A 55,036-nucleotide genomic window follows, 5' to 3' on the forward strand; every position below is an offset into this window, starting at 1 on the left:
TCTGCACCGGCGTCTGGCCGGCGACGATGGGCAGGCTGTCGACGCCGATCTGCTCGCCGAGCACCTTGAGCTGCTCCTGGGCGGCGGGCCGGCGGGTGTCGAGCGAGGCCATCAGCACCTTGCGCTTCTGCTTCTCCGACAGGCGCTTGGCGATCTTGGCGGTGGTGGTGGTCTTACCGGAGCCCTGCAGGCCGACCATCATGATGGCGACCGGGGGCGGGGCGTTCAGGTCGATGGTCTGGGCGTCGGCGCCGAGCGTTTCGACGAGGACGTCGTGGACGATCTTGACGACCATCTGGCCGGGCGTGACCGACTTGACGACGTCGGCGCCGATGGCGCGCTCGCGCACCTTCTCGACGAAGTCGCGCACGACGTCGAGGGCGACGTCGGCCTCCAGCAGCGCCCGGCGCACCTCGCGCAGCGCCGCGGCGACATCCGCCTCGGTCAGCGCGCCGCGCCTGGTCAGCGCGTCGAGAATGCCGGAAAGCCGTTCCTGGAGAGAATCGAACATGTGAGAGACCTGCCTTATCTGTCGATCTTGCCGTCGGAGCCGATGTTTTCGTCGAACAGGGCGGTGGCCTTGGCGAACTTGTCGCGGCAGCCGGTGTTGCAGAAGCCGACGACCCTGCCCCGGTAGAGGGTCAGCGAATCCGCGCGCACGGGATCACCCGACCACGGGCAGACCGCGTTGACGCACTCCTCGATCCTCAGTTCGTCGGCCATTGCGGCACCATGCTTCCAAACGAAACCGTGTTTCCAAACGAAAACGGCACCCGCGGGCGAACCTTCGCTGGCGGGTGTCGACCCCTACGCCTCATGTGCGCAACGGCCGTGTCGATCGCAAGTCTCTTCACAAGAGATGGCGCGTGATACGCGCGAGACCCCGAAGAGTCAAGGAAAGAGGGCCGTTCGGCCCGTCTTCTGCATTGGCCGCCGTCCTGCCGGGCGACGGCGAGAGCGGGGCGGACCGCTCAGCGCCGGCGGAAATTGCCGCCGCCGCGCCGGGGCTGGCCGGGAACCGGGCCGCCGGTGCGATGCCGGAAATTGATGCGGCCGCGCTCCAGATCGTACGGGCTCATCTCGACCGTCACGCGGTCGCCGGCGATGGTGCGGATGCGGTGCTTGCGCATCTTGCCGGCCGCGTAGGCCAGGATCTCGTGATCGTTGTCGAGCTTCACCCGGAAGTTACCGTCCGGAAGCACTTCCGTGACGGTCCCTTCGAATTCGAGCATTTCTTCCTTTGCCATCCAGGTCTCCTTCTCTCGAAACCGACGATCAGGGCTTGACCGCCGCGGCGGCCGAGCGCCGGTCGCCGGTCTTGCGTTTCAGGAACGACATCCCGGCCAGGTCCTGGCCGGAGCCGCTCGCGGCGTTCGCGGGCGCATGCCGGTTCGCACGGTTCGATGCCTGCGCCTCCGCCGGGCGGGCACGGGATTTCTCCTGGCCCTGATCCTTCCGGGCCTGGTCCCGCTGGCCCTGAGTCCGTTGACCCTGGTCCCGCTGGCCCTGAGCCTGGCGCTCCTGACCCTGACGTTCCTGGCCCTGGCGTTCCGGGCTCCGCCCACCCCTGCCGGAGCGGCGGCGCTTGCGGCCGTTGCGGCGCGGCTTGTCCGCGCCGGCCTCCGTGCGGTCCGGCGTTTCCCCCGCAACCGGCGCGGAGGTTACCACCGGACGCGGCGCGGCGCCATCGACGGGAATCGACATACGGATCAGCCGCTCGATGTCGCGCAGAAAGGGCCGCTCCTCGGCGTCGCAGAACGACACGGCGATGCCGTCGGCACCGGCGCGCGCGGTGCGGCCGATGCGATGTACGTAGGATTCCGGGATGTTCGGCAGATCGTAGTTGACCACGTGGCTGACGCCGGGGATGTCGAGGCCGCGGGCGGCGATGTCGGTGGCGATCAGCGCGCGGACGGTGCCGGAGCGGAACGCGGAAAGCGTGCGCTCGCGCTGGTTCTGCGACTTGTTGCCGTGGATCGCGGCGGCCGAGATGCCGGTCTTGGCGAGATGGCGGACCACCTTGTCGGCGCCGTGCTTGGTGCGGGTGAACACGAGCGCCCGGTCGATCGCCGGATCGCTCAGCACCGAGGCGAGCCGGTTGGACTTCTCGGCGCGGTCGACGTGGATCACGGTCTGGTCGATCTTGTCGGCGGTCTTGGCCACCGGCGTCACCGACACGCGGACGGGGTCGCGCAGGAACTGGCGCGACAGATCGGCGATGGCCTGCGGCATGGTGGCGGAGAACAGCAGCGTCTGGCGCTCGGCGGGCAGAAACTTCACGGTCGCGCGGATCGCGTGGATGAAGCCCATGTCGAGCATCTGGTCGGCCTCGTCCAGCACCAGCACCTCGACCTTGTCGAGACGCAGCGCCTTCTGCTCGACCAGGTCGAGCAGGCGGCCGGGGGTGGCGACGAGGACGTCGACGCCGGGCTGCAGCGCCCGGATCTGCCGGTTCATCGGCACGCCGCCGATGACGAGCTCGACCTTGAGGGGAAGATGGCGTCCGTAGCTGCGGAAGGAGTCGACGATCTGGCCGGACAGCTCCCGCGTCGGGCTGAGGATCAGCACGCGGCACGACTTGGGCGCGGGCCTCTCGCCGTTACGGGTCTGATGGCGGCGCTCGAGACGGTCGAGAATCGGAAGGGCGAAGGCGGCGGTCTTGCCGGTGCCGGTCTGGGCGATGCCGATGAGGTCGCGGCCGTTCAGGAGATGCGGAATGGCCTGGGCCTGGATCGGGGTCGGCGTCTCGTGGCCGGCGTCGGAAAGCGCGCGCAGCACGGAGGCCGACAGATTCAGTTCAGAGAAAGTGTTCAAGTAGGAATGCTTTCGTGGTCGCGGATCGCGGCGCCAATACAAAAGCGCCCGCGCTCACGCGGTTTTGGGGCGAAGACACCCCGCGTGGCCTGGGCTGTCGAATGAAGAAACGAGATCAATTCCAGCGGGCAAAATATCTTGTGCGGATATTCAAGCAACGCGGCCCGCGAGTCTCGGATGGCCGCTATATGGCCGACAATCGTCCGTTTATCAAGGTGTAACGCCGGTTTCGCGATCCGCCGGCGCCTTTCGTGCCCCGCTATCGGGGGCGGTCGTCGGCGAATACGAAGGGGGTGTCGCCGGCCCAGCGGTGCCCGGGTCCGCAGGCGGCGATGCGCTGGACGACGCGGGCGTGCCCGCCGTGAGCGTCGTCGCCGGGCAGTTCGCCATGCTCGTAGGCGATGACCACGAGGCGGGGCAATGCCACCTCCAGCAGCTCGTTGGGCTTCAGCAGGAAATCCGGCCGCATCGGTCGGCCCTCGCGGTGGTGGCCGAGCGCGAAGGTCTCGTAGACGAAGACGCCGTCGTCGGCGACGCAGCCGACGATGTCGGACAGGATCGGCCGCCACAGGTAGTGGGTGACGACCACGGCGTCGAACCGCAGGTCCCTCAGCGGAAACGGACGGCCGGTCTCCAGGTCCGCCTCGATCAGGGCGACGTCGCCGCGCTCGCCCAGATCCTCGGCGTCGGACAGATCGCGGTCGATGCCGGTGACGACGAGGCCCTGGTCGAGCCCGTGCCGCAGGTGCCGGCCCGATCCGCAGGCGACATCGAGCATCGTGCCGCCGGCCCTGGTGCCCGACAGGAAGCGGGTCACCCACGGTGACGGTAACTTGGGGCCGGGATGCATGCCGGTCTCCTTGGCGTGTGTCCTTAAGGTCCGGGGCGACGCTACGGATCCGCCTGCCGTCCGGCAAGATGTCGATCGCGTTGCCGGTTGCGGTAAAGTGGCGCGCGGGGAGGCGCGTCCTGGTGAAACCGGTAAAGACGAAACGCGTCCGGGCCCTGCTCGATATCTACGGGCGGACCTTCTGCGACGAGCTCGGGATCGATATCGCGGCGGGCACGCCGTCGGCGCTGTTTTGCTGGCTGGTCGCCGCGCTGCTGTTCAGCGCGCGCATCCGGGCGAACGCGGCGCTGTCGGCGGCCGGGGCGTTGTTCGCGGCCGGCTGGACGACGCCGGAGGCGATGCTGGCCGCCGGCTGGGAGGCCCGGGTGCGGGTGCTGAACCGCTCCGGCTATGCGCGTTATGACGAGAGCACGTCGCGCATGCTCGGCGAGACCTGCGCGCTGCTGATCGATCGCTACGGCGGGGATCTCGGCAATCTGCGCGCGGCGGCGAACCGAAATCCCGCCGCGGAGCGCGACTTGCTGAAGGCGTTCAAGGGGATCGGCGAGGTCGGCGTCGACCTGTTCTTCCGCGAGGTCCAGCCGGTCTGGCCCGAACTGTATCCCTTCGCCGACAGGCGCGCCCTGAAGGCGGCGGCCAGGCTCGGGCTCGCCGACGATCCCGCCGGCCTGGCGAGCCTGGTTGATCGCGCCGACTTCGCGCGGCTGGTCGCGGCGCTGGTGCGGGTCGACCTGGACAAGGGCTATGAAACCATCGAGGCGGCCGCCATCTGATAGCATCCGACACCTGCGCGACATCGGATCGGCGGCGAGGGTGGCGCGACGGGCGAAAAAACGCCATATAACGGGCCAGCCGGCCCGTGGTCGCCGGCACGGAGTTTCCCGATGAATGCGCCTACGATCCGCTACAAGAAGATGAACGGGCTCGGCAACGAGATCCTGGTCGTCGATCTGCGCGCGGATCGCCTCGCGCTGACGCCCGAAATGGTGCGTGCCGTCGCCGCCGCGCCGCGCAGCGGCTTCGACCAGATGATGGTGCTGCTGCCGCCGCGCGCGCAAGGGATCGACGCGACCGTGCGCATCTACAACAACGACGGTTCGCTGTCGGGTGCCTGCGGCAACGGCGCGCGCTGCATCGCCGCGCTGGTCATGCAGGAGACCGGCGGGTCCGCCGCGACCTTCGAGACGGCGGCGGGGCTGCTGAACGCCTGGGACGCCGGCGACGGCCTGATAACCGTCGACATGGGGCCGCCGGACTTCAACTGGGAGACCATCCCGCTCGCCGAGGAATTCCGCGACACCCGCGCGATCGAACTGCAGATCGGCCCGATCGACGCGCCGATCCTGCATTCGCCCAGCGCGCTGTCGATGGGCAACCCGCACGCGATCTTCTGGGTCGACGATGTCGAGGCCTACGATCTGTCGAAGATCGGGCCGCTTCTGGAGAACCATCCGGTCTTTCCCGAGCGCGCCAATATCAGCCTTGCCCAGGTGACGAGCCGCGAGGCGATCACGCTGAAGGTGTGGGAGCGCGGCGCCGGCCTGACGCGGGCCTGCGGCTCGGCGGCCTGTGCCGCCGCGGTGGCGGCCGCGCGCAAGAAGCTGACGGAGCGCGCCGTCACGGTGACGCTGCCGGGCGGACCGCTGCGCATCGACTGGCGCGAGTCCGACGATCACGTGCTGATGACCGGGCCGTGGGAACTCGAATACGAGGGCGCAGTCTCCGTCGAGACCGCCGCTCCGGCGGCCTGACCGGGAGAAACGCGATGTCCCGGCCCGATATCCTGACCTTCGGCTGCCGCCTCAACGCGGCGGAATCCGAGGCGATCCGCGAGCTGGCCGACGAGGCCGACCTCGCCGACACCATCGTCGTCAATACCTGTGCGGTGACCGGCGAGGCCGTGCGCCAGGCGCGCCAGGCGATCCGCAAGGCGCGGCGCGAGAATCCGGCCGCGCGCATCGTCGTCACCGGCTGCGCGGCGCAGACCGAGCCGCAGACCTTCGCCGACATGGCGGAGGTCGACCTGGTGCTCGGCAATGCTGAGAAGCTGAAGCCGGAAAGCTATCGCGCACTGCCGTTCGGGGCCGAGCAGGCCGAGAAGGTGCGCGTCAACGACATCATGGAGCTGACCGAGACCGGCGCCCATCTGATCGAGGGGTTCGAGGGCCGGGCGCGCGCCTTCGTGCAGGTGCAGAACGGCTGCGATCATCGCTGCACCTTCTGCATCATCCCCTATGGCCGCGGTCCGTCGCGCTCGGTGCCGATGGGCGGGGTCGTCGATCAGGTGCGCCGTCTGGTCGAGGCGGGCTATGCGGAGGTGGTGCTGACCGGCGTCGACCTCACCTCCTATGGCGGCGACCTGCCGGGCCATCCGCGCTTCGGCACGCTGGTCCGGGCCATCCTGCGCCATGTCCCCGAGCTGGGGCGGCTGCGCATCTCCTCGATCGATTCGGTGGAAGCCGACGACGACCTGCTGCGGGCGATCGCCGAGGAGGAGCGGCTGATGCCGCATCTGCATCTGTCGCTGCAGGCCGGCGACGACATGATCCTGAAGCGGATGAAGCGGCGGCATTCGCGCGCCCAGTCGGTGGAGTTCTGCGACGCGGTGCGCCGGCTCAGGCCCGACATGGTGTTCGGCGCCGATCTGATCGCCGGCTTCCCGACCGAGACCGACGCGATGTTCGAGAACACGCTGAGGATCGTCGCCGATTGCGGCCTGACGCATCTGCACGTCTTCCCGTTCTCACCGCGCACCGGCACCCCGGCGGCGCGCATGCCGCAGGTCGACCGGCGGCTCGTCAAGGAGCGCGCGGCGCGGCTCAGGACGGAAGGCGAGGCGGCGCTGAGACGCCATCTCGACGCCGAGATCGGCCGCGACCGGCTGGTGCTGGTGGAAACCGAAACGAGCGGACGCACCGAGCAGTTCACCGTCGCCCGGCTCGACCGGGCCTTGCCGTCCGGTTCGGTCGTCAGGGCGCGCGTCACCGGCCATGACGGTCGCCGTCTCGAGACCCGCGTAGACCCCATTGGAATGGCGGCAGCATGAGCGAAGAGAAGTCCGGCCCGAGCCTTATGGACCGGCTGCTCGGCCGCAAGGCTCCGGAAGATCAGGCCGTCGCCACCGGGACGGACAAGCCCGGGACGGCGGAGCCCGCGACGGACCAGTCCGGGGCGGACGTGTCCGAAACGGGTAGGTCCGGGACCGAGAAGCCGCGCTCGTGGCTGCAACGGCTGCGCGCCGGGCTGTCGCGGTCGTCCTCGGCGCTGGGGCAGAACCTCACTGCGCTGATCCGCAAGCGCAAGCTCGACGACGAGACGCTGCAGGATCTGGAAGACATCCTGATCCAGGCCGATCTCGGCGTGGAAACGGCGGTGCGCATCACCGAGCGGCTGGCCAAGGAACGCTACGACAAGGAAATCGACGACGTCGAGCTGCGCACCGTGCTCGCCCAGGAAATCGAGGCGGTGCTGGAGCCGGTGGCCAAGCCGCTGGCGATCGATCCGGCGAAGTCCCCGCATGTGATCCTCGTCGTCGGCGTCAACGGCGCCGGCAAGACCACGACCATCGGCAAGCTCGCCGCGCAGTTCCGCCGCGAGGGCAGGTCGGTGGTGCTCGGCGCCGGCGACACGTTCCGCGCCGCGGCGATCGAGCAGCTCAAGATCTGGGGCGAGCGCACCGGCGCGACCGTGGTCGCCCGCGAGCAGGGCTCGGACGCCTCCGCGCTCGCCTTCGAGGCGTTGCAGCAGGCGCGCGCGGCGCAGGCCGACGTGGTGATGATCGACACCGCCGGGCGGCTTCAGAACCGCACCGAGCTGATGGCGGAACTGGAGAAGATCGTCCGCGTCATCAGGAAGCAGGACGAGACCGCGCCGCACGACGTCCTGCTGGTGCTCGACGCGACGACGGGCCAGAACGCCATGAACCAGACGGAGATCTTCCGCCAGGTCTGCGGCGTCACCGGGCTGGCGATGACCAAGCTCGACGGCACCGCGCGCGGCGGCATCCTGGTCGCCATCGCCGCCAAGCACGGCCTGCCGGTCCACGTCATCGGCGTCGGTGAGGGCGTCGACGACCTGCACCCGTTCACGGCGAGCGAGTTCGCCCGCGCGATCGTCGGAGAGGCGATCGACGGCGATGCGACGGAGGGCGGCGATGCCGGCCGGGAACCGTGACGTGACGCCGCGCCGGCGCCTGCCCTCGGGGGCGGATCGCGCCGCCGCTCTGCCTGTATCCCCCAAAGGACGCATCGGGAGTTTCCAGCCATGACCCGTCCCGAAACCGTCGAACGCCATCCCGGCCCGCCGGAATGGGTGCGCCCGGCGCTGGAGCTCGGCCCGCTCGTCATCTTCTTCATCGGCAACTGGAAGCTCGGCATCTTCTGGGCGACCGGCCTGTTCATCCCGGCGACGCTGATCTCGGTTGCGATCTCGTGGATCATCCTGCGCAACGTGCCGGTGATGCCGCTGGTCACGGCGGTCTTCGTCACCGTGTTCGGCGGGCTGACGCTGTGGCTGCAGGACGACGTCTTCATCAAGATGAAGCCGACCATCGTGAACCTCGCCTTCGCCGGGATCCTGGTCGCCGGGCTCTATTTCCGCCGCACGCTGCTCAAATACGCCTTCGGCACCGTGTTCCAGCTCAGCGAGGAGGGCTGGCGCGTCATCACCTGGCGCTGGGCGGTCTTCTTCGTCTTCCTGGCGGTGCTGAACGAGGTCGTCTGGCGCAACTTCTCCACCGACTTCTGGGTCAGCTTCAAGGTGTTCGGCATCATGCCGATCACCATGCTGTTCGCCGTGGCGCAGCTGCCGCTTCTGAAGAAATACGGGCTGGAGGACGAGGCCGAGAAGGCCTGAGCCGCCTACCGGGTCAGCGGCTTGCCGCCGGGAAACAGGTCGCCGGTCTGGCCTTGCGGGTTGACGAAGGGCGGGGCGGCCTCGCCGAGTTCGCTCGCCCTGTCGTGGCCCAGCGCCCAGTGCACCGACGGGAAGGCGAGCTCGTCCCAGGGGATGTCGGCCCAGTCGAACAGCTTCACCTCCAGGCTTTCCGCGCCGGGCGAGAAACCGCCGGCGAGCGTCGCCTGGAAGATCACCTGCACCTGCGACAACCGCGGCACCGAATAGACGGCGAGGATGCCGGAAATGGCGATCTCGGCGTTGGCCTCCTCGAACGCCTCGCGGCGGGCGCCGGCATCGGGGGCTTCGTTCAGTTCCAGATAGCCGGCGGGGATCGTCCAGAAGCCGCGGCGGGGGAAGATCGCGCGGCGGCAGAGCAGGATCCCGCCCTGCGACCGGACCACCGAGCCGACGACGACCTTGGGATTGTCGTAGTGGACAAAGCCGCAGCGCGTGCACACGCGCCGCTCCAGCGTGTCGCCGGGCGGGACGGTGTGGTGGAAGTCGGGCTCGAGATCGCTCATGACGTGAAATGGTGCCGTCAAGCGCGCGGCAAAATCAATCCGTCCGACGCGGTGTCACGACGAGTGCTTCATCAGGAAGAGGGCTTCGGCTTCAGCGCCTTCTCGATTTCGGGCATCAGCCGGTCGGCCAGCGAGCGCGCGTTGAGCGGGCCGACATGCTTGAAGACGATGCGGCCGTCGTTGTCGACGACGAAGGTCTCGGGCACGCCGTAGACGCCCCAGTCGATGCCGACGCGGCCCTTCTCGTCGGCGCCGACGGCATCGAACGGATTGCCGTAGCGGCCGAGGAAGCGGCGGGCGTTGTCGGCGCCGTCCTTGTAGTTGAGGCCGAAGACGCGGAAGCGGTCGTCCTCGCCCAGGGCCTCGATGAAGGGATGCTCCTCGCGGCAGGGCACGCACCACGACGCCCAGACATTGACCACGGTCACGCCCTGGCCCTTGAGGTCGTCGGTCGAAAAGCCCGGCACCGCCTTGCCGTCCTCCACCAGGCCGTCGAGGGCGGGGAGGCTGAATTGGGGCACCTCGCGGCCGATCAGGGCGGAGGGCACGACGCTCGGGTCACCGGCATAGAGGCGGAACAGGAACAGCCCGGCGAGACCCGCGAACACCACCAGCGGCGTGGCGACGACGATGCGGCCGAGCAGCGAGCGCTTCGGTCTGGCGGCTTTCGCGGGCGCGGATTTCTCGGGCGCCGGATTCCCGGGCCCCGACTTTCCGGGAGCGGTGTCCTCGGCGGTCATCGGTTGCCGCCCGCGCGGCGCACGCCGCGCCTGTCGAGTTCGGCCAGCGCCGCCTTCTGGACGCGGCCGTCGGCGACCACCCAGACGACGAGGCCGAGCAGCACGGTGGCGGTCAGGGCATAGGCGGCGACGATGAATCCGAGATGGTCGACCATTGGCTCAGCTCCTCGATCTGGTCATTGCGCGGGCGCCAGCGCGCCGGCCGCCCTGACGCGCAGCGCCCGGACCCGGCGGCGCATCACCTCGTTGCGCATGGCCGCGGTATGTAGGGCGAAGAACAGGAGCGTATAGCCGACGCCCATGGTCAGAAGCGGATACAGCATCGAGGAATCGATCGTCGGCCCGTCGAGGCGGAAGACGCTGGCGGGCTGGTGCAGGGTGTTCCACCAGTCGACCGAGAACTTGATAATCGGGATGTTGACGAAGCCGACCAGCGCCAGGATCGCGACGGGCCGCGCGGCGCGGGCGGGATCGTCGAAGGCGCGCCATAGCGCGATCAGGCCGAGATACATCAGGAACAGGATCAGCACCGAGGTCAGGCGCGCGTCCCACACCCACCAGGTGCCCCACATCGGCTTGCCCCACAGCGAGCCGGTGACCAGCGCCAGGAAGGTGAAGGCGGCGCCGATCGGGGCTGCGGCCTTGGCCGAGACGTCGGCGAGCGGGTGGCGCCAGACCAGCGTGCCCAGCGACGACACGGCGACGATCGAATAGCACATCATCGCCAGCCAGGCGGCCGGCACGTGGATGTACATGATCAGCACGGTCTCGCCCTGCTGGTAGTCGGCGGGCGCGCGGAAGGCCAGGAAAAGGCCGAGCGCGCAGACAAGCGCGGCCGCGGCCCACAGCCAGGGCAGCAGGCGTTCGGAGTACGCCATGAATCGGGTCGGGTTGGCGAGTTCGATCATCACGCGATCCTTCGCCGCCTGTTATGGCACAAAGTTCGGCGGAACTGAGATACGAAACAACGTCGCGGCACGGCTATTCCTACTCCAGCGCCAGTTTCAGCGCCGCGGCGGCGGCGATCGGGGCGAGAACGAGGCTCAGAAGCGTCAACGCGGCAAGGACCAGAAGCGGCGTCGACATCGGCACCGGGCCGGTGATCGCCGCGTCCGTCGCGCCGACGCCGAAGATGAGCACGGGCACCGTCAGCGGCAAGACCGTCACCGGAACCAGCAGGCCGCCGCGGCGCAGCGCCACCGTCAGGGCCGCGCCGATGGCGCCCAGGAAGGTCAGCGCCGGCGTGCCGACCAGAAGCGTCAGCGCGACGGCGCCGAGGGCGGCGGGATCGACGTTGAGCATCAGCCCGAGCAGCGGCGCGGCGACGACCAGCGGCAGGCCGGTCGTCACCCAGTGGGCGATCGCCTTCACCGCGACGATGACGACGAGCGGCGTCTCGGTCATGGTCAGGAGGTCGAGCGAGCCGTCCTCGTGATCGGCCTGGAACAGCCGGTCGAGGCCGATCAGGGTGGCCAGCAGCGCGCCTATCCAGAGGACCGCCGGGCCGACCCGCTTCAGGAGGTTCAGGTCGGGGCCGATGGCGAAGGGCATCAGCGCGATGACGATCAGAAAGAACACCGCGCCCATCATGGCGCCGCCGCCGACGCGCAGCGACAGGCGGATCTCGCGGCGGAACAGGGCGGCGACGGCGCCGGTCATGTCGCGTCCCCTCCAGTATCGGCACCCGTTTCAGCGCCGGCATCGTTCCGGGCCGGGTTTGGCGCGGGGCCGCCCATCTCCAGCACCCGCGTCTCGAAGGGCAGCGCGTCATGGGTCGCCACGAGTGCCAGGCCGCCGCCGGCGAGATGGGCGCGAATCAGGTCGAATAGGCGCGCACGCGCCTGCGCGTCGATCGCCGTCGTCGGCTCGTCCAGCAGCCACAGCGGCCGCTCGCAGGCGATCAGGCGGGCGAGCGCAAGGCGCCGGCGCTGGCCGGCCGACAGGATGCCGGCGGGAAAGTCGGCGAGCGCGGCAAGGCCGACCTCCGCGAGCGCAGTGCCTGTATCGGCCTTGCGCCGGCCGAGCATCCCGGCCCAGAAGCCGAGGTTCTCGGCAACGGTGAGCGCGGGCTTCAGCGCGTCGAGATGGCCGACATAGTGGGCGTACTCGCCGACCGGCACGTCCTCGGCGGCACCGTCGAGGCGGAGCCGGCCCGCGCTCACGGGCACCAGCCCGGCGACGAGGCGCAAGAGCGACGACTTGCCGGCGCCGTTGGGGCCGCGCAGCACCAGAAGCTCGCCGGCATCGACCGCGAAACCGAGGCCGGAAAACACCTCGCGGCCGCCGCGCACGCACGCGAGATCGTCTCCCACCAGCTTCATGGTGACGGCCTCATGCGGATCTGTATCGGGCGCGCGATCGGGTCGCCATGTGCGGGACGGGCCTCGCCTTTCTCACGTCGTATTGGCACCACTCTTAGAAATTCTCTATATACCCGGCAAGTCGGGCCGGCGCCTGCGACGTAAGTCGTGGTCATATTGCGCACCGTGGACGCTGCCCCATCTCGCCCTGAACCCCCGAACGCAAGAGGCCGACGCAGTGACCTCCACCTCCCTCGACAGTTTCAAAGCCCGCAAGACCCTCAAGGTCGGCAACAAGACCTACGAGTATTTCAGCCTCAAGGCGGCCGAGAAGAACGGTCTCAAGGACATCTCCTCGCTTCCCTATTCGCTCAAGGTCCTTCTGGAGAACCTGCTGCGCAACGAGGACGGGCGCACCGTCAAGAAGGCCGATATCAAGGCGATGGCGAGCTGGCTGCGCAAGCGGTCGTCCGACCGCGAGATCGCCTTCCGCCCGGCGCGCGTGCTGATGCAGGACTTCACCGGCGTGCCGGCGATCGTCGACCTCGCCGCGATGCGCGACGCCATGACCGCGCTCGGCGGCGATCCCAAGAAGATCAATCCGCTGGTGCCGGTGGATCTGGTCATCGACCACTCGGTGATCGTCGACGCGTTCGGCAACCAGCGCGCCTTCAAGGTCAACGTCGATCGTGAATACGAGCGCAACGGCGAGCGCTACCGCTTCCTGCGCTGGGGTCAGGAAGCGTTCGACAACTTCCGCGTGGTGCCGCCCGGAACCGGCATCTGCCACCAGGTGAACCTGGAGTATCTCGGCCAGACCGTCTGGACCAAGAAGTTCAAGACCAAGGACGCCAAGGGCAAGACCAATACCGTGGAGCAGGCTTTCCCGGACACGCTGGTGGGCACGGACAGCCACACGACGATGGTCAACGGCCTGTCGGTGCTGGGCTGGGGCGTCGGCGGCATCGAGGCTGAGGCCGCGATGCTCGGCCAGCCGATCTCGATGCTGATCCCCGAGGTGATCGGCTTCAAGCTGACGGGCAAGCTCAAGGAGGGCGTGACGGCGACCGACTTGGTGCTGACCGTCACCCAGATGCTGCGCCAGAAGGGCGTGGTCGGCAAGTTCGTCGAGTTCTACGGCGCCGGCCTCAACCACCTGCCGCTCGAGGACCGGGCGACGATCGCCAACATGGCGCCGGAATACGGCGCGACCTGCGGCTTCTTCCCCATCGACGAGGACACGATCCGCTACCTGAACCAGACCGGCCGCGCCAAGGGGCGTATCGAGCTGGTCGAGGCCTACGCCAAGGCGCAGGGCATGTACCGCACCGCGCGCGCCAAGGATCCGGTCTTCACCGATTCGCTCGAACTCGACCTCGGCGACGTCGAGCCGTCGATCGCCGGTCCGAAGCGGCCGCAGGACCGGGTCCTGCTGTCCGAGGCCAAGCCGAAATTCGTCGAGGCGCTGAAGACCGAGTTCGGCAAGGGCGAGGAGATCGAACGGCGCGCCGAGGTTGACGGCGAGAGCTTCGATCTGGGCCACGGCGACGTGGTGATCGCGGCGATCACCTCGTGCACCAATACCTCCAACCCCTACGTGATGATGGCCGCCGGCCTGGTCGCCCGCAACGCCGCCGCGCTCGGGCTCAAGCCCAAGCCGTGGGTGAAGACGTCGCTGGCGCCCGGCAGCCAGGTGGTCGCCGAGTACCTGGAGAAGTCGGGGCTGCAGAAGGAGCTCAACAAGGTCGGCTTCAACCTGGTCGGCTTCGGCTGCACCACCTGCATCGGCAACTCCGGGCCGCTGCCCGAGCCGGTGTCGAAGACGGTCAATTCGGCCGATCTCGTCGCCTGCTCGGTCCTGTCGGGCAACCGCAACTTCGAGGGCCGGGTCAATCCGGACGTGCGCGCCAACTATCTGGCCTCGCCGCCGCTGGTCGTCGTCTACGCGCTCGCCGGCTCGATGCAGATCGACATCACCAAGGATGCGATCGGCACGGACCGCAAGGGCAATCCGGTGTACCTGAAGGACATCTGGCCGTCGTCCGAGGAGGTCGCCGACGTCGTCCACAAGACGATCACCCGGTCGATGTTCCGCGAGAAGTATGCCGACGTGTTCAAGGGCGACCGCCACTGGCGCAAGATCGCCGTCGAGGGCGGCCTGACCTACGGCTGGGAGTCGAAGTCCACCTACGTGCAGAACCCGCCCTACTTCGTCGACATGGCGCGCGAGCCCGAGGCGGTGACCGACATCGAGAACGCTCGCGTGCTCGGCCTGTTCCTCGACTCGATCACCACCGACCACATCTCGCCGGCCGGCTCGATCAAGGCGGACAGCCCGGCCGGCCAGTACCTGGTCGGCAACAAGGTGAAGCCGATCGACTTCAACCAGTACGGCACGCGGCGCGGCAACCACGAGGTGATGATGCGCGGCACCTTCGCCAACATCCGCATCAAGAACCAGATGGTGCCGGGCGTCGAAGGTGGCGTGACGATCCATCATCCCGATGGCAAGGAGATGTCGATCTACGACGCGGCGATGAAGTATCGCGGCGAGAACGTGCCGCTGGTGGTGTTCGCCGGCAAGGAATACGGCACCGGATCGTCGCGTGACTGGGCGGCCAAGGGCACCCGCCTGCTCGGCGTGCGCGCGGTCGTCGCCCAGTCGTTCGAGCGCATCCACCGCTCCAACCTGATCGGTATGGGCGTGCTGCCGCTGCAGTTCACCGACGACCAGTCCTGGCAGACGCTGGGCCTGACCGGCGACGAGATCGTCACCATCGAGGGGCTGCAGGAGACGCTGAAGCCGGGCGCGACGCTGACGGCGAAGATCACCTTCGCCGACGGAAAGACCAAGTCGGTGCCGCTCCTGTGCCGCATCGATACGCTCGACGAGCTCGACTACTTCAAGAACGGCGGCATCCTGCAGTACGTGCTGCGCAACCTCGCCGCCTGAGCGAGCACCATGACCGGCGGCCCCGATCTTCACGATCGGGGCCGCGTGGTTTCCTTGCGAATTTTCCAGCCGGTTTTTCCGCCGGCTCTCTCCGCGTGATTGTTGTGGGTGGGGCACCCGTCCGGGCGCGGGCGTCACCCCAATGTGACTGGCGTTTGAAGCCGCGACCGCGTATCCCGAAGCGATCGGTGCCGCCGGCACGACAAGGCTTTCGGGCAGTTTCGCGATGAATTGGCTACGGTTTTCCCGACGATCTGCGCGCCTTGCCGCGGCGGCGCTGGCGCTTGCTTTCTTGCCGCTCGTTATTACCCCCCTGGGCATGGGGGCGGCTAAGGCGGGGGAGCGGCTCGACGTCGTCGAGCTGTTCACCAGCCAGGGCTGCTCGTCCTGTCCGCCCGCCGATGCGGTGCTCGGCGAGATGGCTGATCGCGGCGACGTGCTCGCGCTCAGCTTCAACGTCGACTACTGGGACTATCTCGGCTGGAAGGACACGCTGGCCAGCCCGGACTTCACCAAGCGCCAGAAGGCCTATGCCCACGCGCGCGGCGATCGCGCCGTCTATACGCCGCAGGCGGTCGTCAACGGCATGATGCACGCTGTCGGCTCCGACCGGACGGACCTGAGGAACGCCATGCAGTCGACCGGCGACCGGCTCGACACGAAGGCGGTGGACCTCGCCCTGCGTCGCGACGGCGGCGCGATGGTGATCGAGACCGGAAAGGCGCGCGGCCTCCTCTCGCGGCCGAAGCCGGCGACGCTGTGGCTGGTCGTCTTCGACGACGAAAAGACGGTGAAAATCGAGCGCGGCGAGAACCGCGGCAAGACGGTCACCTATTCCAACGTCGTGCGCCGCATCGAGCCGATCGGCAAATGGACCGGCGACGCCGCGACGCTGACGGTGCCGCTGCCTGCCGACGGCGACGCGAAATGCGCCGTCATCCTGCAGGAGGGCGACGGCGCCGCGCCCGGCCCGATCCTCGCGGCGGCGCGGCTGTAGCGCACCCTTATCCGTCGGCTCTTCCCAGCAGCAGCCGCGTCAGCCGGCCGGCGAAGGCGGCCGGGTCCGCCGGCGTCTCGCCGTCGAGGATGCAGGCCTCGTCGTAGAGCAGCCAGGCGGCGTCGGCCAGCAGCGCCTTGTCGCCGTCGCCGCCGGCCTGGGCGGCGAGATGCTTGATCAGCGCGTGGCGCGGGTTGAGTTCCAGCACGGGGGCGGCGCGCTCGGGCGCGCCCTCCTGTTTGGCGAGCATGCGTTCGAGCCGCCGGTCGAGCGCGCCTTCGGTCGCCACCAGGCAGACCGGGCTCTCGGCGAGGCGGGTGGAGGCGCGCACGTCCTGAACCGCGTCGCCGAGCGTCTGCTTGACGAAGGCGGCCAGCGTGGCGACCGCCGGGCCGGCCTCGTCGTCCTCGTCCGCGGCCTTTTCGTCGAGCAGCGCGACGTTGGTGATGTCGGCGTCGCCCTGGCTCACCGACTTCAGCGGCTTGCCGTCGAAGCCGGTGGCGACGCGCACCCAGAAATGGTCGACCGGATCGGTCAGCAGCAGCACCTCGATGCCGCGGGCGCGGAAGCCTTCCAGATGCGGGCTGGCGGCGGCCTGCGCGGCGCTGTCGCCGGTGACGTAGTAGATCGCGGTCTGGTTCTCCCGCATGTCGGCGACATAGTCCTTCAGCGAGCGCCAGCCGTCGGCATCCCTGGTGGTATGGAAGCGGGCGAGGCCGAGCAGGGTGTCGCGGCGCTCGATGTCCTCGTAGAGCCCTTCCTTGAGAACCGGGCCGAAGGCCGACCAGATCTGCGCGTAGCGTTCCGGCTCCTTGTCGGCGAGCTTGGCCAGCTCGCTCAGCACGCGGTTGGCGACGGCCTTGCGGATCTGGCCGAGCAGCGGGCTTTCCTGCAGCATCTCGCGCGAGATGTTGAGCGGCAGGTCGTCGGAATCGACGAGGCCGCGCACGAAGCGCAGGTAGCCGGGCATCAGCTCGGCGTCGTCGGTGATGAAGACCCGGCGCACGTAGAGCCGGGTGCGGCCCTTGCGGGCCGGATCGAACATGTCGAAGGGCTTCTCGGTGGGCACGAACAGCAGCACGCGATAGGCCTGCCGGCCCTCGGCGGCGTAGTGGACGGTCAGTGCCGGCTCGTCCCAGGCGCCGGCGACGTGGCGGTAGAACTCGCGGTAGTCGTCCTCCGAAAGCTCCGACTTCGGCTTCAGCCACAGCGCGCCGCCGTCGGCGATCTCGCGGGCCGTCTCGCCCTCCTTCAGCCGGATCGGCACGGGAACATGGGCGGAATGGGCGTGGACGATCTGCTCCAGCCGGTGCGGCTCGAGGAAGTTCCTGGCGTCGTCCTTCATGTGCAGGACGATGCGGGTGCCGCGGTCGGGCGCGCTCTCGTCGGGCGCGATCTCGTAGCTGCCGCGGCCGTCGGACGACCAGCGGAAGCCCTCCGTCGCGCCGGCCTTGCGGCTGACGACGTCGACCCTGTCGGCGACCATGAAGGCGGAATAGAAGCCGATGCCGAAGCGGCCGATCAGGCTGGAGGACTCGGCGCCGTCCCCGCCGTCCCCGCCGCTCTCGTTCAGCGCCTCGACGAAGGCCTGGGTGCCGGAGCGGGCGATGGTGCCGAGATTGGCGACGAGCTCGTCGCGGTCCATGCCGATGCCGTTGTCCGCGATCGTCAGCGTGCCGGCGTCGGCGTCGGGGGTGACGGTGACGGCGAGCGCCGGATCGCCCTTCAGCAGCGAATCGTCCTGGCGCGCGGCGTAGCGCAGCTTCTCGCAGGCGTCGGCGCCGTTGGAGATCAGCTCGCGCAGGAACACGTCGCGGTCGGAGTAGACCGCGTGGACCATCAGGTCGAGAAGGCGGCCGACCTCGGCCTCGAAAGCATAGGACCCGGCGCCCTGCGCCTCGGTTGTTTCGGTCTTTTTCGTCTTGGTGCTCATCGACTATCCCGGATTTCCGCAGCGAACGAAGCGTTCCTGCGGCGAGATAGGAAGAGCCGGACGACTTTTTCAAGGGGCGAGGGGGATCAAAAACAAATCGGGCCGGCGAGACCGGCCCGTGCCAGGTGCCCGCGCCAGATGACTGTCGGGCCTTAACCAGCAGTATTCGGAAATGGAGAAACGGGCCCGGTTCAAGAACGACCCCGGGGGGCTGGGGGGCTGGGTGTTCCGGAGCCTCCTAGAACCGGGCCTCGAGGCAACGATGCGAATTTGTTCGAGCAATCGGGCGTGTGAAGGGCGCGAATGGGGCGGAAATGTGATAATTTCGGTGCCTTACGCGGAGCTGCGTCCACGGTTCGTCGATGCGGATGCCAATGCGGGCCGCAAGCGTCCTTGACGCGGCCCCGGTCCTTTGACGATCATGTGACAGCGAGGCGCGAGAGAGGGAGGAGCCGTTGAGCGAAACGGATCCCATATCGTTCCCCGGCGGCCGCGGACCTGCGATGCGCGCCGCCAGTCCCGAAGCCCGCAATGGGGCCGCGGCCCGGGTTTCCTTCGATCGCCGCGAACTGGGCGAAATCCTCAATGTCTACGGGCGCATGGTGGCCGCCGGCGAATGGCGCGACTACGCCATCGACGCGCTGAAGGAAAAAGCGGTCTTCTCCGTCTTCCGGCGCGCCTGCGAGGCGCCGCTCTACCGAATCGAGAAGAACCCGAAGCTCGCCCGCCGCCAGGGCGCCTATTCCGTCATCACGACCACCGGCCTGATCCTCAAGCGCGGCCACGATCTGTCGCGGGTCCTGCGGGCGATCGACCGGCGCCTGAAGCTGGTGGAGGCGTAGGCCGGCGAGGCCGGGGGCCTCCTGTCCTCTTGCGCGCCCGTCGTTGGCGCGCGGCCGCGTCCCAGCCGGATCGACTGCGGCGCGGATGGCGTATTTTCCCATAGTTCCTGCCGAATCGTCCGCCGAATCAGCGGTTTGCCGGCGTCGCCCTATCTTCCTCCGCAGAAAATCCGGGCAACCACCTCGCCAATCGCCCGTTATCCCTCTCGCCGCGTCGGTCTTGCCGCGTGGCCACTGCTTCATGGGCTCCGGATCAAGTCCGGAGCACGAATTTGTTCTCCGGGCACGGGCTAGAACCATTCACAAGCCGCGTGTCCTGGACTTGATCCAGGACCCATAGGGCGCGGCAGCGCGGGAAGCCGTTGGGTTTTCCCTCCCGCCGCGTCGTTCCTGCCGTGCGGCTGCTGCTTCATGGGCTCCGGATCCGGTCCGGAGCACGAGTCTTCCGTTTGGGCACGGCCTAAGCGCCACACACGGGCCGCGTGTCCTGGACTTGATCCAGGACCCATAGTGCGTGGCAGCGCGGGAAACCCGCCGGGTTTTTCTTCCCGCCGCATCGTTCCTGCCGTGCGACTGCCGCTTCATGGGCTCCGGATCAAGTCCGGAGCTCGAGTCTGTTTTCCGGGCACGGCCTAAGCGCCGCACACCGGCCGCGTGTCCTGGACTTGATCCAGGACCCATAGGGCGTGGCAGCGCGGGAAGCCGTTGGGTTTTCCCTCCCGCCGCGTCGCTCCTGCCGTGCGGCTGCCGCTTCGTGGGCTCCGGATCAGGTCCGGAGCACGCGTTTGTTTTCCGGGCACGGCCTAAGCGCGACACACCGGCCGCGTGTCCTGGACTTGATCCAGGACCCATGGGACGTGGCAGCGCGGGGACCCGCCGGATCCTCCCGCTGCGCCGGCTGGCGCGGCCGGTTGCGCCGGCTAACGCCCCTCCGGCGGCGGCTCGGTGTCGCCCGGGCCCAGCGCGCGCTGCATCAGGACGGTGGCCCGCCACCGGCCGAACTTCCAGCCGACCGCCTTGAAGGTGCCGACGAGATCGAACCCCATCGCCTTGTGCAGAGCGATCGAGCCGGCGCTGGCCTCGTCGCCGATCACCGCGATCATCTGACGGAAGCCGCAGGCCTCCGCTTCGGCGATCAGCGCGGCGAGCAGCGCCCGGCCGACGCCCCTGCCGTGCGCGGGGCGGGCGACATAGACCGAATCCTCCACCGTGAAGCGGTAGGCGGGCCGCGGCCGGTAGGCGCCGGCATAGGCGTAGCCGACGATCGTGCCGCCCGATTGCGCGACGAGATAGGGGAAGCCGCCGTCGAGAAGCGCGGCCAGCCGCTGCCCCATCGCCGTCGCGTCGGGCGGGGTTAATTCGAAGCTCGCCGTGCCGCTCTGCACGGCATCGGCGTAGATGGCGGCGATCGCCGCGCTGTCGTCCGGCGTGGCCGGGCGGATGGTCAGGTCGCGATCCGGCAAGCGGGGCCCCCAAACGAAAAAGGCCCCGGCTGTGCAGCCGGGGCCTTCCGAAAACCGATGTGTCCGCGATCCTACTCGCGATTGCCGAACAGGCTCAGCAGCATCACGAACAGGTTGATGAAGTCGAGGTACAGCCGGAGCGCGCCCATGATCGCCTTGCGGCCGGCCATCGTGCCGTCGTCCTGGGCCGAGTACATCTCCTTGATCTGCTGGGTGTCGTAGGCGGTCAGGCCGGCGAAGACCAGAACGCCGATCACCGACACCGCGAACTGCAGCGCCGAGGAGGCCAGGAAAATGTTCACGACCGAGGCGATGATGATGCCGATCAGGCCCATGAACAGGAACGAACCCCAGCCGCTCAGGTCCTTCTTCGTCGTGTAGCCGTAGAGGCTCAGCGCGCCGAAGGACGCCGCGGTGATGAAGAACACGCGTGCGATCGAGTTGCCCGTGTAGACCAGGAAGATCGAGGACAGCGACAGGCCCATGAGGGCGGCGAAGATCCAGAACGCCATCTGGGCGCCGCCGAGGCTCAGCGAGTTGAGCCGCGCGGACAGGAAGAACACCATGCCCAGCGGGGCGAGCATGATCACCCACTTCAGCGGGCTGGCGTAGATCGCCTGGCCGAAGCCGGTCAGCTGGCCGCCGCTGACCGCCATCGTGAACGCGCCGAACGCGACCACGCCGGTTACGGCCAAGCCGATTGCCATATAGTTGTAGACCTGCAGCATATAGGCGCGCAGGCCCTCGTCGATTGCGCCGACACCGGCGTGGGAGGCGCCCATGCCGTAGCCGCGGGCAGCCTGTTTGTCGAATTCCGCCATGGGATTCCCCTCGAGTTTTAAAATCACCGAGCGAATATGGGTGTCTCGCGTGCGCGAGGCAAGTACTCGCGCGGCGAATTTGCGCGCGAGAAACCTTACAAAATGTTTAGAATTCGCGCCGGTGGCGGCGCGCGATCGGCCCCGGCGCAACCGTCGTCGCACCAGCCGCGTTTCGCGCGGCCGCGCTCACAGATCGCGCAGATAGGCCGCCGGCCGACGGCCGAGGACGCGCCACGTGCCGACCAGGCCGAGGCCGACGGTCAGCACCAGCGCGCTGCCGATCGCCGCGAACGCGACGGCCGGCAGGAAGGTGAAGTCGAGCTCCATGACCTGTTCGACGACCACAAATCCGGCCAAAGTGCCGGCGGCGAGCGCGAAAATCGCGGTAATCGTGCCCAATAGCGCGAATTCGATGACATAGGCGCCGATCAGCCGGCGGCGGGTCGCGCCCAGCGTCTTCAACACCACGGCGTCGTGGATGCGGTGGCGGTGGCTCGCCGCCAGCGCCCCGGCGAGCACGAGAATGCCGGCGGCGATGGTGATCCCGCTCGCCGCCCGGACCGCCCAGGCGAGCCGGCGAACGAGGCTGTTGACCGAGTCGAGCGCCTCCTTGACCCGCACCGAGGTGACGGTGGGAAACGCCGCGGTGACCGCGCGCATCAGGCCGAGCTCGCTGTCGGCGCCGGCGGCGTCCGGCAGGGTGACGGTGGCCAGCACCATGTGCGGGGCGCCGGCGAAAGTGTTCGGCGAGAACACCATGACGAAGTTGATCGACAGGCTGGTCCAGTCGACGGTGCGCAGATTGGCGATGGTTGCGGTGATGGTGCGGCCGAGGACGTTGACGGTGATCTCGTCGCCGACGGCGAGGCCGAGCTCGCCGGCGATCTCCTCGGCGAAGGAGACCAGCGGCGGGCCGTCGTAGTCCTCGGGCCACCAGTCGCCCTCGGTCAGCGAGCCGTCGTCCGGCGGCGTCGCCGCGTAGGTGATGCCGCGGTCGCCGCGCAGCACCCATTCGGCTTCGGCCGGGCGCGGATAGTCGGCGACGGGAATGCCCTTCAGCGCGACGAAGCGGCCGCGCAGCATCGGCACCTCCTCGGTCACCCCGTCGGGCGCGGCCTCGTCGACGAGGGAGACGAAGCGTTCGGCGTCGGCGCGGGGGATGTCGAGGAAGAAGAAGCTCGGCGCCTTGTCGGGGATCGACAGGGTGAGCTGGCGCGTCAGGTTGCCGTCGATCAGCGCGATGGTGACGAGCAGGGTCAGGCCGAGCCCCAGCGACAGGACGATGCTGGGGGTGACGGCGCCGGGGCGGTGGATCGCGCCGACGGCGAGCCGCAGTGCGATGAAGCGGCTGTGCGGCAGGCGCCTGGCGATCGCCATGATGGCGACGCCGACGAGCCGCAGGACGATGAAGGCGGCGAGCGTGCCGATGACGAAGATCGTCGCGATGAACGGCTCGTAGGCAAGCCCGATGGCGAGCCCGGCCAGTGCCAGGACGATCACGGCGAGCGCGACGAGATAGACCGGCCGGGGCCAGGCCCGCGCGCGGCCGACATATTCGCGGTAGAGCGCCGTCGCCGGCACCTCGCGGGCGCGCCCCAGCGGCCACAGCGCGAAGGCGAGCGCGGTCAGGATGCCGTAGGCGAGCGCCAGCACCAGCTCGGCCCCGTAGAGGCCCGGCACCGCGTCGGCGACCGGCAGGACGGTGGCGAGCGCGGATCCGGCGAACCACGGCGTCAGCGCGCCGAATACGAGGCCGATCGCCATCGCGACGACGGCGAGCATCAGGATCTCGACGAGATAGCTGCGGAAAATGAGCGCGCCGCCGGCGCCGAGGCTCTTCAGCGTGGCGATCGTCGCCCGCCGGCCGTCGAGATAGGCGGTCACCGCGTTGGCCACCCCCACCCCGCCGACGATCAGCGCGGTAAGGCCCACCAGCGTCAGGAACATGGTGAAGCGGTCGATCTGGTCCCGCAGGCCCGGCGCGGCGTCGTTGCGGTCGCGGATCCGCCAGCCGGCCTCGGCCATCTCGGTCTCGGCGCGTTTCTTCGCCGCCTCGACATCGCCCGGCGAGGCCGGCTCGGGCAGAGCCACGCGGTAGCGCCAGCGCACCAGGCTGCCCGGCTGGATCAGGCCGGTGGCCTCCAGCGCCTCGGTGGAGATGATCACCCGGGGGCCCCAGCCGAGCCCGCCCGACAGGCGGTCCGGCTCGGCGGCGATCAGGCCGGTCAGGGTGAAGGTCGCGTTGCCGATCGAGACGGGATCGCCGATTTGGACGCCGAGCCGCTCTGCGAGGCCGGCCTCCGCGACCAGGCCGACCTGTCCCGACTTTGCGGCGACCAAGTCGTGTAGCGAGCCGACGCCGTCGATGGCGACCTCGCCGAACAGCGGATAGGCGCCGTCGACCGCCTTCAGCTCGACCAGCGTCTGCGTGTCGTTGCCTGTGCTGCGGGCCATCGCGCGCAGCGTCGCGACCTCCGAAACGCGGCCGAGCGAGCCCAGGAATTCGCGCTCGTCGGCCCGCGCCTGGCGGTGGATCAGCGAAAAGCTCAGATCGCCGCCGAGGATCGCCTGGCCTTCCTCGGAGATGCCGTTGACCAGCGACCGCGACACCGACCCCACCGAGGCGATCGCGGCGACGCCAAGGGCGATGCAGGCGATGAAGACGTAGAACCCCTTGAGGCCGCCGCGCAGCTCGCGCAGGGCGAACCGCAGGGGAACCGGCAGGCGGCGGGCAAGCGGCGTCGCAGCAGACCTCATTGCGCGGCAACCCGGGCGGCGCGGTCGGCGTCGAGGTCGATGTTGCCGTCGCGCATGGCGATGGTCCGGCCGCAGCGCGCGGCGAGCGCATTGTCATGGGTGACGAGGATCAGCGTCGTATCCCGCGTCTTGTGGAGGTCGAACATCAGGTCGACGATCTGGGCGCCGGTGGTCGCATCGAGGTTGCCGGTCGGCTCGTCGGCGAACAGGATCGCCGGCTCGACGACGAGGGCACGGGCGAGCGCGACGCGCTGCTGCTCGCCGCCGGACAGTTCGGCGGGATAGTGGGCGATGCGGTCGGCGAGGCCGACCTGCGCCAGCTCCGCCTCGGCCCGCTCGAAGGCATCGGCGCGGCCGGCGAGTTCCAGCGGCACGGCGACGTTTTCGAGCGCCGTCATGTTCTGGATCAGGTGGAAGGACTGGAAGACAATGCCGACATTGTCGCCGCGAAACCGGGCAAGCGCGTCCTCGTCGAGGCCGGCGAGGCTCTCGCCGGCGACAACGACATCGCCGGAACCGGGCGGCTCAAGGCCCGCCATCACCATCAGCAGCGTCGATTTGCCCGAACCCGACGGGCCGACGATGCCGATCGCTTCCCCGGCCCCTATACTCAGGCTAATACCTTTTAGCACATGGACCCTGGCGGCTCCGCTGCCGAGACTTAAATGAACGTTCTCGAGACGGATGGCATCATGCGGCACGGAACGAAACTCCTCGGCAGGGGAAACAGGCGGCGGTTTCCGACATATGGGGCATTCGCGGCCAAGCTCAAAGCGGTCCTGGCCGGCGGCCTGATCACAATTACGACGGTTGCGGCGCTCTGGTTCTCATTCGGGCCCACCGGAGCGATAGCCGACAAGGGGCCGATCCGGCTCGTCGCGCTCGGCGACAGCCTGTCGGCGGGCTTCAACCTGGCGCCCGAGGCCGCGTTTCCGGTGCAGCTCGAAAAGGCGCTGCAGGCGCGCGGCCACGACGTGGTGGTGGCCAATGCCGCGGTGTCCGGAGATACGGCCAGTGCGGGACTTTCCCGCGTCGACTGGTCGGTGCCCGACGATACCGACGGGGTGATCCTCGAGCTTGGCGCCAACGATGCGCTGCGCGGCGTCGATGTCAGGGTGACCCGCGACGCGCTGGAGGGGATCGCGGCGAAACTCCGCGAACGCGGCATCGACGTGCTGGTCGCCGGCATGCTGGCGCCGCCAAACATGGGCGACGGCTACGCCAAGGACTTCAACGCGATCTTCCCCGACCTGGCCCAACGCTACGATTTCGTGCTCTACCCCTTCTTCCTCGACGGCGTCGCCGCCGATCCCTCCCTCAATCTCGATGACGGCATGCATCCCACTTCGGAGGGGGTCAACGTCATCGTCGAGCGGATCCTGCCTTATGTCGAACGGCTGATCGCTCGGATCGAAAACGGGTCGGGCCCGTCGGGCGGCTGATCTTCGCTCTCCATTCCAACACGGCAAGGGACGATCAATGGACTATCGACGGCTCGGACGAACCGATCTGCACGTCAGCGCGATCGGGCTGGGTACCATGACCTGGGGCGAGCAGAATTCAGAGGCCGAGGCCCACGCACAGATGGACCATGCCGTCGACCGGGGCATCAACCTTCTCGACTCCGCCGAGCTCTATCCGATCCCGCCGAAGGCCGAGACCCAGGGACGCACCGAGGAGATCATCGGATCGTGGCTCAAGGCGCGTGGGAACCGCGACACGATGATCGTCGCCAGCAAGATTGTCGGCCGGTCGTGGAACGACTGGTTCCGCGACGGCGGCAAGACCACCGATCTGTCTCGGGCACAGGTGTTCGAGGCCGTCGACAAGAGCCTGAGGCGGCTCGGCACGGACTATATCGATCTCTACCAGATCCACTGGCCGGACCGGGCGGTCAGCGGCTTCGGCTCGGTGCCGACCGTGTTCCGCCCCATCGCCGACAAGGACGTGCCGCCGGAAGTGCCCATCGAGGAGACGCTGTCAGCGCTCGACGACGTGGTGAAGGCCGGAAAGGTGCGCCATATCGGCCTTTCCAACGAGTCGCCCTGGGGCACGATGACCTGTCTCGCGCTGTCCGAGACCAGGGGACTGCCGCGCGTCCAGTCGATCCAGAACGCCTACAGCCTCGTCAACCGGACCTTCGAGACCGGACTCGCCGAAATCGCCATGCGCGAAAATACCGGCCTCCTGGCCTATTCGCCCCTCGCCCAGGGCAGCCTGACCGGCAAATATCTGGACGGTGCGCTGCCGGCGGGTGCCCGCAAGACCCTGTTCAACCGCATGCAGCGCTACGAGACGCCGGGCGCCGACATCGCTGTGGCTGCCTATGTGGCGCTTGCCCGGGAGTTCGGGCTCGACCCGGCGCAAATGGCGATCCGCTTCGCCGTGTCGCGTCCATTCGTCACCTCGGTGCTGATCGGCGCGACGACAATGGCGCAGTTACAGACCGATATCGACGCGTTTGAGGTCGAATTGGCGCCCGAACTCGAAGAGCGCATCGACGCGATCCATTTATTGCATCAGAATCCCTGTCCCTGACCATTACAAGAAAAGGCTTCGCCACCGATGCCCCGATTGTTCACCGGTCTGGAGATGCCCGCCGACGCCGTATCCGTCCTTACGGGCTTGCGCGGCGGAATCCACGGCGCACGCTGGATCGATCCGGAAAACTACCATCTGACGCTGCGTTTCATCGGCGATGTCGATAATCGCACCGCGCATTCGGTGGCGGAGATGCTCGACCGCGTGCGCCGGCCGGTCTTCTCGATCACGCTCGATGGCGTCGGTGTCTTCGGCGGACGCAAGCCGCACTCCGTGTTCGCCAGCGTCGCCTCCTCGCCGCCCCTGACGGCGCTGCAAGCCGAGCAGGAACGGATGATGCAGATGCTTGGCCTGCCGCCCGACCAGCGGAAATTCTCGCCGCATGTCACCGTGGCACGGCTGAGGGGCGTGTCGGCGCCGGCGGTCGCGGCCTATATCGAGTCGCGTGGCGGCTTCCACTGGGGTCCGATCGAGATCGGCCGATTCGTGCTGTTCTCCTCCCGCTCGGGACAGGGCGGCGGGCCCTATGTGGTCGAGGAGGCCTATCCGCTGGAAGGAGGAGACTTCGATCATGGCGAAGACATTGACGCCTGAGGAACGCGCGACGGCACTGGCCGACCTTCCCGACTGGCACGCGGTCGATGGCCGCGACGCCATCGCCAGGTCGTTCACGTTCCAGAATTTCAACGAGGCCTTCGGCTTCATGGCGCGGGTCGCGCTCGTCGCCGAAAAGATGGACCATCACCCCGAGTGGACGAACGTCTACGGCAAGGTCGACGTGGTCTTGATGAGCCACGACGCCGGCGGGGTGACCGACCGCGACATCAGGCTCGCCGCCGCGATGGACAGGATCGCGGCGGATTTTCCGATGTAGTGGCCGTGCCCTGACCGTTCCGGCTAAGAAAGCGGGGTGCGGTGCGGCCTCAGCGCGGCGCCATGCGCAGGGCGCCGTCGAGACGGATGCCGAAGCCGTTGAGCATCGGGTTCTCGACGATCGAGCGGACCAACTGGGAATATTCGGACGGATCGCCGAGCCGCTGCGGGAACGGAACGCTGGCGGCCAGCGACTGGCGCACCTCTTCCGACAGGCCGTCGAACATCGGCGTGTAGAACAGGCCCGGCATGATGGTCATCACGCGGATGCCGTCCTTGGAAAGATCGCGCGCCATCGGCAGCGTCAACGACAGAACACCGCCCTTGGAGGCGGCATAGGCGACCTGGCCGATCTGGCCGTCCTGCGCCGCGACCGAGGAGGTCATCACGATAAGGCCGCGCTCGCCGTCCTTGCCGAGCGGGGACGCCTCGAGCATGCCGGCGGCCGATTTCGAGGCGACATTGAAGGTGCCGATCAGGTTGACCGTGATCACCTTGGCGAAGATGCCCGGATCATGGGCGACGATCTCTCCGGAATCGCGCTTGCGGCTCGCCGTCTTCATGCCGGTGGCGATGCCGGCGCAATTGACCGTGATCCGCTCCTGGCCATGGGCCTCGCGTGCCTTCGAGAAGGCTTCGGAAACGCTCGCCGGATCCGTCACGTCGCAACTGCAGAACAGGCCGCCGATCTCTCCGGCGACCTTTTCGCCGCGCTCGGCGTTCATATCGAAAACCGCAACCCGGCAGCCGGCATCGGCCAGCATGCGCGCGGTTGCTTCGCCCAAGCCAGAGGCGCCACCCGTGACGACGGCGGCGATGTCCTTGCCGAGTTCCATATGGTCTCTCCCTCGTCCTCTTTTCCGACGATTTCTTACCCGATCCGGTAGCGGCAGGAAACGCGGAAGCTTGCGTAAAGTGTCGCGGCCCCCATTTCTTATGGGATCGGCCTCGCCGAGGAGAGGAAAGACGGATGAACGACGGAACCGCAGCCTGGATTGGTGATGAGGCGCAGCTTCCCGCCGTTTTCGCGGCCAACCAGGCCCGCGCGCGCGACGGATTCTGGCGAAAGTTCAGGCGCGTGGCGAGCAAGCTGCCGTTCGCCCAGGATCTCGCCGCGGCCTGGTTCTGCGCCGTCGATCCGGCGACGCCGTTCAGGGCGCGCGCCACGCTGTTCGGCGCGCTCGCCTATTTCGTCATGCCGATCGACGTGATCCCGGATTTCCTGGTGGTCGCCGGTTTCACCGACGACGCCTCGGTGCTGCTTGCCGCGATCACGGCGGTGGCCGTCCATATCCGCCCCGAGCACCGGCGCAAGGCGGCGGAGGCGCTGAAGACGCTCGACCGCTGACAACCTGTCCTAAGGGGCGTCTCTACGCTACGGGACGATCAGCACCTTGCCCTTGACCTCGCGCCGCGCGAGGGCGCCCAGCGCCTCGGCGGTTTCCTCCATCGCATAACGCGCATGGATCGCAACCGACAGCTTGCCCTCGGCCATCCAGTCGAGCAGCTGGCGGGTGTTGGCGCGGTCGCCTTCCGGGTCCACCTCCGTGAACTTCCCCCAGAAAACGCCGAGCACGTCGCAGCCTTTCAGCAGCACGAGATTGAGCGGGAACTTCGGGATCTCGCCGGCGGCGAAGCCGATGACCAGATAGCGTCCTTCCCAGGCGGTCGCGCGCAGGGCGGCCTCGGCATGGGCGCCGCCGACGGGGTCATAGACGACGTCGACACCCTTGCCCCCGGTCAGTTCCTTGAGCCGCGTCTTCAGGTCTTCCCTGGAATAGTCGATCGTCTCGTCGGCGCCGATCGAGCGGCAGAACGCGAGCTTTTCGGGTGTCGAGGCCACCGCGATGACGCGCGCGCCCATGATCTTGCCGATCTCCACGGCCGCAGCGCCGGCGCCGCCGGCCGCGCCCAGAACGGCGAGTGTCTCGCCGGGCTTGAGCTTCGCCCGGTCGGCGAGCGCATGCAGCGTGGTGCCGTAGGTGACGATCAGGCCGGCGGCCTGTTCCCGGTCGATCGTGTCGGGCACATGGACGAGCTTGCCGGCCGGTGCCACGACGGTCTCGCGGCAGGCGCCCCAGCCGCCGTAGCCGATGACCTTGTCTCCGACGGCGAACCCGCTCACGCCATCACCGACGGCACTCACCGTGCCGGAAAATTCCGCACCCGGCGAAAACGGCAGGTCGGGCTTGAACTGATATTTGCCCTGGATGATCAGCGTGTCGAAGAAGTTGAGCGCCGCAGCCGCGACCTTGACCGCCACCTCGCCGGGGCCAGGCGTCGGATCGGGCAGATCGCGCACGACCAGCGTCTCAGGAGGACCGAGGGTTTCGCAGAGGACGGCTTTCATCGGATCGGGTTCCTTGCTGACACGTTTGGCGCAGATATGATTGTCCGCGAGCGGACATAACGGAGCCGGATCGGAGCGGCAACCCGAGCCGGCGCGCGGGGCTTGCCTTCACGAATTGTTACAATTCGTCAAAAAATTGCCGCCATTGATCGGCAACCGATAGGAAATGTCGGCGTGCTTCCCGCGAACACACGGTGCGGGGAGATATGTTGCGATGAGGCATGTTGCGGTGAACGGGGGCTGTTTGACGTAACGCGGCGAATCGCGCCGACTCCCTGTAAAATCCAGTCGCGAACTCCGGCGACGGACCTGATTGCGTGGTAGGCAACGATGATGAAAAAGATTTTCACCCTCATTCTGGCGGTGGCGTTCAGCGGGGCCAGCGGCGCCGCTTTGGCGCAAAGCGCGACGCCGCTTGGCCAGTTCAAGGACTGGGGCGCCTACGTGGCGGAATCGGGCGGCGGCAAGGTCTGCTATGCGCTGTCGCAGCCGAAGTCGTCCGAGCCGTCGAACGTCAACCGCGATCCGGTCTATTTCTTCGTCACTTCGCGTCCCGGCTCGGGCGTGAAGAACGAGGTCTCGGTCATCATCGGCTATCCCTACAAGCCGGACAGCACCGCGACCGCCCAGATCGGTGATACGACCTTCACCCTGTTCACCAAGGACGACGGGGCGTGGGTCGAGAACGCGGCCGAGGAATCGAACCTCGTCGCCGCAATGCGCCGGGGCGCGACGATGGTGATCAAGGGCACGTCGGCACGCGGCACCGCCACGGTCGACAACTTTTCTCTGTCCGGCATCTCCGCGGCGCTCGATCGCATCGCCCAGGAATGCAAGTGACACACGCGGATCGCCCGGCGCGTTAGGCCCGGTTTGCCGCCTGCCACGCGCTCGGCGTCATGCCGGCGACGCGCAGGAATTCGCGATTGAAGTTCGACTTCGTGTTGAAGCCGCTCTCCAGCATGGCGACCGTGATGCTGTCGCCGGCCGATATGCGCGCGCAGGCGGCGCGGATCCGATTGCCGTTGATGTAGCGCGAGACGTTGTCGCCCGTTGACCGGTTGATGGTCGCGGAGAGCTGCTTGGCGGGGACGCCGAGGCGCTTCGCCAGGCGGGCCAGCGTCAGGTCGGGGTCGAGATAGAGCTGTTGGCCTTCGAGGAGGGTATGAAGCCGGTCCATCAGGGCGGCGTCCTCGGCTGGATCGGTGGCGGCCGGATCGGTGGCGGCCGGGGAGGGCTGCGGGTCTTCCGCCGTCTCCACGTCGCGGCCGCCGACGAGCGTCAGCGACAGGCTGACGAGCCCCACCCACAGAAGCACAAGCGACGAGAACACGCTGATCAGCGTCGGCTGGATCCAGCCGTAGCCTGTCAGCATTGCAACCCCTATCAGGGCGTCGCTGAGCGCCGAGATCAGGAACGCCAGGGCGGTGCCGCCCCAGATCAAGCGCGGCAGGTTGCCCGTCTCGAGCCGGGCGAGTGGGAGGCTGTCGGCGCCCGCGCGCAACACCCACAGGATCCCGATCCCGTAAACCGCGAAGACGAGGGGCACGACGACATCGAGCGCCTCGGGAACGAAGAGTGTGCAGAACGCGACGAAGGCGGGGACGGCGAGGTGCAGGAGATCGCGCTGCGGGTCGAACGGCCGCACCGCCGTCGTCAGGAAGACGATCCAGGCGAGCGGGGGAATGCAGGACCCGGTGACCGGCTGGACGAACCGGAGCTGATGGATGCCGTAGTACTGGGCCAGCGAGATCAGCACGCTTTGCAGCGCGCAGAGGGCGAGAAGCGCGGAAAACAGCCCGGGCCGGCTTTCCGCAAGGAGCGAGCGGACGAACAGGAAGCCCAGGATGAGGGCGACGATCATCGGGACGGGCAAGACAAGCATCGGCGTGCAGCGGTTTGGCTTGGAACTGGGGGCCCTACGTAGTTCAAAAACCCGTTCGGCTCGACCTGAATCCGGTTTCAGGACGCGAAAGTAGCCAGGGAACAGGCAGTTGGAGGACATCGATCACCTCCAACGGAGTTTCCGACATGAAACGTCTCACGCTTGCCTACGCCCTTGGCGCCCTGATCCTCGCCATCGGGCTGACATCGACCCTCTCCACCGCCAGTGCCGCCGATGCCGAACAGATCGCCGGCTACGACCAGTTCGTCTTCGACGCCCCGCACCGCGCCGGCAAGGTCGGCGCGTCCGTCTGGTATCCGGTCGGCACGAAGACCTACAAGGGCATCATCGGCGAGAATCCCCTGTTCGAGGGCACGCCAGCCTATGTCGGCGCCGAGGTCGCCGACGGCCGCTTCCCGTTGGTCCTGCTGTCGCACGGATCCGGCGGCAACATGGACGGCTTGAGCTGGCTGTCCTCGGCGCTGGCCGCGCGCGGCGCCATGGTGCTCGCCGTCAACCATCCCGGCAGCACGACCGGGGATTCCTCGCCGCGCCGCTCGGTGAAGCTCGACGAGCGCGCCGCCGACCTGTCGGTCGCGCTGGATCGGCTGCTCGAGACTCCGGTCTTCGCCGATCACATCGACCGGGGGCGGATCGGTGCGCTCGGCTTCTCGCTCGGCGGGGCGACCGCGCTCGGCCTCGGCGGCCTGCGGTTCGACCGCGAGCTCTGGGGGCAGTACTGCGACCGGCTGGGCCCCGATGCGGCCGATTGCGTGTTCTTCGCCAAGGGCGGCATCGACTATTCCGACCTGCCGGACGGCTTCGAAGCCGCCATGCGCGATGACCGCGTTTCCTCGGTCGTCGCCGTCGATCCGGGCCTCAGCTACGCGGTGACGGCCGACAACGCCGCGAAGACCGACGTTCCGGTGCTGTTCGTCAGCCTCGGCCGGGAAAACCTGTGGCCGGCCGCCGACGTCTCCGAAACCGGCAGCGGCCTCGTCGGCCGGATCGCCGACGCGACGCATGTCACGCTCTCCCCGGCCCATCACTTCACCTTCCTGCAGGTCTGCAAGCCGGACGGCGCGAAGATGCTCAGGGAGGAGAACGACGATCCGATCTGCGACGACCCGGCCGGCACGGACCGCGCGAAGATCCACGCCGAGATCGTCGACGAGGTCGCCGCGTGGCTCGGTCTCGGCAACCGGACGAACTGAGGGGCAGGGGATTCCCCTTGCAATCGCGCACCGGACGAATAGGTGTAGGCGGAATTCTGCCCTATAGTTCACAGGCGCGGCCGGTCATCCGCCGCGCCCTTCGTGTTTTGACAAGGAAGCCGGCCGCCGCCGGATCGACCAAATGGCCGAAACGCTCGATATCGCCCGCCACAATACCAACGCACCGGCGCTTGCAGCGCGCCCGGTCGAGCCGTCGCGGCCTTCGCTGGTCGGCTTGACGCGGGAGGCGTTGGCTGAGGCGCTGCGCGGCATCGGCGTGCCAGATCGCCAGGTTCGTATGCGCGTCAGCCAGCTTTGGAGCTGGATCTACTCGCGCGGCGCCACCGACTTCGAAGCAATGACCGATATCGGCAAGGAGCTCAGGGCGAAGCTTGCCGCGCATTTCGGCCTCGCGCGGCCGGAGATCATCGTCGAGCAGGTGTCGAGCGACGGCACCCGCAAGTGGCTGTTGCGCTTTCCGCCCCGTTCGCAAGGCGAAGCCCCGGTCGAGGTCGAGAGCGTCTATATCCCCGAGCACGACCGCGGCACGCTGTGCGTGTCCAGCCAGGTCGGCTGCACGCTGACCTGCCGGTTCTGCCATACCGGCACGCAACCCTGGGTCCGGAACCTGACGGCCGAGGAGATCGTGGCCCAGATCCTCGTCGCCCGCGACCGGCTCGGCGACTGGCCGGGCGCCAGCCGGCCGACCGACGGCTTCGTGCCCGAGGCCGAGCGCGCCGTTTCCAACGTCGTGCTGATGGGCATGGGCGAGCCGCTCTACAATTTCGACAACGTGCGCGACGCGGTGCTGATCGCGGCCGACGGCGAGGGCCTGTCGCTGTCCAAGCGCCGCATCACCCTGTCGACGGCCGGCGTCGTGCCGCTGATCCCGCGTGCCGGCGAGGAGATGGGCGTCATGCTGGCGATCTCGCTGCATGCGGTGCGCGACGACCTTCGCGACGAACTGGTGCCGCTCAACAAGAAATACCCGATCGCCGAGCTGCTCGACGCCTGCCGCGCCTATCCGGGCCTGTCGAACGCCAGGCGCATCACCTTCGAATACGTGATGCTGAAGGGCGTCAACGATTCCATCGAGGACGCCAAGACACTGGTGCGGCTGCTTCGCGGCATTCCCGCCAAGATCAACCTGATCCCGTTCAATCCGTGGCCGGGCAGCCCCTACGAATGCTCCGACTGGGAGCAGATCGAGCTGTTCGCCGACGTGGTCAACCGGGCCGGCTACGCGAGCCCGGTCAGGACACCGCGCGGGCGCGACATCATGGCCGCCTGCGGCCAGCTCAAGTCCGAGTCCGAACGGGTGCCGGCGTGGAAGCGCCGCCGCGACGGCGAGGCCGTGTCCCCGGGCGGTGCGGGCCAGGACCACGCAGCCCAGGACCACGCAGCCCAAGGCCATGCCCCCCAAGGCCATGCCCCTGGGGGCGGCGACGCCCGTTGAGGACGCTCGGGCGAATCCTCGGCCGACTGATCACGGTCACCTTCTCCTATGTGATCGCCTGCGTCGCCGCCGGCCTGATCGTGGCCGGCAGTTACGTGGTCCAGGCCTACATGGCGGGGCCGGTCGATTTCCCGCGCAGCCAGATCTTCGCCGAGACGCTCTATGTCAGCGGGCTCGTGGCCGCTTTCGTCGCCGTCTATGCCTTCGCGCCGGCCATCCTGGCCATCGTCGTCGCCGAGGTCTTCGCCATCCGGCGGGCACTCTATTACGTGATCGCCGGCGGGCTCGCCGGCCTGCTCGGCTATGCGGGCTTCAATGCCCGTGGCCTGATCGACGGGGCGCCGGAACTGGGTTCCGACCTCCTGCTTGTCGCCGCGGCGGGGTTCGTCGCCGGCTTTGTCTACTGGGTCCTCGGCGGGCGCTCCGCCGGTATCCTGAAACGCCCCGTGTCCTGAAGCGCTCCGTGTCGTGAAGGGCCTGGCGGCCTGATCGTTCAGCCGTTGGTGGCGCGCGCGGCGATCAGCCGGACGGCGAAGGCGCCCATGATCCCGGCGAACAGATAGTCGAAGGCCCGCATCGCTCTGCGCGAGCGCTTCAGCCCGGCCGAGATCCGGTCGGCGGCCAGCACGAGGCCGATGCACAGCGGCAGCGACACCGCGATGAAATACAGCCCCAGGAACAGAAGCTTGTGCGCCGCATGCGGATCGGCCGGAGAGACGAACTGCGGCAGGAAGGTCACGAAGAACAGCACGATCTTCGGATTGAGCAGGTTCACGCCGAAGGCCGTCAGGACGATGTCATGGGTGCGCTTTGCGGGCCTGCCGGCGGTTTGCAGCGTCAGCGACGAGCCGTGCCGGATCGCCTGAACGGCGAGCCACAGAAGGTAGGCCGCGCCGGCGAACCGGACGACGCTGAAGGCGGTCTCCGAGGCGGCCAGCAACGCCGACAGACCGAACGCGGCGAACAGGGCGTGGACGACCAGCCCGGCGTTGGTGCCCACGAGCGTGGCAATGCCGGCGCGGCGGCCCTGCGCCAGGGCATTGCCGAGGAACAGCGTCATGTCGGGGCCCGGCGTCAACGCGACGATCAGCACCGCCGGCGTGAACGCGGCAAGGACGGCCAGGCTCGGAAACCAGTCGTTCATGGCAATACCTTCCATCTCCGAGCTCTAACGCAGCGCCGACCGGCCTGCCAAGCGGACTCTACAGGCCCGACAGCGAGCCGTGCCTGGCCCAATGCAGCGCCTGCTCGAGCCGGTCGTTACCCCAGAACAGTTCCCCGTCCTCGGTGACGAATGTCGGCGCGCCGAACAGGCCGATCCGCAGCGCCTCCTCGGTTTGGGCCTTCAGACGGGCCTTGTTGTCCGGCGTCTCGGCGGCCGCGAAGACGGCGTCTGGATCGCGGTCTAGACCGGTCACGATGTCGGCGAGCAAGGTCTTGTCGGAGATCGTCCGGCCTTCGACGAATTCGGCGGAATAGACGGCGTTGGTGAATGCCGGCCCCCACCCTTCGTCGATAGCGACGAGGGCGATGCGGGCGGCGCTCAGACCGTTCTGCGGAAACGGATCCGGCAGCCGGAACGGCCGGCCGATCGCCGCGCACTGGCGCTCCATGTCGCGGATCATGTTGCGGCCCTTGATGGGGTAGATTTTGAAGGGCGAGGTGTTCAGGCCCTGCGCCGCGAAGACGGGGCCGAGCAGGAACGGCCGCCAGCGCACGGTGACGCCAGCCCTGTCCGCCAGCGCCTCGATCCGCGCCGCGGCGAGGTAGGCGTAGTTGGAGGCGAACTCGTACCAGAAGTCGATCGACGGCATCGTTGGGCTCCGAACGGGGTGATTGGACATCCGACCGGGGATACAGGGTCGGGGCGACCGGACCGTTGCAGGAAATAGACAGGCCGGCAAGCGCGGGGATCCGCCCGGCGCCGTCGTTCCGACCGGACGGCATCGCAGGCGGCCCTGCCAGCGCCGTGCTTGCGGAAAAAGGGGGCGGCGTCCTATAAGCCGGGCCTGTAGAAAATCCGGCCATGCCGGCCCTGCCCGGTGCGTCACGAGGACAGTTATGACAGACGTCAAGAAGGTGGTGCTTGCCTATTCCGGCGGCCTCGACACCTCGATCATCCTGAAATGGCTCAAGGAAACCTATGGCTGCGAGGTGGTGACCTTCACCGCCGATCTCGGCCAGGGCGAGGAGCTGGAGCCGGCGCGCCGCAAGGCCGAGATGCTCGGAATCAAGGAAATCTACATCGAGGACCTGCGCGAGGAATTCGTGCGCGACTACGTCTTCCCGATGTTCCGCATGAACGCGCTCTACGAGGGCGTCTACCTCCTCGGCACCTCGATCGCCCGGCCGCTGATCTCCAAGCGGCTGGTGGAGATCGCCCATGCCACCGGCGCCGATGCCATCGCGCACGGCGCGACGGGCAAGGGCAACGACCAGGTGCGTTTCGAACTGTCGGCCTATGCGCTGGATCCGGACATCCGGGTGATCGCGCCGTGGCGCGAGTGGGACTTCAAGTCGCGCACCGACCTGATCAACTTCGCCGAGGAGCACCAGATCGTCGTGCCGAAGGACAAGCGCGGCGAGGCGCCGTTCTCCGTCGACGCCAACCTCCTGCACTCCTCCTCGGAAGGAAAGGTGCTCGAGGATCCGTTCGAGGAGGCGCCGGAATACGTCTATCAGCGCACGATCAGCCCGGAGGAGGCCCCCGACAAGCCGACCTATATCGAGATCGGCTTCAAGAAGGGCGACCCCATCTCCATCGACGGCAAGGCCATGAGCCCGGCGACCCTTCTGACCGAGCTGAACAGGCTCGGTCACGACAACGGCATCGGCCGGCTCGACATGGTCGAGAACCGCTTCGTCGGCATGAAGAACCGTGGTGTCTACGAGACGCCGGGCGGCACGGTCCTGCACCATGCCCACCGGGCGATCGAATCGCTCACCCTCGACCGCGGCGCGGCGCATCTGAAGGACGAGCTGATGCCGCGCTACGCGGAGCTCATCTACAACGGCTTCTGGTTCTCGCCGGAGCGCGAGATGATCCAGGCGATGGCCGACAAGAGCCAGGAGACCGTCGAGGGCACCGTCCGCGTCAAGCTCTATAAGGGCAACGTCACCGTCGTCGGCCGGAAGAGCGACCAGTCGCTGTATTCGGAGGAGCTGGTCACCTTCGAGGACGACCGTGGCGCCTACGACCAGAAGGACGCGGCCGGGTTCATCCGCCTCAATGCGCTGCGGCTTCGCACGCTGGCGGCGCGGAAGCGGCGCGGCTAGGCCCTTCGCCAGACGGCGCTATTCCTCGGGAAGGCCGGCCTTTCGCAGGCCTTCCCAGTAGACGCCGTGTTTCTGCAGGGTCATCGGAACAGCCTTCTTGAGGCTGGATATCGTAAGGTCCGGATAGGCCTCCAGCAGCTTGCGCATCGCCGCCCTGGCCTTGTCCATGTCTCCGGCCGTGGCAGCCGTCGAGGCGAGACCGCGGTAGCCCCATAGCATGGTCGGTCGCGACCGCAGGCCCGCTTCGACGAACGCGACCGCCTCCTTGTAGTCGCCCCGGATCTGGCGGGCGACGCCGCTGCCGACCAGAATGTTGAACGCGAACGGGTCGTACGGGCTGAGCCGCAGGGCGCGGTCGAACGCGGCGATCGCCTCTTCGGTCCGATGGTCGTAGTGATAGAGCCATCCCAGCCGCATCCAGCCCCACGCGTTGTTCGGATCGATCCGAAGGCTGCGCTCGAGCAGCGTCTGCGCCAGCGCGAAGTCGGCCGAGCTGATCGTCAGGGCCGCCGCCGCCGCGACCATCGTGGCGGGGTCGTCGTCGGCCATGGCGGCCGCCCGACGGGCCAGTTCGATCCCCTTCGACCGGTCGGATTCCGGGTCTTCGCTCCACATGTAGGCGACGTCCTGCACCCGGCACCACGCCAGCATGGCCGTGGCGAGGCCGTTCCTCGGCTCGATTTCGAGCGCCGTCTCGAACAGGACCGCGGCTTCCGCGTTGTCGGCCTTGGTATGCGCCCAGAAATGCGGATAGGCACGCAGGATCAGGTCGTAGGCCTGTAGGTTCTCCGGCCGCTTGCGCAGCGCACGCTCGATCTCGGCCTGTCGCAAGGAGGGATGCAGCGCCCCGGCGACCGACGCGGCCACCTCGTCCTGGAAATCGAAGACGTCCTTGGCGTCGCCGTCGAACCGGTCCGACCAGATCTGCGTCCCGGTACCGGCGTCGATCAGCCTCACGGTGATGCGGGCCCGATCGCCGGAGCGGCGCACCGCGCCCTCGAGGATATAGCGCACGCCGAGCGCGCGGCCGATCTCGCGCGTGTCCATCGTGGAGTCGCGCAGCGTCTCGGCCGTCTGCCGGGCGATCACGAAGAAGTCGCGGACCCGCGACAGGACGGAGGTGATTTCCTCGACGACGCCATCGGCGAAGAAACCCTGTTCGGGATCGCTCGACAGGTTCTTGAACGGGAGCACGACGATCGAGGGATGGGTCGATGTCTCGGAACCGTCCTCCGGCGGGCGAACTTCCGAGCGGTCGGTTTCCGGGTGTCCGTTGTTCCGATCCGGCGCTTGGATCAGGGCGCGGGTCATCTCCTCCGGCTCGGCGCCGAGCGCATCCAGGGTTGCCTGTCGGCAGGCTTCGTACTGGCGCAGCGCCGCATTGCGACGGCCCTCGGCGATATCGCGGCGGATCAGCGCCCGGTGGGCCTCCTCGCAGGCCGGATCGGTCTCGAGCAGGCGCCCGGCGAGCCCGGCGACCGCCTCGCGTCCGGTGCCCGTCGCGCCGACGGGATCGAACGCGTCGACGAGCGCCTGGGCCCTGGCGTGCAGGCTGCGCCGCTCGGCCAGGGCCCAGTCCTCGAAGGCTGAGTCGGGAAAGTCGCAGTCGGCCAGGAAGGGGCCGCGATAGAGGTCGGCCGCCGACGCCGGATCGCAGGATGCAAGCGCCAGAAACCGCGCGGCGTCGCATTCCGTCTTCGCGGGATCGAGGCCGACGCTGCCCGAAGGTGCCACAAGGGTGGAGGGATCCGGCAGCGCCTTGCGCAGGGCGGCGAGCGCGTGACGCAGGCTGCCGCGCGCCTGGGCGTCGCTTCTGTCGCTCCACAACAGGCCGATCAGGCGCTCGCGGCTGGCGGTCATTGCCGCGGCCATCGCCACCGCGACAAGCAGCAGCTGCACCTTGCGGGTGGGCACGCGCACGGGGGCGCCGGCGACGGTCACGTCCAGGCCGCCGAGCGTGCGGATGTGCAATTGGGTGTCTTCGCGTCCGGTCATTTCGATCGCCCCGCGCAGCGCGAACGTCATTTTTAGCGGATTTTTCACGCCGGCGCGGCGGCGTTTCACATTTTTTCGGGTCTCGGCGGACGGCGCGCTCACGGGCATCGGAGACAGTCGGTCCATCGATCAAGCGATGGAGATTGCGATGACTGCCACCAACACCGTCCTCGAGCCGACCGTCCGCTCCGCCGACGTCGCCGGGTATCTGCGCGGTGCCGCGATGCGCGTGTTCGCCTGGTGGCGCCTCTATCGGACCCTCAGGATTCTGTCCGGTCTCGACGAGCGGACCCGCAAGGACATCGGATTTGCCGCACCCGGTGGCGCGGAATCGTCAGCCGACCCACGGGTTCTTCGCTACCTCGAGACGCTTCGCTAGACCCTCCGGCATCGCCTTTCTCAGACCGCCCCGGACGAATCGGTTTCGGGGCGGTTTATATTGAGTCAACTTCCTACCGGTACAAAGTGACGCATCGGCATTGCCAGCCGACGCCATGTGCCGGGAGGAACGCCCCGTGAAACTCAGAACGACGATGCTCATCCATCCCGTGACGCTTCTGACGCGTTACGGAACTTTCGTCGCCATCCTGATCGCGACGGCGGTCACATTCGTCCTGCTGACGAAGGGCTGGCATGTCCGCTGGGCCTTCTATCCGCTTCTCGTCCTGAGCGTCGTCGGCATCTGGAGCCTGTTCCAGACCCGTCACACGCTGATGCGCAACTATCCGGTGATCGCGCTGGTGCGGTGGGTTTCGGAAGAACTTCGTCCGTTCCTGCGCCAGTATATCGTCGAGAGCAATCTCGAAGGCCGTCCCTATTCGCGCGAGCATCGTTCGCTGATCTACCAGCGCGCCAAGGACGACGTCGACGTCCATCCGTTCGGCACCGAGCTCGACGTCTACAGCGACGAGTACGAGTGGCTCAGCCATTCCATCGCCGCGCGCCATGTCGATCCGAACACGTTCCGCGTCGAGGTCGGCGGGCCGCAATGCGACAAGCCCTATTCCGCCTCGCTCCTGAACATCTCGGCGATGAGCTTCGGCGCGCTCGGGGCGAACGCCATCGAGGCGCTCAATCTCGGCGCCAAGCTCGGCGGTTTCTATCACGACACCGGCGAGGGCTCGATCAGTCCGTATCACCGCAAGAACGGCGGCGATCTCGTGTGGGAACTCGGTTCGGGCTATTTCGGCTGTCGCGACAAGGCCGGCCGCTTCGATCCCAAGCGCTTCGCCGAGCAGGCGGTGTCCGATCAGGTGAAGATGATCGAGATCAAGCTCAGCCAGGGGGCGAAGCCGGGGCACGGCGGATTGCTGCCGGCGGAGAAGATCACCGCGGAGATCGCCGCCACGCGCATGGTGCCGACGGGCCAGGACTGCCTGTCGCCGCCCGCCCATTCGGCCTTCTCGACGCCGATCGAGATGATGGAATTCATCGCGACGCTACGCGAGATGTCGGGCGGCAAGCCGGTCGGTTTCAAGATGTGCATCGGCCAGCCGCACGAGCTGCTGGCGATCTGCAAGGCGATGAACGAAACCGGCATCCTCGCCGACTTCATCGTCATTGACGGGGCCGAGGGCGGCACCGGCGCGGCGCCGGTCGAGTTCTCCGATCACATCGGCACGCCGCTTCGCGAGGGGCTGATCTTCGCGCGGAACGCGCTGGTTGGCACCGGGCTGCGGGACAAGGTCAGGCTGGCGGCCAGCGGCAAGGTGTCGACCGCCCACTATCTGGCCGCCAACATGGCGGTCGGCGCCGACTGGTGCAACGCGGCCCGCGCGTTCATGTTCTCGCTGGGCTGCGTGATGTCGATGCGCTGCCATACCGGCGAGTGCCCGTCGGGCGTGACCACGCACGATCCGCTGCGCCAGCGTGGGCTGGTCGTCGAGGACAAGGCGCGGCGAGTGCACAATTTCCAGCGCGAGACACTGCACGCGCTGGCCGAGGTCGTCGGCGCCGCCGGGCTGGATCATCCCGGCCAGCTTACCCCGGCCCATATCTTCCGGCGTATCAACGCCGTCGAGGCGAAGCCTCTGGACGATCTCTACACCTTCATCGAGCCCGGCTCGCTGCTCGATGGTCGCCGGAAAACGCCGCTTGGCAGGTACTGGCAGGAAGCGCGCGCGGACTCCTTCGCCCCGGCGTGACGATCGGCCGGACGGGCCGCCGGACGGGACCGGGCGCATTTGCGTGTGCGGCCAGGGAGACTACATCATTGTCCAGGGCGTCGCGTATCGCCCTGAGCCGAAAAGAGATCGTCAGGATCGTCCCATGCCCTGGTCCCTCACCGTCGGCCGGATCGCCGGCACCGACGTCCGCATCCATCTGACCTTCCTCTTGCTGCTCGCCTGGATCGGCGTCGCCCACTACATCCAGGGCGGCGCGGCGGCGGCAATCGAAGGCGTCCTCTTTATCTCCGCGGTGTTCCTGTGCGTTGTGCTGCACGAGTTCGGCCACGCGATGGCCGCCCGCCACTACGGCATCGGCACGAAGGACATCACGCTGCTGCCGATCGGCGGGCTCGCCCGTCTCGAGCGCTTTCCGGAAAAGCCCGGACAGGAGATCGTCGTCGCCGCGGCGGGGCCGGCAGTGAACGTGGTGATCGCCGTCATCCTGATCCTCATCTTCGGCTTCCCCGCCGATCCTGCCGCCCTGCAGCAGGTCGAGAACCCGCAGATCGGCTTTTTCGAGCGGCTTGCCGCCGTGAACATCTTCCTCGTCGTCTTCAACCTGATCCCGGCCTTCCCGATGGATGGCGGACGGGTGCTGCGGGCCGCGCTGTCCTTCCGGCTCGACCGGTTCCGCGCGACCGAGGTCGCCGCCTCGATCGGCCAGGCGCTGGCCTTCTTCTTCGGCTTCATGGGCCTCATCGGCGGCAACGCGATCCTCGTTTTCATCGCGATCTTCGTCTATCTCGCCGCCACCGCGGAGGCCGCCAGCGAGGGGCTGATGGCGCTTGGCCGCAAGATCCGCGTGGACGACGCGATGATCCGTAGCTTCGAGACGCTGAGGCCCGACGAGACGGTCGACGATGCCGCCGAGGCCTTGATCCGCACCACCCAGAGCGAGTTCCCGATCGTCGACGGCGGTGGGCATCTGCGCGCTTTCCTGACGCGCTCGGAAATGATCCACGCGCTGAAGGCGACCGGTTCGCGCACGCCGGTGCTGGAGGCGGCCACGGGCAAGCCGCTGACCGTAGCCAGCGGCATGCGCCTCGACAGGGCGCTCAACGCCATGCAGCAGGCCGGCGCGGCGATCTTCGGCGTTACCGATCGGGATGGCCGGCTTATCGGTTACGTCAGTCAGGAGAATATCGGCGAGCTGATGATGCTCGGCGAAGCCAACTGGCGCACGCGCGACGCGGCCAGACCCGCCGAAAGCGGCTCCGTGCCCCGCGTGCCGCCGGTCTGAGCCGGCCGCATCTGGTGGTGCAGACCTCGTCGGCCGCCCTTGAATCGCGCACCCGGTGCTGGGGCGCGTGACAGCCGTTTCGGCAGAAGAACGAAGGACGGCGCCGGCGGCGGTGGGCGTCTGCGATGATCGCTAGATAATCCGATTGTCGTTTCGGCTTTCCGTCGCCGCATACAATCGCTATATTGCGCCGCAACACAACACACGGGCGTGGCCTATTGGCCTCTGCCCGTTTTTTGGCTCTGAGATCATGCAACTCCGCAATATCGCTATTATCGCCCATGTCGATCATGGGAAGACGACCCTCGTCGACTGCCTGCTGCAGCAGGCTGGCGCCTTCCGCGAAAACCAGCGCGTCGCCGAGCGCGTCATGGATTCCAACGACCTGGAACGCGAGCGCGGCATTACCATCCTGGCCAAGGCGACCTCGGTCGTCTGGAAAGATACGCGCATCAACATCGTCGATACGCCGGGCCACGCCGATTTCGGCGGCGAGGTCGAGCGCATCCTCAACATGGTGGACGGCGCGATCGTTCTGGTCGACGCGGCCGAAGGCCCGATGCCGCAGACCAAGTTCGTGGTCGGCAAGGCACTGAAGATCGGCCTTAAGCCGATTGTCGCCATCAACAAGGTCGACAAGCACGACGCCCGGCCGAACGAGGTCATCGACGAGGTGTTCGACCTGTTCGCGGCGCTCGACGCGACCGACGAGCAGCTCGATTTCCCGATCCTGTACGGCTCGGCGAAGCAGGGCTGGATGGCCGACAGCCCGGAGCCGCCGGCCGAGGGGCAGGGCTCGATGGAGCCGCTGTTCGAGCTGGTGCAGACGCACGTCGCCCCGCCCCAGGTGGAAGAGGGCCCGTTCCGCCTGCTCGGCACCATCCTGGAAGCCAATCCCTATCTCGGTCGCATCATCACCGGCCGCGTCAGCTCCGGCTCGATCAAGCCGAACCAGGCGATCAAGGTGCTGTCGCGCGACGGAACGCTGATCGAGCAGGGCCGGGTCTCCAAGATCCTCGCCTTCCGCGGCATCGACCGCACCGCCGTCGACCATGCCGAGGCCGGTGACATCATCGCCATCGCCGGACTGGAAAAGGGCACCGTCGCCGACACGTTCTGCGCGCCGGAGGTCGAGACGCCGCTGCAGGCCCAGCCGATCGATCCGCCGACCGTGTCGATGACCTTCCGCGTCAACGATTCCCCGCTCGCCGGCACCGAAGGCGACAAGGTGACGAGCCGCGTCATCCGCGACCGCCTGTTGAAGGAAGCCGAAGGCAGCGTCGCGCTGAAGATCGAGGAAACCGAAGACCGCGATTCCTTCGTCGTGTCCGGCCGCGGCGAATTGCAGCTCGCCATCCTGATCGAGACGATGCGCCGCGAGGGCTTCGAGCTCGGCGTGTCGCGTCCCCGCGTCGTCCTGCAGCGCGACGAGGCGACGAACCAGCTTCTCGAGCCGATCGAGGAGGTCGTCATCGACGTCGACGAGGAGCATGCCGGCGTCGTCGTGCAGAAGCTGTCCGAGCGCAGGGCCGACATGATCGAGATGCGCCCGTCCGGCGGCAACCGCCAGCGGCTCGTTTTCCACGCGCCGACGCGCGGGCTGATCGGCTATCAGGGCGAACTGCTGACCGATACGCGCGGCACGGCGGTGATGAACCGGCTGTTTCACGGCTACGCGCCCTACAAGGGCGAGCTGCCGGGCCGGCGCAACGGCGTGCTGATCGCCAACGAGGCCGGCGAGGCGGTGGCGTATGCGCTGTGGAACCTGGAGGATCGCGGCCCGATGATGATCGAGCCGGGCTGGAAGGTCTATCAGGGCATGATCGTCGGCGAGCACACCCGCGAGAACGATCTCGAGGTGAACGTGCTCAAGGGCAAGAAGCTCACCAATATCCGCACCACGTCGAAGGACGAGGCCGTGCGGCTGACCCCGCCGATCCGCATGACGCTCGAAAAGGCGCTTGCCTGGATCGACGACGACGAGCTGGTCGAGGTCACGCCGGAGTCGATCCGTCTGCGCAAGGCGCTGCTCGATCCGCACGAACGCAAGCGGGCGGAACGGGCCCGCGAAGCCGGCGCGGTGGCCTGACGCGAGGCTGGCATTGCGGCTTTGAGGCAACGCCTCGGCGACAAAACCGCTCATGGTGCCGTTTGACCGCATGTCACCGATTGCCGGGGCTGCGGCGCGGCGCTACCTTTTAACCATGAGCACCGTCGTCATCGACGTACGACCGGCTACTGCGAAAGACGCCGTCGGGATCTCGGAGGTCCATGACGAAGCCTGGGCGACGGCCTATCGCGGCATCATCCCGGCGGTGACGCTGGAAAAGATGATGGCCCGGCGCGGTCCGGCCTACTGGAGCCGCCTGACCTCGCGCGGCGGCGCAGGAACGCTCGTGCTGGCTTTCGACGGCGAGGTCGCCGGATACGCGACGCTCGGTCCCAACAGGGTGAAGCGGCTGTCCTATGGCGGCGAGATCTACGAACTCTATCTTCGGCCGACCCATCAGGGCATAGGCCTGGGCCGACGGGTGTTCCGGGAGGCGCGCAAGGTGCTCGGTGCCAACAGGCTCGAGGGGCTCGTCGTCTGGGCGCTCGAGGAGAACACGCAGGCGCGCCACTTCTACGGAGCGCTTGGCGGCATAGAGGTCGCACGCACCTACGAGCCCTTCGGCGACGCCAAGCTATCCAAGATCGCGTTCGCCTGGCGCTAGCCAGGCCGCGCCGTCCCGTATCGCTGAACTTTCCACGCGCGTTTCCCGCGAAAGCGGGCGTGAGGTTGCGACAGGGTAGTGGCGCGCGGTGCGCGATTCCCGCTTGCGCGGGAACGAGCGGAGAATGAAGAGGGCCGTACTACGGCAGCCCGAGCGCGTGCAGGAAGCCATCGACACCGTCCGTATAGGCGCCGGGCAGACCCAGGTCGCTGTCGATCGCCATGTGGCGCAGCTTCACCGGCATGACATCGGCCGTGCCTCCGCTTCGTTCGACAGCGGCGGCGAAGGCGGCCGCCTGGCCGCACGAGCGGCCGCCGAGACTGGAACAGACGAGAAGCATCGGCGCGGGCTTGGCGGCTAACCTGTGGATCGGCGAGACCGCCTTCCAGAACGCCGGATCGGCCCCGAAGGCCCGGTCGAAGACGTCGGCATGGCCCCGACCCATGATCTCGACGACGTCGTACGCGCCCGCGTCGAGGGAGATCGTGCCGAGCCAGGGGCTGGCGCCGTGCGCGGCGGCGAGGGCCGGATCGGCTGCGAGAAGCGAGACGAGATGTCCGCCCGAGGAATGGCCCATCAGGACGAAGCGATCGGGACCGCCGCCCCAGACGCCGGCCATGGACTGGGCTGCGGCCAGCGCCCTGGCGACGTCACCGGCCTGCTCGATTGGATCGGCCTCTGGGACGAGCCGCGTGTTCACGGAAACAAAGACGTAGCCGCGACCGAGCCAATGCGCCGCCTTATTGGCCACCACGGATTCGGTCCGCTTGTCGCCGGTCGTCCAGGCGCCGCCATGAACCATCAGGATGACGGGTGGCCCGGCGGTTCCGGCTCCACCGGAATCCGGCGGCAGGTAGACGTCCATCGTCTGCCAGACGCTGTCGCCATAGTCCACGTCCGCGATCACGTCGAAATGGGTGAAGGCCGGGCCGGCCAGCCCGTGCCGAGGCGCGGCGAGCAGAACCAGGATGAAGAGCGCCCAAATGCGGAAGCGGCGTCGCACGGCCGAGCTCAGTTGCCCAGGCTCCAGCCCGGATTGCCGACCGCCACGGGTTGCTGCGTTTCGCAATCGAAACCGGCGCTCATGGTGTCGGCGGCCTGGCGGGCGAGCGCGTTGGCATCCTTGTTGGCGAGTGCATCGACATAGGCGATGTGGCAGGTGCCGAAGTCGGAGACCTTGGTGACGACGAGGACCTGGCCTTCACGGCCGTCATCGAATTCGGTGAACCAGCGCAGGATCGTCGCGAAAGCCTCGCCGTCCGGGCCGAGACGCCACTCCAGGGTATCATTGATCCGGTTGAAGGGCGGCAAGGTCTGTCCGGCGGCGACCTGGACCTCCGCCGCCTTGCCGAACGAGACGAAGAAGCGGAGGTCGCCCTCGGCCACCCAGACCGCCTGATTGGGGATCGCCGGGCACATCCACGACGCGGAGCCCGAAATTTGATCCTGCCTGAAAATGCTGCATCGATCGAGATCGATCTTGGAATAGACGCTGCTGGGACCGGCCGCGAAAAGCGGGGTAGCAAAGGCAAAAGCCATGATCGCGGACACAATTCCCGCGGGAATCGCTCGATTTTTTGCGCGCAATGCGGCCTCCTGGTCAATTCCCGTGCGGCAATCCGGCCCGAATATTCAGATTGCCTTTTCCGGCCTGTTCCTGCCAGTACTCTGCCGAATAATCCCTAGCAGGAGTGAATCATGCGTATCGATGCGGTGCCGATCGGCGCCAATCCGCCCGAGGAAATCAACGTCATCGTAGAAGTGCCGGTGGGCGGCGAACCTATCAAATACGAGATGGACAAGGCGGCGGGCACCATGTTCGTCGACCGCTTCCTCTACACGCCGATGCGGTATCCCGGCAATTACGGCTTCGTGCCGCACACGCTATCGGAGGACGGCGATCCGATCGACGTGCTGGTACCCAACCAGCGGCCGATCGTTCCCGGTGCCGTCATGCCGTGCCGGCCAATCGGGGTTCTGCTCATGGAGGACGAGAAGGGCCTGGACGAGAAGATCGTCGCGGTGCCCGTCCATCGTATCACCCGGCGTTACGACAAGGTGCATACCTACGAAGACCTGCCGGCGATCACGCTGAAGCAGATCCAGCACTTCTTCGAGCACTACAAGGACCTCGAAAACGGCAAGTGGGTCAAGGTCGTCCGCTGGGGCGACGCCGACGAGGCCCGGCGCCTGATCACGGAGTCGATCGAGCGCGCCGGCACGAAATCGTAATCCCCGGATCGTTTCGGCTCGAAACCAACGGGCGGAAACGCCCGGATCTCGAAGACCTTCCCTAGAGAATCGGCTCGATACCGTTCTGCCGGCACGCGGCTTCCACCGTGTTGCGCAGCAGGCAGGCAATGGTCATCGGGCCGACTCCGCCGGGCACCGGCGTGATGGCGCCCGCCACCTTCAGCGCTTCGTCGTAGGCGACGTCGCCGACCAGGCGGGTCTTGCCGTCGTCCTTCGGGACGCGGTTTATGCCGACGTCGATGACGGTGGCGCCCGGCTTGATCCAGTTGCCTCTGATCATCTCGGGGCGGCCGACGGCGGCGATCAGCAGATCGGCGCGGCGACAGACCCCGGCCAGGTCGCGCGTGCGCGAATGGGCGATGGTCACGGTGCAGTTCTCGTTGAGCAGGAGCTGGGCGACCGGCTTGCCGACGATATTGGAGCGGCCGACGACAATGGCCTCCATGCCGGTGAGATCCGCGTGGACCTGCCTGGCGAGGATGACGCAGCCGACCGGCGTGCAGGGCACGAGCGCCGGCAGGCCGGTGGCCAGCCGGCCGGCATTGATGACGTGGAAGCCGTCGACGTCCTTGGCCGGGTCGATCGTGGCGATGACCGCGGCCGAATCGATCTGCGCGGGAAGCGGCAACTGCACGAGGATACCGTTGACGGCCGGATCGGCGTTGAGCTTGCGGACGAGGTCGAGCAGCTCTTCCTCACTGGTCGCGGCGTCGAGCCTGTGCTCGTAGGAGTTCATGCCGGCTTCGACGGTCTGCTTGCCCTTGTTGCGGACATAGACCGCGCTCGCGGGATCCTCGCCGACGAGGACGACCGCCAGGCCCGGCGTGACGCCATGATCGGCCTTGAGCGTCTCAACGGCCTTGGCCACGTCCTGGCGAAGCGCTGCGGCCGTCGCCTTGCCGTCGATGATTCGTGCCGTCATGAACGGTCCCCCTCGCTGTTCGATCCGAGCGCGCCGAGCGCGCCCTCAAGTTCCCTCACGTCGCCGGCAACATGCACCGTCTTCAGCCTTGCCTTGTGGCCGGATGCGACGGTGACGGTCGCGCGCGCGACACCCAGTGTCTTGGCCAGGAGCTTTTCCAGCGCCGTGTTGGCCGCGCCCTTTTCCGGCACGGCGCGCACGCGGGCGGCGAGCACCCGGCTGTCATCGGAGAGCCCGATCAAGCCGTCGATCTGGTCGCGGCTGCTTTTCGGCGTCAGCCGTACGTGTATGTCGACACCACCGGAAACCGCCTTGAACCAGTCGCGAGCGTGATCGGCGGACAAAGCGGCTCAGAAAACCGCGGGATAGATGTAGAGAAAGATGATGCGCTGGATCAGGAAGATCAGCAGCAGCAGGATCACCGGCGAGATGTCGATGCCGCCGAGATTGGGCATGAACCGCCGGATCGGCCGCAATGCCGGCTCGGTCAGGCGCCACAGCGCCTCGCCAACCATGCTGACGAACTGGTTGCGCGTGTTGACGACGTTGAAAGCGATGAGCCAGCTGAAGATCGCCGAGATGATGACAATCCAGACGTAGAGCTGGAGGGCGATCAGAATGACATCGAGGATGGCGCGCATGATTCGATTGACCCGCGTTTGGCAGACAAACGATCTAGCGGTCCCAATACGCCACCGCAACCCTCGGAAAACATTGAATCGGGTGTTTCGCTTGACAGCGGGGGGCTCGCGATCCTAAATCCCGCCACCCAGGTACCTTGGGGCCGTAGCTCAGTTGGGAGAGCGCCGCGTTCGCAATGCGGAGGTCAGGGGTTCGACCCCCCTCGGCTCCACCAATCCCCTCGCAGGGTGAATTGGTTTCACCTAGGTCTTCTCGGTTTATCGAAATCGCTCAGACTGACGCCGTTCCGGCGCCGCACCAGCGCTGACGGTTCCGTTCGTCGCGCCGTGGCGCTTCGGGCCATGCCGGCTCCGGCGAAGGTCCCGTTTCCGCATGCTCCATCCATCCCGCTAGCTGCCGAGCCGGACTCGTTGCCGGCGCCATGCGCCGGCCTGGAGGGAGCGGAGAGAAGAGGGAAATGGGATGGGAGGTAGCGGAAAGGGGTCGCGATCATCGCTACCCCCCATCCAGTCCGGGCTGACTACGCACGACCAGATGCCAGCCTGGCCATATCCCTGCAATCGGCTTGCCAGTTAAGGTAAACGAATCTTCGCGCGATATATGGCGGGTGTTGGACATGGCGGCGCAATATATGGTGCCTTAAGTCGGCGAATGCTTAAGCCGCGTTTCGCAATCTGCGAGGCAATTTGCAAAATGCGAAAACCGGGTGGCTCGCTACTCGGCGGCTATCCGGCAGCCTGGGCGTGCCGGCGCGGATCGGCGCGGAGCCACAGATCGAGGAAATCCTCGAGCCAGCGGCGGATGTCTGGGTCGAAGACGGACCGCCCCTCGAAGTGGTCGCGGCGGCGCTGGGCGCCGGGCATGTCCATCCGGGCGGCGCCGCGCACGGTCCAGCGATGCATCATCGCCAGCGTCAACTCGGCATGGAACTGGACGCCGAAGGCGCAGGTGCCGACACGGAACGCCTGATTCTCGAACATGTCGCCGCTGGCCAGAAGCTCGGCCTCCTTGGGCACGTCGAAGCCCTCGCGGTGCCACTGATAGACCATTCCGGGCCAGTCCATCATCCGGCGCCCGCTCTCGGTCGCGCGCAGCGGATAGTAGCCGACTTCGGCACAGCCCTCGGGATGCGGGCGGACCTGACCGCCAAGCGTCTTCACCATCTGCTGCGCGCCGAGGCAGACGCCGAGAAACGGCGCGTTTTCCTTCAGCGGCACGTTGATCCAGTCGATCTCGCGGCGGATGTAGTCGTGCTCGTCGTTGGCGCTTTGCGGCCCGCCGAAGATCACCGCACCGGCATGGGCGCGCAGCGTCGTCGGTAGCGGTTCTCCAAGAACGGGGCGGCGAATGTCGAGCTCGTAGCCGCGCCGCTGCAGGGCCTGGCCGATGCGGCCGGGCGTCGAGCCTTCCTGGTGCAGAACGATGAGAATCGGTTGCGGCATGGTTTCGGCGCCCAGACTACATGGCGCTGAGGCCCCCATCGAGCTTGATTTCCGAGGCGGTCATATAACGGGATTCGTCGCTTGCCAGATAGATGGCCGCGTAGGCGACATCCTCGACCGTGCACAGCCGCTTCAGCGGGATCTGCCGGGTGAGCTTGCCCTTCTGGTCGTCGGTCAGCGGCTGCCGCTCGCCGCCACGGGCGAAGACGTCCTGCAGCAGGCCGGTCTCGATGAAGGTGGGATGGATCGAGTTGGCGCGGATGTCGTCGCCGCGGTGGGCGCAATGCAGCGCCGTGGACTTGGTCAGCATCCACATGCCCGCCTTGGCGGTGTTGTAGGCGGCGACATTGTGGCCGGCGACGAGGCCGGACACCGAGGAGACATTGACGATCGAGGCGGGCTGGCTCTCGCGCAGATAGGGGATCGCGAGCCGCATGCCGAGATAGACCGAATCGAGATTGACCCCCATGCAGCGGCGCCACTCGGACGGGTCCGTCTCCTCCACCGAACCGACGGCCCAGATGCCGGCGTTGTTGACGAGAACGTCGATGCCGCCGAGGGCCGCGTTCGCTGTCTCCAGCGCCTCGGCCCATCCGCTCTCCGACGTCACGTCGTGGGCGCAGAAGGCGGCCGCGCCGGGCGCGTCGTCGTTGACCCTGCCGGCCAGGGCCTGGACCGCGGTGCCATCCAGGTCGGTCAGCATCACGCGGGCGCCCTCGGACACGAAGGCGTGCGCGATCGCGCTGCCGATGCCGCCGGCCGCGCCGGTGATGAATGCCCGTTTTCCCTTCAAACGGCTTGCGGTCATGAGACCTCCGTCCTGCTCGCCCCGCCGACGGCAAGATGCCTGCTTAGAAAACAGACGATTGGGTAGCGGGTTTGACGTGCGGACTCAAGGAAATCGCGTGAAACCGCTCGCACCGAACCGCTTCAGTCGTTCTTCGGCATGTGGTCGGGGGCGTGCTCGACGCGCTTGCGCAGGGCGATGCGCTCGCGCGACGAAATGCCGAGCAGTTCGGCGACGCGCCAGATGAAGTTGTCCTCGACCTCGTGGACTTCGCCGTCGGCATAGACGAGTTCCCACAGCATCTCGACGACGCCGCGTCGGCCGTCCTCGTCGAGCGCCCGCTTCAGGACGCTGGTGAAGGCGTAGAGGTCGATCGCCTCCAGATCGCGACGGCGCGCCTCGGCGATCAGCCGGGACGTCTCGTCGTCGTTGAGGTCGAACTTCTGCTGCATGAGCAGGCGCAGCTTGACCTTCTCCGGCTCGTCGACGATGCCGTCGACGGCGATCGCGTGCACGGCGAGGGCGGCGGTCGCGACACGCGGATCGGTGGCGTCGAACACCGGCTCAGACTCCGCCTTGAGGTTGCGGATAACCTTCTGGATTGCCCCGAACATCGGCCCCTGTCCTACGCCACTACCTGTGCCCATCGTCTGCTGGGCTACCCACACGAAGGCTGCCGCCCCCGAACGCGCGCCGATACTAGTGGCACCGTGCCACGCCGACCAAGACCCGTCGGCGCGGATTCCGCAGTCCGTGTCCTTGCGGACACAATGGCGCTCACATGGTGGCGCCGATGACCCAGGGCGTGAACTCGTTGTCGCCGAATCCGAGCTCCTCGCTTTTCGACTTCTCGCCGGAGGCGACGGCGAGCAGCCGGTCGAAGATGCGCCGGCCCATGTCCTGAACGCCGACGCCATGGGACAGGATCTCGCCGCAGTTGATGTCCATGTCCTCGGCCATGCGCTCGTACATCGCCGTGTTGGTGGCGAGCTTGACGCTGGGAGCCGGCTTGAAGCCGAACACCGAGCCGCGACCGGTGGTGAAGCAGACGATATTGGCGCCGGAGGCGACTTCGCCGGTGATGGAGGCCGGGTCGTAGCCCGGCGAATCCATGAACACGAAGCCCTTGGCGGTTACCGGCTCGGCGTACTTGTAGACCCCGACCAGGTCGGTCGTGCCGCCCTTGGCGGCGGCGCCCAGCGATTTCTCCAGGATCGTCGTCAGCCCGCCGGCCTTGTTGCCGGGCGAGGGATTGTTGTTCATGTCGCCGCCGTTGCGGGCGGTGTAGTCCTCCCACCATCGGATGCGCTCGACCAGCTTCTCGCCGACGGCGCGATCGGGCGCGCGGCGGGTCAGCAGGTGCTCGGCGCCATAGATCTCCGGCGTTTCGGCCAGGATCGCGGTGCCGCCGTGGCGAACCAGCAGGTCCGCGGCCGCCCCCAGGGCCGGATTGGCGGTGATGCCGGAATAGGCGTCCGAGCCGCCGCATTGCAGTGCGAGGCAGAGATGTTCGGCCGAGACCGTCTCGCGCGTCACCGCGTTGGCGGTTGGCAGCATCGCCTCGACACGGCGGATGCCCTCCTCGACCGCCTTCCGCGTGCCGCCCCACTCCTGGATCGTCATGTGCTGGAAGCGGCGGTCGTCGTGCAGATCGTAGGCCTCCATCAGGAAACGGATCTGGTTGACCTCGCAGCCGAGACCGACCAGCACCACCCCGGCGCAGTTCGCATGACGGACGTAGCCCCACATGGTGCGCTGCAGGGTCTCGAAGCCCTCGCCGGCATCGGCGAGGCCGCAGCCGGTGCCGTGCACGAAGGCCGAGACGCCGTCGACATTCGGAAAGGCGGCAAGGCGCTCCGTGGTGAAGTGCGCGGCGATCATGCGCGCGACCGTCGCCGAGCAATTCACCGTCGAGACAATGGCGATGTAGTTGCGCGTCGCCACGCGGCCGTCGTGGCGGACGATGCCCTGGAAGGTGGCGCGCTCGGCCTCGGGCACGAACGCCGTCGGCTTGGCCTCGGCGCCGAAGGCGTAGTCGCGGGCGAAATCGCCCATCACGCAGTTCTGCGTGTGGACGTGGTCGCCGGGCGCGATGTCGACGGCGGCGAAGCCGATGATCTGGCCGTACTTGCGGATCTCCTCGCCCCTGGCGACAGGCCGCGTCGCGATCTTGTGGCCGGAGGGGATGTCGCCGGTGGTCGTCACGCCCTCGCCCGGCACGGCGGTGCCGGCGGCGATCTTCGAGGCGGCGACGATGACGTTGTCGCTCGGATTGAGCCGGATGACGCGCGGTCCGTCCGCGCTGACGGGAGACATTGCGTTCACGGGTTTGGTTTCCGGTTCGGGTTTCGTTTTCAGTTTCGCATGCCAACGGCCCGCGTCACGGGCAGCGCCGGGTTTCCGCGAACGCCGTCGCAAGTCATGGTCTCAGGGAACCTGCGCGCCGCTCACGCCGACGAAGACCGAATAGAGAGAGCGCGTCGCCGTGATGAACAGCCGGTTGCGCTTCGGCCCGCCGAAGGTGAGGTTGGCGACCATCTCGGGGATGCGGATCTTGCCGAGCAGGTTGCCCCGCGGGTCGTAACAATGGACCCCGTCCCGGGCGCTCGTCCAGACGTTTCCCTCGACGTCCAGGCGCATGCCGTCCGGCACGCCGGGCGAGACCTCGGCGAAGACCTTGCCCTTCTTCAGGCTCCGGCCCTTCTCGACGGAGAAGACGCGGATGTGACGCGGCCCTTCCGGGTCGTGGCTGAGACCGGAATCGGCGATGTAGAGCTTCGACTCGTCGGGCGAGAAGGCAAGGCCATTCGGCTTGACGAAATCGTCGGCGACGACCTCGATCTTCCCGCTCTTCGGATCGACCCGGAAGACATAGCAGCCGTCCTGCTCGGGCTCTGCCTTGTGGCCTTCGTAGTCGGACATGATCCCGTAGGTCGGGTCGGTGAACCAGATCGACCCGTCCGACTTCACCACAACGTCGTTGGGCGAATTGAGCTTCCTGCCCTTGTAGGTGTCGGCGATCACGGTGATCGCCCCGTCGGGCTCGGTGCGGGTGACGCGGCGCCCGCCGTGCTCGCAGGAGACGAGCCGGCCCTCGCGGTCGCGGGTGTTTCCGTTCGAATGGTTGGAATCGGCGCGGAACACCGAGACGGTCCCGTTGGCGCCGCCGTCGGGCAGCCAGCGCAGCATGCGCCGGTTGGGGATGTCGCTCCAGACGAGAAAGCCGCCGTCGCCGAACCAGACCGGGCCTTCCGCCCAGCGGCATCCGTCGAACAGCCTCTCGACGTCGGCCGTCGGCACGGTGAGATCGTAGAAGCGCTTGTCCACGTATTCGTAGGAATCGCCGACCAGAGCCATCGTCACTCCTCCCTTCTTGCCTAGCGCGTGTTGC

Annotated in this window: 57 protein-coding genes, 1 tRNA gene and 1 pseudogene (2 of these 59 cut by a window edge); 26 read left to right on the plus strand and 33 right to left on the minus strand. The window is 67.6% G+C overall.

All coding sequences use genetic code 11. The annotated features are described in order from the left end of the window. From ffh to MUB46_RS10495, 4 genes are all read right to left on the minus strand, one after another. Window positions 1-511, minus strand: partial view of a signal recognition particle protein gene (gene ffh / locus MUB46_RS10480; protein ID WP_261615845.1) — the 5' portion only. The gene continues 1,010 nt to the left of window position 1, outside the view; 511 of the gene's 1,521 nt are visible here — the first part of the coding sequence; it begins with the start codon at window positions 509-511; its stop codon lies beyond the left edge, outside the window. A 14-nt stretch (window positions 512-525) separates the two neighbouring features. Then, a complete protein-coding gene (locus tag MUB46_RS10485) occupies window positions 526-723 on the minus strand; it encodes a glutathione S-transferase (protein WP_261615846.1) in 198 nt (65 codons plus the stop codon). Window positions 724-971: 248 nt separating this feature from the next. Then, entirely contained in the window at window positions 972-1,247 is a 276-nt protein-coding gene (infA, locus tag MUB46_RS10490) for a translation initiation factor IF-1 (protein WP_261615847.1), read from the minus strand. Window positions 1,248-1,275: 28 nt separating this feature from the next. After that, window positions 1,276-2,814 (minus strand): DEAD/DEAH box helicase, encoded by a 1,539-nt coding sequence (locus tag MUB46_RS10495; RefSeq protein WP_261615848.1) that lies wholly within the window; start codon window positions 2,812-2,814, stop codon window positions 1,276-1,278. Window positions 2,815-2,828: 14 nt separating this feature from the next. Here MUB46_RS10495 and MUB46_RS10500 point away from each other — a divergent pair, with 14 nt between their 5' ends. Beyond that, a complete protein-coding gene (locus tag MUB46_RS10500; RefSeq protein ID WP_261615849.1) occupies window positions 2,829-3,035 on the plus strand; it encodes a hypothetical protein in 207 nt (68 codons plus the stop codon). 38 nt (window positions 3,036-3,073) lie between these two features. Here the strand turns inward: MUB46_RS10500 and MUB46_RS10505 are convergent, their stop codons facing one another. After that, window positions 3,074-3,664, minus strand: a complete 591-nt coding sequence (locus MUB46_RS10505; protein WP_261615850.1) for a class I SAM-dependent methyltransferase — start codon at window positions 3,662-3,664, stop codon at window positions 3,074-3,076. Between the two features lie 122 nt (window positions 3,665-3,786). On the opposite strand from MUB46_RS10505, the gene MUB46_RS10510 reads away from it, so the two are divergent. The 5 genes from MUB46_RS10510 (at window position 3,787) to MUB46_RS10530 (ending at window position 8,518) form a co-directional block, all read left to right on the plus strand. Next, on the plus strand, window positions 3,787-4,437 hold the full coding sequence (locus MUB46_RS10510) for a hypothetical protein (RefSeq protein ID WP_261615851.1): 651 nt from the start codon (window positions 3,787-3,789) through the stop codon (window positions 4,435-4,437). A 111-nt stretch (window positions 4,438-4,548) separates the two neighbouring features. Beyond that, window positions 4,549-5,415 carry a diaminopimelate epimerase gene (gene dapF, locus MUB46_RS10515; protein ID WP_261615852.1) on the plus strand — a complete coding sequence of 289 codons (867 nt, stop codon included), beginning with the start codon at window positions 4,549-4,551 and terminating at the stop codon, window positions 5,413-5,415. 14 nt (window positions 5,416-5,429) lie between these two features. Further along, window positions 5,430-6,710 carry a tRNA (N(6)-L-threonylcarbamoyladenosine(37)-C(2))-methylthiotransferase MtaB gene (gene mtaB / locus MUB46_RS10520; protein WP_261615853.1) on the plus strand — a complete coding sequence of 427 codons (1,281 nt, stop codon included), beginning with the start codon at window positions 5,430-5,432 and terminating at the stop codon, window positions 6,708-6,710. After that, window positions 6,707-7,837: a signal recognition particle-docking protein FtsY gene (gene ftsY, locus MUB46_RS10525; RefSeq protein ID WP_261615854.1), complete on the plus strand. Its 1,131-nt coding sequence runs from the start codon at window positions 6,707-6,709 to the stop codon at window positions 7,835-7,837. The genes mtaB and ftsY overlap by 4 nt, the downstream gene beginning before the upstream one ends. 90 nt (window positions 7,838-7,927) lie before the next feature. Continuing rightward, a complete protein-coding gene (locus tag MUB46_RS10530) occupies window positions 7,928-8,518 on the plus strand; it encodes a septation protein A (protein WP_261615855.1) in 591 nt (196 codons plus the stop codon). A 5-nt stretch (window positions 8,519-8,523) separates the two neighbouring features. Here the strand turns inward: MUB46_RS10530 and MUB46_RS10535 are convergent, their stop codons facing one another. The 6 genes from MUB46_RS10535 to ccmA all read right to left on the minus strand — a co-directional run bounded on the left by MUB46_RS10535 (window position 8,524) and on the right by ccmA (window position 12,142). After that, complete coding sequence (locus MUB46_RS10535) at window positions 8,524-9,081, minus strand: NUDIX hydrolase (protein ID WP_261615856.1); 558 nt, start codon at window positions 9,079-9,081, stop codon at window positions 8,524-8,526. Window positions 9,082-9,152: 71 nt separating this feature from the next. Continuing rightward, entirely contained in the window at window positions 9,153-9,821 is a 669-nt protein-coding gene (locus tag MUB46_RS10540; RefSeq protein ID WP_261615857.1) for a DsbE family thiol:disulfide interchange protein, read from the minus strand. Further along, on the minus strand, window positions 9,818-9,976 hold the full coding sequence (ccmD, locus tag MUB46_RS10545) for a heme exporter protein CcmD (RefSeq protein ID WP_261615858.1): 159 nt from the start codon (window positions 9,974-9,976) through the stop codon (window positions 9,818-9,820). Before ccmD ends, MUB46_RS10540 begins: the two co-directional genes overlap by 4 nt. Before the next feature lie 21 nt (window positions 9,977-9,997). Next, complete coding sequence (locus MUB46_RS10550) at window positions 9,998-10,729, minus strand: heme ABC transporter permease (RefSeq protein ID WP_261615859.1); 732 nt, start codon at window positions 10,727-10,729, stop codon at window positions 9,998-10,000. A gap of 79 nt (window positions 10,730-10,808) precedes the next feature. Beyond that, on the minus strand, window positions 10,809-11,480 hold the full coding sequence (gene ccmB / locus MUB46_RS10555) for a heme exporter protein CcmB (protein WP_261615860.1): 672 nt from the start codon (window positions 11,478-11,480) through the stop codon (window positions 10,809-10,811). After that, entirely contained in the window at window positions 11,477-12,142 is a 666-nt protein-coding gene (gene ccmA, locus MUB46_RS10560; protein ID WP_261615861.1) for a heme ABC exporter ATP-binding protein CcmA, read from the minus strand. Before ccmA ends, ccmB begins: the two co-directional genes overlap by 4 nt. 217 nt (window positions 12,143-12,359) lie before the next feature. On the opposite strand from ccmA, the gene acnA reads away from it, so the two are divergent. Together acnA and MUB46_RS10570 are read left to right on the plus strand one after the other, a co-directional pair. After that, window positions 12,360-15,074: an aconitate hydratase AcnA gene (gene acnA / locus MUB46_RS10565; protein ID WP_261615862.1), complete on the plus strand. Its 2,715-nt coding sequence runs from the start codon at window positions 12,360-12,362 to the stop codon at window positions 15,072-15,074. A gap of 292 nt (window positions 15,075-15,366) precedes the next feature. Next, window positions 15,367-16,071: a DUF1223 domain-containing protein gene (locus tag MUB46_RS10570; protein ID WP_261615863.1), complete on the plus strand. Its 705-nt coding sequence runs from the start codon at window positions 15,367-15,369 to the stop codon at window positions 16,069-16,071. A gap of 7 nt (window positions 16,072-16,078) precedes the next feature. Here MUB46_RS10570 and htpG read toward each other — a convergent pair whose 3' ends face one another. Then, window positions 16,079-18,004, minus strand: coding sequence for a molecular chaperone HtpG (gene htpG / locus MUB46_RS10575; protein WP_261615864.1), 1,926 nt, complete (start codon window positions 18,002-18,004; stop codon window positions 16,079-16,081). A 503-nt stretch (window positions 18,005-18,507) separates the two neighbouring features. Between htpG and MUB46_RS10580 the strand changes: the two genes are divergently transcribed. Next, the gene (locus MUB46_RS10580) at window positions 18,508-18,846 is read left to right on the plus strand and encodes a DUF2794 domain-containing protein (protein WP_261616058.1); all 339 of its coding nucleotides are present in this window, start codon (window positions 18,508-18,510) and stop codon (window positions 18,844-18,846) included. Window positions 18,847-19,766: 920 nt separating this feature from the next. On the opposite strand, the gene MUB46_RS10585 is transcribed toward MUB46_RS10580, so the two are convergent. The 4 genes from MUB46_RS10585 to MUB46_RS10600 all read right to left on the minus strand — a co-directional run bounded on the left by MUB46_RS10585 (window position 19,767) and on the right by MUB46_RS10600 (window position 24,588). Beyond that, window positions 19,767-20,309, minus strand: a complete 543-nt coding sequence (locus MUB46_RS10585) for a GNAT family N-acetyltransferase (RefSeq protein WP_261615865.1) — start codon at window positions 20,307-20,309, stop codon at window positions 19,767-19,769. A gap of 71 nt (window positions 20,310-20,380) precedes the next feature. Beyond that, window positions 20,381-21,130, minus strand: a complete 750-nt coding sequence (locus MUB46_RS10590; RefSeq protein ID WP_425256244.1) for a Bax inhibitor-1/YccA family protein — start codon at window positions 21,128-21,130, stop codon at window positions 20,381-20,383. A 186-nt stretch (window positions 21,131-21,316) separates the two neighbouring features. Continuing rightward, window positions 21,317-23,887: an ABC transporter permease gene (locus MUB46_RS10595; RefSeq protein ID WP_261615866.1), complete on the minus strand. Its 2,571-nt coding sequence runs from the start codon at window positions 23,885-23,887 to the stop codon at window positions 21,317-21,319. Next, window positions 23,884-24,588: an ABC transporter ATP-binding protein gene (locus MUB46_RS10600; RefSeq protein WP_261615867.1), complete on the minus strand. Its 705-nt coding sequence runs from the start codon at window positions 24,586-24,588 to the stop codon at window positions 23,884-23,886. The genes MUB46_RS10595 and MUB46_RS10600 overlap by 4 nt, the downstream gene beginning before the upstream one ends. Between MUB46_RS10600 and MUB46_RS10605 the strand changes: the two genes are divergently transcribed. From MUB46_RS10605 to MUB46_RS10620, 4 genes are read left to right on the plus strand one after another with little or no spacing between them, the layout of a single operon-like run. After that, window positions 24,580-25,329: an arylesterase gene (locus MUB46_RS10605; protein ID WP_425256252.1), complete on the plus strand. Its 750-nt coding sequence runs from the start codon at window positions 24,580-24,582 to the stop codon at window positions 25,327-25,329. The two genes, MUB46_RS10600 and MUB46_RS10605, sit on opposite strands and share 9 nt — an antisense overlap. 37 nt (window positions 25,330-25,366) lie before the next feature. Next, the gene (locus tag MUB46_RS10610; RefSeq protein ID WP_261615869.1) at window positions 25,367-26,425 is read left to right on the plus strand and encodes an NADP(H)-dependent aldo-keto reductase; all 1,059 of its coding nucleotides are present in this window, start codon (window positions 25,367-25,369) and stop codon (window positions 26,423-26,425) included. A gap of 27 nt (window positions 26,426-26,452) precedes the next feature. After that, a complete protein-coding gene (gene thpR / locus MUB46_RS10615; RefSeq protein ID WP_261615870.1) occupies window positions 26,453-27,022 on the plus strand; it encodes an RNA 2',3'-cyclic phosphodiesterase in 570 nt (189 codons plus the stop codon). After that, the gene (locus MUB46_RS10620) at window positions 27,000-27,302 is read left to right on the plus strand and encodes a 4a-hydroxytetrahydrobiopterin dehydratase (protein WP_261615871.1); all 303 of its coding nucleotides are present in this window, start codon (window positions 27,000-27,002) and stop codon (window positions 27,300-27,302) included. The genes thpR and MUB46_RS10620 overlap by 23 nt, the downstream gene beginning before the upstream one ends. Before the next feature lie 49 nt (window positions 27,303-27,351). On the opposite strand, the gene MUB46_RS10625 is transcribed toward MUB46_RS10620, so the two are convergent. After that, window positions 27,352-28,137, minus strand: coding sequence for an SDR family NAD(P)-dependent oxidoreductase (locus MUB46_RS10625; protein ID WP_261615872.1), 786 nt, complete (start codon window positions 28,135-28,137; stop codon window positions 27,352-27,354). Between the two features lie 134 nt (window positions 28,138-28,271). On the opposite strand from MUB46_RS10625, the gene MUB46_RS10630 reads away from it, so the two are divergent. Then, window positions 28,272-28,649, plus strand: coding sequence for a YkvA family protein (locus tag MUB46_RS10630; protein WP_261615873.1), 378 nt, complete (start codon window positions 28,272-28,274; stop codon window positions 28,647-28,649). Window positions 28,650-28,676: 27 nt separating this feature from the next. Here the strand turns inward: MUB46_RS10630 and MUB46_RS10635 are convergent, their stop codons facing one another. Beyond that, window positions 28,677-29,651: an NADPH:quinone oxidoreductase family protein gene (locus tag MUB46_RS10635; protein WP_261615874.1), complete on the minus strand. Its 975-nt coding sequence runs from the start codon at window positions 29,649-29,651 to the stop codon at window positions 28,677-28,679. 333 nt (window positions 29,652-29,984) lie between these two features. On the opposite strand from MUB46_RS10635, the gene MUB46_RS10640 reads away from it, so the two are divergent. After that, window positions 29,985-30,491: an invasion associated locus B family protein gene (locus MUB46_RS10640; RefSeq protein WP_261615875.1), complete on the plus strand. Its 507-nt coding sequence runs from the start codon at window positions 29,985-29,987 to the stop codon at window positions 30,489-30,491. Between the two features lie 22 nt (window positions 30,492-30,513). Here MUB46_RS10640 and MUB46_RS10645 read toward each other — a convergent pair whose 3' ends face one another. Beyond that, complete coding sequence (locus tag MUB46_RS10645; RefSeq protein ID WP_261615876.1) at window positions 30,514-31,536, minus strand: helix-turn-helix domain-containing protein; 1,023 nt, start codon at window positions 31,534-31,536, stop codon at window positions 30,514-30,516. Window positions 31,537-31,682: 146 nt separating this feature from the next. Here MUB46_RS10645 and MUB46_RS10650 point away from each other — a divergent pair, with 146 nt between their 5' ends. The 3 genes and pseudogenes from MUB46_RS10650 (at window position 31,683) to MUB46_RS10660 (ending at window position 34,661) form a co-directional block, all read left to right on the plus strand. Then, the gene (locus MUB46_RS10650) at window positions 31,683-32,750 is read left to right on the plus strand and encodes an alpha/beta hydrolase family protein (protein ID WP_261615877.1); all 1,068 of its coding nucleotides are present in this window, start codon (window positions 31,683-31,685) and stop codon (window positions 32,748-32,750) included. Between the two features lie 142 nt (window positions 32,751-32,892). Beyond that, window positions 32,893-34,131, plus strand: a pseudogene (rlmN, locus tag MUB46_RS10655) (dual-specificity RNA methyltransferase RlmN); the annotation flags it as partial. A gap of 71 nt (window positions 34,132-34,202) precedes the next feature. Continuing rightward, window positions 34,203-34,661, plus strand: a complete 459-nt coding sequence (locus tag MUB46_RS10660) for a hypothetical protein (protein WP_261615878.1) — start codon at window positions 34,203-34,205, stop codon at window positions 34,659-34,661. 38 nt (window positions 34,662-34,699) lie between these two features. On the opposite strand, the gene MUB46_RS10665 is transcribed toward MUB46_RS10660, so the two are convergent. Continuing rightward, on the minus strand, window positions 34,700-35,350 hold the full coding sequence (locus MUB46_RS10665) for a LysE family translocator (protein WP_261615879.1): 651 nt from the start codon (window positions 35,348-35,350) through the stop codon (window positions 34,700-34,702). A gap of 58 nt (window positions 35,351-35,408) precedes the next feature. After that, window positions 35,409-36,020, minus strand: coding sequence for a 2-hydroxychromene-2-carboxylate isomerase (locus MUB46_RS10670; protein WP_261615880.1), 612 nt, complete (start codon window positions 36,018-36,020; stop codon window positions 35,409-35,411). 184 nt (window positions 36,021-36,204) lie between these two features. Here MUB46_RS10670 and MUB46_RS10675 point away from each other — a divergent pair, with 184 nt between their 5' ends. Then, on the plus strand, window positions 36,205-37,482 hold the full coding sequence (locus MUB46_RS10675) for an argininosuccinate synthase (RefSeq protein ID WP_425256253.1): 1,278 nt from the start codon (window positions 36,205-36,207) through the stop codon (window positions 37,480-37,482). A gap of 18 nt (window positions 37,483-37,500) precedes the next feature. Here the strand turns inward: MUB46_RS10675 and MUB46_RS10680 are convergent, their stop codons facing one another. Then, window positions 37,501-39,477, minus strand: a complete 1,977-nt coding sequence (locus tag MUB46_RS10680; RefSeq protein WP_261615882.1) for a BTAD domain-containing putative transcriptional regulator — start codon at window positions 39,475-39,477, stop codon at window positions 37,501-37,503. Window positions 39,478-39,625: 148 nt separating this feature from the next. On the opposite strand from MUB46_RS10680, the gene MUB46_RS10685 reads away from it, so the two are divergent. From MUB46_RS10685 to MUB46_RS10705, 5 genes are all read left to right on the plus strand, one after another. Next, entirely contained in the window at window positions 39,626-39,856 is a 231-nt protein-coding gene (locus MUB46_RS10685) for a DUF1127 domain-containing protein (protein WP_261615883.1), read from the plus strand. A 154-nt stretch (window positions 39,857-40,010) separates the two neighbouring features. Further along, on the plus strand, window positions 40,011-41,621 hold the full coding sequence (locus MUB46_RS10690; protein ID WP_425256254.1) for an FMN-binding glutamate synthase family protein: 1,611 nt from the start codon (window positions 40,011-40,013) through the stop codon (window positions 41,619-41,621). A 124-nt stretch (window positions 41,622-41,745) separates the two neighbouring features. Further along, window positions 41,746-42,885 carry a site-2 protease family protein gene (locus MUB46_RS10695; RefSeq protein ID WP_261615885.1) on the plus strand — a complete coding sequence of 380 codons (1,140 nt, stop codon included), beginning with the start codon at window positions 41,746-41,748 and terminating at the stop codon, window positions 42,883-42,885. 250 nt (window positions 42,886-43,135) lie between these two features. Further along, window positions 43,136-44,974: a translational GTPase TypA gene (gene typA, locus MUB46_RS10700; protein ID WP_261615886.1), complete on the plus strand. Its 1,839-nt coding sequence runs from the start codon at window positions 43,136-43,138 to the stop codon at window positions 44,972-44,974. A 115-nt stretch (window positions 44,975-45,089) separates the two neighbouring features. Further along, a complete protein-coding gene (locus MUB46_RS10705) occupies window positions 45,090-45,599 on the plus strand; it encodes a GNAT family N-acetyltransferase (RefSeq protein ID WP_261615887.1) in 510 nt (169 codons plus the stop codon). A 139-nt stretch (window positions 45,600-45,738) separates the two neighbouring features. On the opposite strand, the gene MUB46_RS10710 is transcribed toward MUB46_RS10705, so the two are convergent. After that, on the minus strand, window positions 45,739-46,602 hold the full coding sequence (locus MUB46_RS10710) for an alpha/beta hydrolase (protein WP_261615888.1): 864 nt from the start codon (window positions 46,600-46,602) through the stop codon (window positions 45,739-45,741). 8 nt (window positions 46,603-46,610) lie between these two features. Beyond that, window positions 46,611-47,138, minus strand: coding sequence for a hypothetical protein (locus MUB46_RS10715; RefSeq protein ID WP_261615889.1), 528 nt, complete (start codon window positions 47,136-47,138; stop codon window positions 46,611-46,613). Between the two features lie 159 nt (window positions 47,139-47,297). On the opposite strand from MUB46_RS10715, the gene ppa reads away from it, so the two are divergent. Then, window positions 47,298-47,831 (plus strand): inorganic diphosphatase, encoded by a 534-nt coding sequence (gene ppa / locus MUB46_RS10720; RefSeq protein ID WP_261615890.1) that lies wholly within the window; start codon window positions 47,298-47,300, stop codon window positions 47,829-47,831. A 61-nt stretch (window positions 47,832-47,892) separates the two neighbouring features. Here ppa and folD read toward each other — a convergent pair whose 3' ends face one another. From folD to MUB46_RS10735, 3 genes are read right to left on the minus strand one after another with little or no spacing between them, the layout of a single operon-like run. Beyond that, a complete protein-coding gene (folD, locus tag MUB46_RS10725) occupies window positions 47,893-48,774 on the minus strand; it encodes a bifunctional methylenetetrahydrofolate dehydrogenase/methenyltetrahydrofolate cyclohydrolase FolD (RefSeq protein WP_261615891.1) in 882 nt (293 codons plus the stop codon). Beyond that, entirely contained in the window at window positions 48,771-49,118 is a 348-nt protein-coding gene (locus MUB46_RS10730) for a DUF167 family protein (protein WP_261615892.1), read from the minus strand. Before MUB46_RS10730 ends, folD begins: the two co-directional genes overlap by 4 nt. A gap of 6 nt (window positions 49,119-49,124) precedes the next feature. Next, window positions 49,125-49,415, minus strand: coding sequence for a YggT family protein (locus tag MUB46_RS10735; protein WP_261615893.1), 291 nt, complete (start codon window positions 49,413-49,415; stop codon window positions 49,125-49,127). Between the two features lie 139 nt (window positions 49,416-49,554). Here MUB46_RS10735 and MUB46_RS10740 point away from each other — a divergent pair. After that, window positions 49,555-49,630: transfer RNA gene (locus MUB46_RS10740), tRNA-Ala, on the plus strand. A gap of 511 nt (window positions 49,631-50,141) precedes the next feature. On the opposite strand, the gene MUB46_RS10745 is transcribed toward MUB46_RS10740, so the two are convergent. The 6 genes from MUB46_RS10745 to MUB46_RS10770 all read right to left on the minus strand — a co-directional run. Continuing rightward, window positions 50,142-50,858: a glutamine amidotransferase gene (locus tag MUB46_RS10745; RefSeq protein WP_261615894.1), complete on the minus strand. Its 717-nt coding sequence runs from the start codon at window positions 50,856-50,858 to the stop codon at window positions 50,142-50,144. 16 nt (window positions 50,859-50,874) lie between these two features. Then, complete coding sequence (locus tag MUB46_RS10750) at window positions 50,875-51,666, minus strand: glucose 1-dehydrogenase (RefSeq protein WP_261615895.1); 792 nt, start codon at window positions 51,664-51,666, stop codon at window positions 50,875-50,877. Between the two features lie 122 nt (window positions 51,667-51,788). Beyond that, window positions 51,789-52,259: a tellurite resistance TerB family protein gene (locus MUB46_RS10755; protein WP_261615896.1), complete on the minus strand. Its 471-nt coding sequence runs from the start codon at window positions 52,257-52,259 to the stop codon at window positions 51,789-51,791. A 163-nt stretch (window positions 52,260-52,422) separates the two neighbouring features. Then, a complete protein-coding gene (locus tag MUB46_RS10760; RefSeq protein WP_261616060.1) occupies window positions 52,423-53,961 on the minus strand; it encodes a UxaA family hydrolase in 1,539 nt (512 codons plus the stop codon). A 111-nt stretch (window positions 53,962-54,072) separates the two neighbouring features. Next, the gene (locus tag MUB46_RS10765) at window positions 54,073-55,002 is read right to left on the minus strand and encodes an SMP-30/gluconolactonase/LRE family protein (protein WP_261615897.1); all 930 of its coding nucleotides are present in this window, start codon (window positions 55,000-55,002) and stop codon (window positions 54,073-54,075) included. A gap of 20 nt (window positions 55,003-55,022) precedes the next feature. Continuing rightward, window positions 55,023-55,036, minus strand: partial view of an ABC transporter permease gene (locus tag MUB46_RS10770; RefSeq protein ID WP_261615898.1) — the 3' end only. 937 nt of this gene lie beyond the right edge of the window; only the last 14 of its 951 coding nucleotides appear in the window; the start codon falls outside the window, past its right edge; the stop codon is at window positions 55,023-55,025.

This window comes from Microbaculum marinisediminis (assembly GCF_025397915.1).
Taxonomy (GTDB): domain Bacteria; phylum Pseudomonadota; class Alphaproteobacteria; order Rhizobiales; family Tepidamorphaceae; genus Microbaculum; species Microbaculum marinisediminis.

Excerpts from the sequence above, each read along its gene's own strand:
- MUB46_RS10485 (WP_261615846.1), bottom strand. The coding sequence starts at position 723 with ATGGCCGACGAACTGAGGATCGAGGAGTGCGTCAACGCGGTCTGCCCG.
- infA (WP_261615847.1), bottom strand. The coding sequence starts at position 1,247 with ATGGCAAAGGAAGAAATGCTCGAATTCGAAGGGACCGTCACGGAAGTG.
- MUB46_RS10505 (WP_261615850.1), bottom strand. The coding sequence starts at position 3,664 with ATGCATCCCGGCCCCAAGTTACCGTCACCGTGGGTGACCCGCTTCCTG.
- dapF (WP_261615852.1), top strand. The coding sequence starts at position 4,549 with ATGAATGCGCCTACGATCCGCTACAAGAAGATGAACGGGCTCGGCAAC.
- mtaB (WP_261615853.1), top strand. The coding sequence starts at position 5,430 with ATGTCCCGGCCCGATATCCTGACCTTCGGCTGCCGCCTCAACGCGGCG.
- ftsY (WP_261615854.1), top strand. The coding sequence starts at position 6,707 with ATGAGCGAAGAGAAGTCCGGCCCGAGCCTTATGGACCGGCTGCTCGGC.
- MUB46_RS10530 (WP_261615855.1), top strand. The coding sequence starts at position 7,928 with ATGACCCGTCCCGAAACCGTCGAACGCCATCCCGGCCCGCCGGAATGG.
- MUB46_RS10535 (WP_261615856.1), bottom strand. The coding sequence starts at position 9,081 with ATGAGCGATCTCGAGCCCGACTTCCACCACACCGTCCCGCCCGGCGAC.
- MUB46_RS10540 (WP_261615857.1), bottom strand. The coding sequence starts at position 9,821 with ATGACCGCCGAGGACACCGCTCCCGGAAAGTCGGGGCCCGGGAATCCG.
- ccmD (WP_261615858.1), bottom strand. The coding sequence starts at position 9,976 with ATGGTCGACCATCTCGGATTCATCGTCGCCGCCTATGCCCTGACCGCC.
- MUB46_RS10550 (WP_261615859.1), bottom strand. The coding sequence starts at position 10,729 with ATGATCGAACTCGCCAACCCGACCCGATTCATGGCGTACTCCGAACGC.
- ccmB (WP_261615860.1), bottom strand. The coding sequence starts at position 11,480 with ATGACCGGCGCCGTCGCCGCCCTGTTCCGCCGCGAGATCCGCCTGTCG.
- ccmA (WP_261615861.1), bottom strand. The coding sequence starts at position 12,142 with ATGAAGCTGGTGGGAGACGATCTCGCGTGCGTGCGCGGCGGCCGCGAG.
- htpG (WP_261615864.1), bottom strand. The coding sequence starts at position 18,004 with ATGAGCACCAAGACGAAAAAGACCGAAACAACCGAGGCGCAGGGCGCC.
- MUB46_RS10580 (WP_261616058.1), top strand. The coding sequence starts at position 18,508 with ATGCGCGCCGCCAGTCCCGAAGCCCGCAATGGGGCCGCGGCCCGGGTT.
- MUB46_RS10590 (WP_425256244.1), bottom strand. The coding sequence starts at position 21,130 with ATGGCGGAATTCGACAAACAGGCTGCCCGCGGCTACGGCATGGGCGCC.
- MUB46_RS10595 (WP_261615866.1), bottom strand. The coding sequence starts at position 23,887 with ATGAGGTCTGCTGCGACGCCGCTTGCCCGCCGCCTGCCGGTTCCCCTG.
- MUB46_RS10605 (WP_425256252.1), top strand. The coding sequence starts at position 24,580 with ATGCGGCACGGAACGAAACTCCTCGGCAGGGGAAACAGGCGGCGGTTT.
- MUB46_RS10610 (WP_261615869.1), top strand. The coding sequence starts at position 25,367 with ATGGACTATCGACGGCTCGGACGAACCGATCTGCACGTCAGCGCGATC.
- thpR (WP_261615870.1), top strand. The coding sequence starts at position 26,453 with ATGCCCCGATTGTTCACCGGTCTGGAGATGCCCGCCGACGCCGTATCC.
- MUB46_RS10620 (WP_261615871.1), top strand. The coding sequence starts at position 27,000 with ATGGCGAAGACATTGACGCCTGAGGAACGCGCGACGGCACTGGCCGAC.
- MUB46_RS10625 (WP_261615872.1), bottom strand. The coding sequence starts at position 28,137 with ATGGAACTCGGCAAGGACATCGCCGCCGTCGTCACGGGTGGCGCCTCT.
- MUB46_RS10630 (WP_261615873.1), top strand. The coding sequence starts at position 28,272 with ATGAACGACGGAACCGCAGCCTGGATTGGTGATGAGGCGCAGCTTCCC.
- MUB46_RS10635 (WP_261615874.1), bottom strand. The coding sequence starts at position 29,651 with ATGAAAGCCGTCCTCTGCGAAACCCTCGGTCCTCCTGAGACGCTGGTC.
- MUB46_RS10640 (WP_261615875.1), top strand. The coding sequence starts at position 29,985 with ATGAAAAAGATTTTCACCCTCATTCTGGCGGTGGCGTTCAGCGGGGCC.
- MUB46_RS10645 (WP_261615876.1), bottom strand. The coding sequence starts at position 31,536 with ATGCTTGTCTTGCCCGTCCCGATGATCGTCGCCCTCATCCTGGGCTTC.
- MUB46_RS10650 (WP_261615877.1), top strand. The coding sequence starts at position 31,683 with ATGAAACGTCTCACGCTTGCCTACGCCCTTGGCGCCCTGATCCTCGCC.
- MUB46_RS10665 (WP_261615879.1), bottom strand. The coding sequence starts at position 35,350 with ATGAACGACTGGTTTCCGAGCCTGGCCGTCCTTGCCGCGTTCACGCCG.
- MUB46_RS10670 (WP_261615880.1), bottom strand. The coding sequence starts at position 36,020 with ATGCCGTCGATCGACTTCTGGTACGAGTTCGCCTCCAACTACGCCTAC.
- MUB46_RS10680 (WP_261615882.1), bottom strand. The coding sequence starts at position 39,477 with ATGACCGGACGCGAAGACACCCAATTGCACATCCGCACGCTCGGCGGC.
- MUB46_RS10685 (WP_261615883.1), top strand. The coding sequence starts at position 39,626 with ATGACTGCCACCAACACCGTCCTCGAGCCGACCGTCCGCTCCGCCGAC.
- MUB46_RS10690 (WP_425256254.1), top strand. The coding sequence starts at position 40,011 with ATGCTCATCCATCCCGTGACGCTTCTGACGCGTTACGGAACTTTCGTC.
- MUB46_RS10695 (WP_261615885.1), top strand. The coding sequence starts at position 41,746 with ATGCCCTGGTCCCTCACCGTCGGCCGGATCGCCGGCACCGACGTCCGC.
- typA (WP_261615886.1), top strand. The coding sequence starts at position 43,136 with ATGCAACTCCGCAATATCGCTATTATCGCCCATGTCGATCATGGGAAG.
- MUB46_RS10705 (WP_261615887.1), top strand. The coding sequence starts at position 45,090 with ATGAGCACCGTCGTCATCGACGTACGACCGGCTACTGCGAAAGACGCC.
- MUB46_RS10715 (WP_261615889.1), bottom strand. The coding sequence starts at position 47,138 with ATGGCTTTTGCCTTTGCTACCCCGCTTTTCGCGGCCGGTCCCAGCAGC.
- ppa (WP_261615890.1), top strand. The coding sequence starts at position 47,298 with ATGCGTATCGATGCGGTGCCGATCGGCGCCAATCCGCCCGAGGAAATC.
- folD (WP_261615891.1), bottom strand. The coding sequence starts at position 48,774 with ATGACGGCACGAATCATCGACGGCAAGGCGACGGCCGCAGCGCTTCGC.
- MUB46_RS10735 (WP_261615893.1), bottom strand. The coding sequence starts at position 49,415 with ATGCGCGCCATCCTCGATGTCATTCTGATCGCCCTCCAGCTCTACGTC.
- MUB46_RS10745 (WP_261615894.1), bottom strand. The coding sequence starts at position 50,858 with ATGCCGCAACCGATTCTCATCGTTCTGCACCAGGAAGGCTCGACGCCC.
- MUB46_RS10750 (WP_261615895.1), bottom strand. The coding sequence starts at position 51,666 with ATGACCGCAAGCCGTTTGAAGGGAAAACGGGCATTCATCACCGGCGCG.
- MUB46_RS10755 (WP_261615896.1), bottom strand. The coding sequence starts at position 52,259 with ATGTTCGGGGCAATCCAGAAGGTTATCCGCAACCTCAAGGCGGAGTCT.
- MUB46_RS10760 (WP_261616060.1), bottom strand. The coding sequence starts at position 53,961 with ATGTCTCCCGTCAGCGCGGACGGACCGCGCGTCATCCGGCTCAATCCG.
- MUB46_RS10765 (WP_261615897.1), bottom strand. The coding sequence starts at position 55,002 with ATGGCTCTGGTCGGCGATTCCTACGAATACGTGGACAAGCGCTTCTAC.